Source organism: Nocardia sienata NBRC 100364 (genome assembly GCF_001613205.1).
In the GTDB taxonomy this organism is placed as follows: Bacteria; Actinomycetota; Actinomycetes; order Mycobacteriales; family Mycobacteriaceae; genus Nocardia; species Nocardia sienata.
The window spans coordinates 1-57671 of record NZ_BDBX01000007.1; the positions used below are offsets into that span (position 1 = coordinate 1).

Below are 57671 nucleotides of genomic sequence, written 5' to 3' on the forward strand. Positions count from 1 at the left end.
CGGGCCAGGGCGACCCGCCGGTCGCGCTCGGCGGCGCCGGTCACGGGGACCGTGCCGACGGGGGCGCCGGTAGACGGGTCGACGATCTCGATCGCCTCGGTCACCGGCGACCGCGCGGGTTCTGTGACTGTGCTCGATCGGCTCATACCGGCGCGCTTTGCCCCGCGCCCGCGATTCAAACCCGCCTCGGCGAGTCGCCACGCCGAGACGCCCGGTAGATCGCCGCTTTACCCGCGGTCGCGTTTGAACCGGCTCGAACAGGAAAGGGCTAGCGCATGGCGGAGACGGCGAACCGGCTCGACATTCTGCTCTGGCACGTGCACGGCTCGTGGACCAGTTCGTTCGTCCGGGGAAGACATCGCTACCTGCTGCCGGTGCTGGACGGGGGCGGGCCGTGGGGGCGGGGCCGCTGCGGGCGCGAATGGCCTTCCACCCAGGAGGTCCCGGCCGGGGAACTGCGCGAGACCGAACCCGATGTCGTGGTGCTCCAGCGACCCGAGGAGATCGGTCTGGTCCAACGCTGGCTCGGCCGCCGGCCGGGTGCCGATATCCCCGCCGTCTATGTCGAGCACAACACACCGCGCCCGCACGCGGCCACCACCCGGCATCCACTGGCCGACCGCGCCGACATCCCGCTGGTGCACGTCACCCATTTCAACGACCTGATGTGGGACAACGGTCACGCGCCCACACGAGTCGTCCCCCACGGCATCGTCGATCCGGGCGCACGCTACACCGGGGAGATCCCGCACGGGGTAGCCTTGATCAACGAACCGCTCCGGCGTGGGCGGATCACCGGAACCGATCTGCTACCGGCTTTCGCCAGGGCCGGGCCGGTTGATCTGTACGGGATCGGCGCCGCCGATTTCACGACCGAGAGCCCCGGCGCGCACCCGGTGCGGGGTATCGCCGATCTCGACCAGGCCGCCCTCCATCGGGAGATGGCGCGGCGGCGCGTCTATCTGCACACCGCGCGCTGGACCTCCCTCGGCCTGTCCCTGCTCGAAGCCATGCATCTGGGAATGCCGGTGGTCGCCCTGGCGGCCACCGAGGCCGTCCGCGCGGTGCCCCCGGAGGCGGGAGCGCTGTCCACCGATATCGCGGTACTCACCGCCCGATTCCACGAGTACCTCCACGAACCCGATTTGGCGGTGCTCGCCGGGAAATCGGGACGGCAGTACGCACTGGAGCACTACGGTCTCGATGCCTTCCTGCGCCGCTGGGATGGTCTGCTCGCCGAGATCACCGCATAGGCAAGCACGCCGGATCGGAAAGGCGGAACCATGAAGATCGCGATGGTATCCGAACACGCCAGTCCGCTGGCCGCACTCGGCGGCGTCGACGCCGGTGGCCAGAATGTCCATGTCGCCGAACTCGCCGCCGGGATGGCGCGGCGCGGACACGATGTCACCGTCTACACCCGGCGCGAAGAGGCCGCCGCACCCATCACCGTGCGCACCGAACAGGGATATCGCGTGACCCGGGTGCCGGCCGGGCCGCCGAAGACACTGCCGAAGGACGAGCTGCTGCCCTTCATGGACGAATTCGGGGAGTTCCTCCGGCAGGACTGGCAGCGAGAGGCGCCCGAGGTGGCGCACGCCCACTTCTGGATGTCCGGTCTCGCGACACTGGCGGCCGCGCCCGCGCTGGGAATCCCGGTGCTGCAGACCTTTCACGCGCTCGGCGTGGTCAAACGCCGATACCAGGGCGCCGCCGACACCAGTCCACCGGCGCGGGTGGGGCTGGAGCAGGGCATCGCCGACCGAGCCGACCGCGTCATCGCCACCTGTACCGACGAGGTGTTCGAACTGGTCCGGATGGGTGTGCCGCGGACCCGCACCTCGGTGATCCCGTGCGGCGTGGACCTCGACCGGTTCGCCCCGGACGGCCCCCGCGCCACCCGGTCGAGGCGGCATCGGATCGTCAGTGTGGGCAGGCTGGTGCCGCGCAAGGGCTTCGATATCGCCATCACCGCGGTGGCGCGGCTGCGCGATACCGAACTCGTCCTGGTCGGCGGACCCGACGACGGGCGACTCGCCGAGGACCCCGAAGCGCAACGACTCTCGGCACTGGCCGCCGAACTCGGGGTGGCCGACCGGGTGCACCTGCTGGGCCAGGTACCGCGGACCGAGATGGCGCCGCTGCTGCGATCGGCGGATGTGGTTGTGTGCACCCCCTGGTACGAACCTTTCGGCATCACGCCGTTGGAAGCGATGGCCTGCGGAGTGCCCGTGGTGGCCGCCGCGGTGGGCGGGCTCACCGACACCGTCGTCGACGGTGTCACCGGCAGACTGGTGACACCGCGGGCGCCCGGCGAACTGGCCGACGCGATCGAGGGCTTGCTGAACGCGCCGCAGACCCGGGCGGATTTCGGCCGCGCCGGGCGCGAGCGGGTCCGGGCGCGCTATTCGTGGGAGCGGATCACCGCGGAGACTCTGCGGGCGTACCGCCGGGTGATGGCCGCGGCCGTACGCACCGAACCCGGCCGGGAGGAGGCTCGGTGACGAGGTTCGCGCCGGATCCGGTACCCACCCCGGCCGAGCGGGTGAGCGGTCACCGGACGGGGCGCCCCCGGCGGGTGCTGGTGACCGGCGGCGCCGGGTTCGTGGGCTCGCACCTGTGCGAACAGATACTCGACGCGGGCGCCTCGGTGGTCGCGCTCGACAACTTCGCCACCTCCGCGCCGGACAATATCGCCGGACTGGCGGACCGGCCCGGTTTCGCGATCATGCAGCACGATGTGACCGAACCGTTTTCCGGCCTCGGCTGGTTCGACCTCGTCTTCCATCTCGCCTCGGCCGCCTCGCCGCCCGACTATCTGCGCCTGCCGATCGAAACGTTGCGAGCCGGTTCGCTCGGTACCGCCAACGCCCTCGACCTCGCCGAACACACCGGTGCCCGGTTCGTCCTCGCATCCACGAGCGAGGTGTACGGCGATCCGGCGGTCCACCCGCAACCCGAGGGCTATTGGGGCCATGTCAATCCGGTCGGGCCGCGCAGCGTCTACGACGAGGCGAAGCGATATGCCGAGGCGTTGACCATGGCCTACCGCCGCGAACGCGGCGTGAACACCGCAATCGCCCGGATCTTCAACACCTACGGCCCGCGGATGCGGGCCGACGACGGCCGAATGGTGCCCACGTTCATCGCCCAGGCACTGGCCGGCGCCCCGTTGACCGTGGCCGGTACCGGCGAGCAGACCCGGTCGCTGTGTTACGTCGAGGACACGGTGCGCGGGCTGCTGGCGCTGGCGCGTACCGATCATCCGGGGCCGGTCAATATCGGCAATCCCGGCGAACTCTCGGTACGGACACTGGCCGAGGAGATCCGCGCGGCGGCCGGGAGCCACTCCACCCTCGAATACGTCGACGGTGCGATCGACGATCCGCAACGTCGCTGCCCGGATATCTCCCTGGCCCGGCAGGTTCTCGGATGGTGGCCCACGGTCGACCGGGCCGAGGGACTACGCCGCACGATCAACTGGTTCGCGGGGCGCCCGGCGCCGGCGGGCCGACCGCCGCGCCCGGTAACGAAACGGCAGACCGGTTTGGCGGTGAATTCCACGGGTAGCGCGTAGACGATCTCGCGGTACGAGCCCGTAATCCCCTGAGGAAAGGCGGCCCGGTGCGCATTCTCGGTGTGAACGCGATATTCCACGATCCCGCTGCCGCACTCGTCGTGGACGGTGAGATCGTCGCCGCCGCGGAGGAGGAACGGTTCACCCGCCGCAAACACGGTAAACGCCCGGTTCCGTTCGCGGCCTGGGAGATGCCCGAGCAGGCCGCCGCGTGGTGCCTCGAACGCGCGGGCCTGCGGCCCGACCAGCTCGACGCGGTGGGCTATTCCTACGACCCCGCCCTCGTGGACCACACACTCGGTGGTCTCGACCCGTCGAGCGAGGAACTGCGTACCGACTACGCGCGCCGGGCACCGGCATTCCTGCGTACTGCGCTGCCCGGCCTCGACCCCTCGATCGTGCGCTTCGTCCGGCACCATATCGCCCACGCCGCTTCCGCGGCGCTCGCGGCGCCGTTCGGCGATGCCGCGGTGCTGGTGGCCGACGGACGCGGTGAGAGCAGTTCCTATCTGGCCGGGGAGTACCGGGACGGCAAATTCGTCGAACTCGCCGCCCAGCGACTACCGCATTCGCTCGGCCTGATGTACGAGGACCTCACCGAACACCTGGGTTTCGCCCGTTCGAGCGATGAGTACAAGGTGATGGCCTTGGCCTCCTACGGCACGCCGCGCTTCCTCGACGAATTCCGGGAACTGCTGTACACCACCGGGGACGGCGGGTTCCGGACCGAACCGGTGGACTGGGCGCACTACGCCCCCGCGGTGACCGGCGGTCGGCTCGGGCCCGACCACGCCGATCTGACCGCGAGTGCGCAGCGGCGGCTCGAAGAGGTACTGCTGGAGTTGACCGGGTGGCTGTACCGGCAGACCGGGCAGTCCGATCTCACCCTGGCCGGCGGAATCGCGCTCAACTGCGTCGCCAACACCCGGCTGCACGCCGAAGGACCGTTCGAACGGATCTGGGTGCAGCCCGCCTCGGGTGACGCGGGCACCGCGCTGGGGGCCGCACTACAGTTGGCGGCCGAGTTCGGCGAGCGGGCCGCGCCGATGCGCCGCGCCGATCTGGGCCGCGAGTGGACCGACGCGGAACTGGAAACCGTACTGCGAACGGCGAACCTCCGATACACCAGGCCGACGGATGTGGCGGTCGAGGTCGCGGCGGCGCTCGCGGCCGACCAGGTGGTCGCCTGGTTCCAGGGCCGGGCCGAATACGGTCCGCGCGCCCTCGGCCACCGATCGCTGCTCGCACATCCGGGCCGAGCCGCCAATCTGGAACGCCTCAACGATGTGAAGGGCCGGGAACAGTTCCGGCCGGTCGCGCCCATGGTGCGGGCCGACCGGGCGGCCGAGATCTTCGGCCGGGGGCCTTTACCCAGCCCGTACATGCTGTTCGTGCACGACGTGGCGCCGGACTGGCAGGACCGGATCCCGGCGGTGACCCATGTGGACGGCACGGCGCGGGTGCAGACCGTCGACCCGGCGGAGGACCCCCTGACCGCGCGTATGCTCACCGAATTCGACCGCCGCACGGGCGTGCCGGTGGTGGTCAACACCAGTCTGAACACCGCCGGCCGCCCGATGGTGGATTCACCGCGCGACGCGCTCGAATGTTTCGGTTCCGCCCCGATCGATGTGCTGGCCATCGGTCCGTTCCTGGTGCGTCGCCGGTGAACCGCCTCGACTACAGCGTCGTCGTCCCGACCACAGGCCGGGACAGTCTCCGGCTGCTGCTCGAGGCGCTGGAGACCGCCGCGGGCCCGCGTCCCCGGGAGATCATCGTGGTGGACGACCGGCGCGGTGGCGGCGAACTCCCGCTGCCGGACAGCAGTACACCGCGGCAGGTCGTGCGCTCGGGCGGCCGCGGTCCGGCCGCAGCGCGCAACGCCGGTTGGCGGCACGCCACGGGAACCTGGATCGCCTTCCTCGACGACGACGTGCTCATCGGCGCCGATTGGCCGGAACGCCTGGCCGCGGACCTGCTGGGGCTCTCCGCGGACACCGCCGCGTCCACCGCGTGTATCGAGGTTCCGCTCCCGGCGCACCGCCGGCCGACCGACGACGAACGCGGCACCGCCGGGCTGGCCACCGCCCGCTGGATCACCGCCGATATGGCCTATCGCCGGTCCGCGCTACTCGCCGTGGGCGGGTTCGACGAGCGATTCCCCCGGGCCTATCGCGAGGATGCCGATCTGGCGTTACGCGTCTGTCTCGCCGGTTATGCCATCGCCGCCGGGCAGCGGGTCACCGTCCATCCGGTCCGCGCCTCCGGGCCGCTGGCCAGTGTGCGGGCCCAGCGCGGCAACGCCGACAACGCCCTGATGCGGCGCAAATACGGCGCGCACTGGCGGCGGCGCGTCGGCGAGCGGCGCGGTCTGCTCCCCCGGCACGCGCTCACCACGGCGGTGGGCGCGGCGAGCATGGTGTTCGGTGTGGCGGGCCGGCCGCGCGCGGCACTCGCCGGCGCCGCGGCGTGGGCGGTGCTCACCGGGCAGTTCGCGTTCCGGCGCATTGTGCCCGGGCCCCGGACCCCACGCGAGATCACCCGGATGGCGGTCACCAGTGCGCTCATCCCCCCGGCCGCGTGCTGGCACCGGCTGCGCGGCGAACTGCGTCACCGCCACGCGACTCACCCCGCCCCACACGCGCTGCTGTTCGATCGCGACGACACCTTGATCGTGGATATCCCCTACCTCGCCGACCCGGCCGGAGTGCGGCCGGTGCCGGGGGCCGCCGACGCCCTGCGCCTGGTGCGGGCGGCCGGAATCCAGCTGGGGGTGGTCAGCAATCAGTCCGGTATCGCGCGCGGACTGATCAGTCCGGGCCAGCTGGCCGCGGTCAACGACCGGGTCGAGGAACTGCTCGGGCCGTTCGGGACCTGGCAGGTCTGCGTACACGGCGAGGACGACGGCTGCGTATGCCGCAAACCCGCGCCGGGGATGGTGCGGCGCGCCGCGGCCGAACTCGGCGTCGATATCGACCGCTGTGTACTGATCGGCGATACCGGCGCCGACGTGGCGGCCGCGCTGTCGGCCGGTGCCCGGGCCGTACTCGTGCCCACGGCGCGCACCCGGCCCGAAGAAGTACGCCACGCGCGGGCCGCGGCCATGGTCGCACCCGATCTCACCGAAGCGGTCCGGATGGCGATGGCGGGTCCGCTGTGACGGGCCGGGTTCTGGTGGCGCGGATGGACAACGTCGGCGATGTCCTGCTGGCGGGGCCGTGTGTTCGCGCGGTAGCGGCACACGCCGAATCGGTGACGCTGCTGGCCGGGCCGCGGGGTCGCGCGGGCGCCGAACTGCTGCCCGGAGTGGACCGCGTGCTCACCTGGTGCGCGCCCTGGATCGATCCGGAACCTCCGGCGGTGACCGCCGCGGGTATCGACGCCTTCGTCGCGGAGCTGCGCGGCCTGGCCCTGGATCGCGCGCTGATCCTCACCTCGTTCCATCAGTCGCCGCTACCCCTGGCCCTGGTGCTGCGGATGGCCGGGGTCCGGTGGATCGGCGCGATCTCCGAGGACTATCCGGGTTCCCTGCTGGATCTGCGGCACCGCGTCACCGGCGACCCGCCCGAGGCCGAACGCGCGCTCTCACTGGCCACCGCGGCCGGGTTCCGGCTACCGCCGGGTGACGACGGCAGATTGGCGGTGCGCGGCCCGCTACCCGACGTCGGCCATCTCACCGGCGAACCCGGGTATGTCGTCGTGCATCCCGCCGCCTCGGTACCGGCCCGTCAGCTGTCCCCGGCGCGGTCGGCGGCCGTCACCGCCGCGCTCGCGAGCGCCGGATTCCGGGTGGTCGTCACCGGCGCCGCCGCCGACCGCCCGCTCACCGGCCGCGTGGCCCACGGTCGCGCCGTCGACCTCGGCGGCGCGACCACCCTGCCCGAACTCGCCGCGGTACTGCGGGACGCGAGCGTCGTGGTGGCACCCAATACCGGACCGGCGCATCTGGCCGCGGCCGTCGGGACGCCGGTCGTCTCCCTGTTCGCGCCGGTCGTCCCCGCCGCCCGATGGGCGCCCTACGGGGTGCCGGTGTCGGTACTCGGCGACCAGGACGCACCGTGCCGGGACAGCAGAGCGCGGCAATGCCCGATCGCCGGACATCCGTGCCTCGAGTCGATCTCCCCGGACGACGTCGTTCTGGCGGTGAAAGAACTCAGCGCAGGCGGGTGCGCCGGTCTGCAGACAGGAGGTGTGTCGTGATGGAGGAACATTTCGCGGCTCTGTGCGAGGCACTGCAGCGCACCAGTTCCCACGCGCCGGAGATCCACGGGTGGGGGTCCGAACTGGCCACGGTGTTCCGCAACGGCGGGCGGTTGCTCGCGTGCGGTAACGGCGGCAGCGCGGCGGAAGCCCAGCATCTGACCGGAGAACTGGTCGGCCGTTTCCGCAACGAGCGATGCCCGCTGTCGGCCATCGCGCTGCACGCCGACACCTCCGCGGGGACCGCCATCGTGAACGACTACGGGGGCCACGAACTGTTCGCCCGGCAGGTCCGCGCCCACGGCCGGCCCGGCGATATCCTCGTCCTGCTGTCCACCAGTGGCACCAGTCCGAACGTGGTGGCCGCCGCGAAGGTCGCGCACGATATCGGTGTCACCACCTGGGCCATGACGGGACCGGCGCCCAATTCGCTGGCCTCGCTGTGCGATCGCGCCATCGCCGTGGAGGCACCGAGTACCGCCACCGTGCAGGAAGTGCATCTGGCTCTGGTGCACACACTGTGCGCGGCACTCGACGAGGCACTGGGAATTCCGGCGTGAAACCGCTGATCGTCCTCGGTGACAGCCTGCTCGACGTCGATATCGAAGGCGAGGCGACCCGGCTGTGCCCCGAGGCGCCGGTTCCGGTGGTCGATGTCCGGAGCAGGCGGTTGCGGCCGGGCGGCGCCGGGCTGGCCGCGATCCTGGCGGCCAGGTCGGTGGCCGAGGTCGTGCTCGTCACCGCGACCACCGACGACGACGGCGGCCGCAGCCTCCGGCGGTTGCTCGACCCGGAGGTCGAGGTGATACCGATGGCGCTGCGCGGCGAAACGGTACGCAAGACCCGCGTCCGCGCGGGCGGCCAGTCACTGGTCCGGCTGGACACCGGCGACGGCACCGCGGAGGCCGGTCCACTCGGCCCCGCCATCGTGCGCGCGTTGCGCGCGGCGGGAGCGATCCTGGTCGCCGACTACGGACGCGGGGTGGCCGCGCATCCCCGGATCCGCCGGCTGCTGACCGAGCTCGCCGCGTCGGTGCCCGTGGTGTGGGATCCGCATCCGCGTGGACCGGCACCGATACCGGGTGCCGCGCTTGTCTCGCCGAATATGAGCGAGGCGCGGCAGTTCGCGCCCGGGTACGCCGAGCCCGACGAACTGGCGAAGGTGCTCCGGGACGAGTGGACCGCGGATTCGGTGGCGGTCACGCTCGGTTCCGCCGGGGCGGTGCTGGCCAACGGTAAGCGGCTGGCCACGGTTCCGGTGCCCGGCGAGATCCGGCTCGGTTCCGCCACCCACGACACCTGCGGTGCGGGCGACCGGTTCGCCTCGGCCGCGGCGGCGGCCCTGCTGGACGGATCGACGGTCGCCGAGGCGGTGGGCCGGGCCGTGGGCATCGCGGCCGGGTTCGTCGCCGGCGGCGGCGCGGCCGCGCTGTCGCGTAGTGACGCACCCGAACCCGCGAGCACTGCGCCAACCGAGAGTTCCGGATCGGCGTTCGAGGTGGCGGCGGGTGTCCGGGCGCGCGGCGGCCGGCTCGTCGCCACCGGCGGCTGTTTCGATCTGCTGCATCCCGGCCATATCAGCCTGCTGCGCCAAGCCCGCGCCATGGGCGACGCGCTGATCGTCTGCCTCAACTCCGACGACTCGGTGCGGCGGTTGAAGGGGCCGAGCCGTCCGATCGTCGCCGAACGCGACCGCGCCCGGCTGCTCGGCGAACTGACCTCGGTGGACGCCGTCACGATCTTCGACGAAACCTCCCCGGCCGCCCTGCTCGAGCGACTGCGCCCCGATATCTGGGTCAAGGGCGGTGACTACGCCGAAGCGGATCTGCCCGAGGCCGATGTCGTCCGTCGACACGGCGGCGAGATAGCGCTGATTCCCACCGTTCGCGGCTATTCGACAACTCAGCTGGTCACCCGGTCCCGCGGCTGACCCGGAAACGAAGGAGTGCGATGCGAAATCCTGGCAACGTCCTGATCACCGGCGGTGCTTCCGGTCTCGGCGCCGCGGTCACCGCCGCGGTGCTCGAACACGGCGGCCGTCCCCTGGTCATCGACCGGGATCAACCCCGGACGACCGTCGACTTCGTCCGGGCCGACCTCGCCGATACCGCCGCCGCCGACAATGCCGTGCGCGAGCTGCTCGACACCGCCGACGGCCGTATCGACGGTGTCTTCACCGCCGCCGGCACCGACGCGTGCGGCCCGCTCGACCAGGTGCCCGCCAAGGATTGGGAACGGGTGGTCCAGGTGAACCTGCTGGGCACGGTCGCCGTGGTCCGCGCGGCACTGCCCACCTTGCGGCGCCACCGGGGCACCGTGGTCACCTGCGCCTCCACCCTCGGCCTTCGCGCCGTGAGCGACGCGACCGCCTATTGTGCGTCGAAATTCGGCATCGTCGGCTTCACCCGTGCGCTCGCCGCCGAAACCGCGGGCGAGGTCGGAGTGACCCTGCTCGTCCCCGGGGGAATGCACACAGCGTTCTTCGACGGGCGCGCCGAGAAGTACAAACCGCCGCCGGACGCGAAGCTGAACCGGCCGGCGGATGTCGCGAACACGGTGCTGTTCGCACTGGGTCAGCGCCCCGGATGCGAAGTCCGCGAACTCGTGGTCTGCGCTTCGGAAGAGGGGTCGTGGCCCTGAGCGGCTCAATTCTCGTACTGCGCGCGCTCGGCCTGGGTGATCTGCTGACCGCGGTGCCCGCACTGCGGGCACTGCGGGCCGCCTACCCGGGCGACCGCCTGGTGCTGGCCGCTCCGGAGTCGCTGCGCGGGCTGGTCGATCTCATCGAGGCGGTCGACGAACTGCTGCCGACGCCCGGACTGGGTGCACTGCGCCGGCCGCACGAACCGCCGCGACTGGCGGTCAACCTGCACGGCCGGGGCCCGGAGAGCATCCGCGACCTGGTGGCGACCGAACCCGGCGCGCTGCTGACCCATCGTCATCCCGATTTCCCGGACCGGCCCGGGCCGGCCTGGCGTGCCGACCTGCACGAGGTCGACCGCTGGTGCCGGCTGCTGGAGTACGCGGGTATCCGATCCGACCCCACCGCACTCCGGTTACGCCCGCCTCCGATACCCGCGCCCGTGCCGGAGGCGGTCGTAATCCATCCAGGCGCGGCCTATCCGGCCCGGCGCTGGCCACCCGAGCGTTTCGCGCAGGTGGCCCGCGAGCTCGCCGCCGACGGCCGCCCGGTGGTGGTCACCGGCTCTGCCGAGGAGGTGCCGCTGGCGCAGGCGGTCGCCCGCCGGGCCGGGCTCCCGGACTCCGCGATGTACGCGGGACGTACCGATCCGGCCGGGTTGGCGGCGCTGGTCGCGTCCGCGGCACTGGTCGTCTGCGGAGATACCGGCGTCGGGCACCTCGCGACCGCGTTCGGCACGCCCTCGGTACTGCTGTTCGGTCCCACCTCGCCGGGTACCTGGGGACCGCCACCGACCGCGGAGCGTCATATCGCGCTGTGGGCGGGACGTCTCGGCGATCCGCACGGCAACAGTCCGGACACCGGGTTGCTCATGGTCGGTCCCGAACGCGTACTCGGCGCGGCGGCCGAGCTCATCGGAAAGGGAGCGCACCATGGGTAGTCGCGTCGGGGTGGTGGGTGCCGGATACGTGGGGCTGACCAGCGCCGCCTGCCTGGCCCACCTGGGGCATCACGTGATCTGTCTGGACAACGACGAAATCAAGATCGGACAACTGCGCGCGGGACAGGTGTCGATCGTCGAGCCGGGGCTTGCGGAACTGGTCCGGGCGGGACTCGACGAGGACCGGCTCGTCTTCACCACCGACCCGGAGTCGCTGGCCGAGGCCGAGGTGGTCCTACTGTGCCTGCCCACCCCCCGAGGTGATGGCGGGGCGGCCGATCTGGGTGTGCTCGACACCGCCCTGGACACGCTGTCCACCGTTCTGCGGCCGGACTGCACCCTGGTCACCAAATCCACTGTGCCGGTGGGTACGGCGGCCCGGCTCGCCGCCCGCCACGGCCGGGCCGGCCCAGCTGTGGTGAGCAATCCCGAATTCCTCCGGGAAGGCCGTGCGGTCCAGGATTTCCTGCGGCCCGATCGCGTGGTGATCGGCGCCGCGCAGCGGGATGCCGAATCCGCCGATCGGGTCGAAGAACTCTATGCCGGAACGGGTGCCACGGTACTGCGCTGCGATACGGCCGGCGCGGAACTCGCCAAATACGCCAGCAATGCTTTTCTGGCGGTGAAACTGTCGTTCGTGAACACGCTGGCCGAGTTGTGCGAACGCGTGGGCGCCGATATCACCGAGGTCACCGGCGCGATGGGCATGGACGACCGGATCGGGCCGGATTTCCTCGCACCCGGCCCCGGCTGGGGCGGCTCCTGCCTGCCCAAGGACACCCATGCCCTGCTGCGCGCCGCGGAATCGGCGGGCGTGGACTTCGCCATCCTGCGCGATGCCGTACGCGCCAACGACCGGCAGCACGCCATGGTGGTGCGCAAGGTGCGACGCGCCGTCACCGGCGCGGTCGACGGTTCGCTGGCCGAGGCGCGCATCGGTGTGCTGGGACTCGCGTTCAAGGCCGGAACGGGAGATCTGCGCGACTCCCCCGCGGTTGCCGTGGCGCAGCAGCTGTGCCGGCACGGCGCCACCGTGACGGCCTACGACCCGTGCGTCCCCGTCGGCACCCCCGGCCTCGGACCGGTACGGGTAGTGGACGACCCCTACCTGGTCGCGGACGGTGCGGCCGCGCTCGTGATCCTCACCGAATGGCCCGAGTTCCGGGCCCTCGACTGGCCGCGGCTCAAAGCCCGAGCGGACCGCGCGATCGTCGTGGACAGCCGCAACCTGTTGGACCGCGACGCCCTCCAGGGAACCGGTTTCGCGGTGGTGGGTATCGGCACCGGCGCGGACTGACCGCGCCGATATCGGTGGCAGGCCCGATACGCCCTCGCCGGTTTGCCGGTATCGGGCTCGGGTAGGGCGGCGATATGGCCGAAGGTGTCACCGATACCGGGTCCACCGCGGAAGCGGCGGTCCGGGCCGCAGCCGTACCGTTGCCCGGCGAAGTGCCGATCGACGAGGAATTGCTCGATTTCGTGGGGGACGCCCGCTGTGTGCTGATCGGCGAGGCCACCCACGGTACCGCCGAGTTCTACGCGACCCGGGCGCGGATGACCCGTACCCTCATCGAGCGCGGCGGTTTCCGGGCCGTGGCCGTCGAGGCGGACTGGCCCGACGCCTACCGCGTGAACCGGTATGTGCGCGGTCGCGGCGACGACCGTGACGCGGTTGGTGCGCTGCGCGGTTTCACCCGGTTTCCGATGTGGATGTGGCGCAATACCGTCGTCCGCGACTTCGTCGAGTGGTTACGCGAGCACAACCGCCGCGATCCCGGACGTGCCGCCGGTTTCTACGGGCTCGATCTGTACAGCATGTTCCGTTCTGCGGCCGAGGTGATCGGCTACCTCCAGGATATCGATCCGGCGGCCGCGGACCGGGCCCGCGAACGCTACGCGTGCTTCGATCAGCACCTCGACGAACAGCGTTACGGTTACGCCGCCGCGTTCGGCGCCGGGCAGGACTGTGAGAACGCGGCGGTCGAGCAATTGGTGGACCTGCAGCGGATGGGTACCGAGCAGCTGCCCGCCGACCGGCCGCTCGACCCGGACGAGCGGTTCTATGCCGAACAGAACGCCCGGCTGGTCACCGCGGCCGAGCAGTACTACCGCGCGATGTTCGGCACCTGGGTGGATTCGTGGAACCTGCGCGACGCGCATATGTTCGAGACGTTGACCGCGTTGGGCGACCATCTGCGCCCCGATCCCTCGAACGAGGCGAAAATTGTGGTGTGGGCGCACAATTCGCATCTCGGCGACGCGCGGGCCACCGAAATGGGCGCGGCCGGCCAATGGGATCTGGGCCAGCTGGCCCGGGAGAATCTTCCCGGCCTGGCGCGAATCCTCGGCTTCACCACGCACACCGGGACCGTACTGGCCGCCGCGCAGTGGGACGGCCCGCCGAGAGTGGAACGGGTGCGCCCGTCGCTGCCCGGCAGCGTGGAGAATCTGCTGCACCGGGCAGGTGACGGCCGTTTCCTGCTGCGATTCGATCGCGAGCCGGTGCCCGAGCAGCTACGTTCGGCGTTGCTCGAGCGCGCCATCGGGGTGGTCTACCGCCCGGAGACCGAGCGCCGGAGCCACTATTTCCATGCCCGTCCGGCCGACCGGTTCGACGCGCTCATCCATATCGACGAGACCACCGCGCTCTCCCCCCTGGACCCGGTCACCCGCCCGGCGAGCGGAGAGCCCGGAGAGACCTATCCCTTCGCTGTATAGCCGGTCGGCGCGGGGGTGCGGCGGTACAGACCGGCTCGGGTTCGCCGGGTGCGACCGGGCCGGGGCGCTTTGTCGGCACGACCCCGGCCCGGCTGCTGTCCGGTGTGCTCAGAAGATCGCCTTGCTGACCGCGTCCGGTCCGTCGAACGACCGGTCCGGTAGACCTCCGAGGACATCGAGCACGTCCGCGTCGGCACCGTTCTTCTTCGCCGTGGAGACGAGGCCGTCGCGGTCACAGGGATAGTCGATACCGGAAAGATATTTCTGCACCTGCACAGGACTGATCTGGCTCATAGCGTGCTCCCTTGCTCGAAAAATGTTGTCGGCAAGGCGATTCGGCCTCGCCGCGGTCACGAATCTGCGCCGGGCAACCTCTCGAACCTGCGTTGCCGGCGACGGCGGCTCGCCGCCACTCGGCCGCCTACCCGGGACCGGTCCGGACAAACACCTCCCGACCGCCTGGAAACGGGCGCCGGATACGTGCCTCACGGCTCGCCGCACCCGGCGGGGAGCCCGGGCGCGTAGGGTAAGGTGACGGGTTCACGTTCGCCTTGAGACTCCAGGGTCGGCCCGGCCACGATGCCGTGACGCATCCCGACTGATCCAGGTCCCTCATGAAATCATTCAGTTCTTCTGTTGTACCTCCCGTTCCCGCTTCACCGCCGCCCGCCAGATCGCCCGGTGACCAGCTGACCTTCCGGAGGCTCCGGCGCGGCGATATCGTCGTGCTGGCCGTCCGTGGCGAAGCCGACGCCTTCACGCTGTCGCTGTGGCGGCAGAAGGTGCGCGACGCGGTCGATCGCGCTACCACCGGGGGTGGCGCGCTGATCGTCGATACCACCCGGCTCGGTTTTCTGTCGTTGCGCACACTGGAGGCGCTGGCGGCGGACGCGGCGGGTTACCGCCGCGACGGCGTGGAGATATGCCTGGTGACCGGTAACCAGCGCCTCGCGCGCCTCGCCGGCACCGACCCCCGGACCGCGAGCCTGCCCATCCGTTCCACCGTCGTCGCGGCCGTAACGGTGCTGCGGCCGCGACGGGAGGCCGCGGTCCGCACACCGCGCCGGTTGCGAGCCCCGCACATCACCCGGGACCAGCCGGGTGTCGACCGGCCCACCTGTCCGGCCGGCGACATAGCTCCCGGACACGGGACCGGTTTTGCGGACACCGCGATCGACGCGGCCGTGCCGCGCCACCGGTGACCCACGGGCCCGCCACAATCGGGCCGCAGACCCGCCCGCCGTCCGCGGGAACCACACTCCTTCAACTACACTGAAGGAACTGTTAAGCTTCAGCTCACCTGAAGGTTGAGAGGGAGCTGTTCATGCACAACCTGCTGCTGTCGGTCCACGTCCTGGCGGCCATCGTTTTCATCGGGGGTTCGGCCGTAGCCACCAGCCTGTTCCCCCGCTACGCGCCGGTGTCCGGCACGGTCGGCGCGGCATCGGAACGTCATCACGCCGTCGTCGCCGTCCTGCACCGGGTCACCGGTACCTACGCCTGGTTCGGCCTGACCGTCCCCGGCATCGGCCTCGTCCTCGCGACCCTGCAGGGCCGCGTGGGCGAGGTCTGGATCACCGCGGCGATCGTCCTCACCGCGTGCGCCGCGGCGGTCATCATCACGACGATCCACCCGATGCAGCGCCAGGCCCTCGCGGCGCCCGACGACGGGCGGCGACTGCGCGCGCTGAGCATGCTCGCCGGCATCTACAACCTGCTGTGGCTCATCGTGGTGGTGCTCATGATCGTGCGTCCCGGCACCTCCGCCTGACCCGGCACGACCGGCCGGAAAGCCATTGCACCCACTACCCACGAAACGAGGACGGCTCCCATGAGCATCCGCCACTACCTGTACCGCGCACCGTCCCTGTCCGCGCGAGAGGCCATCGACGCCGTCCGCGACGGAGCATTGATCGTGGATGTGCGCCGGCAGTTCGAATGGAATCGCACCCACATTCCCGGCGCGGTCCATCTGCCGCTCGAGCAGTTGACGGCCGGATGCGAACAGTTGCCCGACGATCGGCTCCTGATCACCTTCTGCACCGGCGGCCTGCGGTCCTACGGCGCCGCGAACCTCCTCGTCGAATACGGATTCGAGGCCGAGAACATGTCCGGCGGCCTGATCGAATGGCGTGCGGCCGGCGGCGCGCTCGAGGTAGGTGGGCGACCGGGCCGGTGACGACCGCCCGCTGCGGACACGACGGTGAGCGTTGTCGAGACCCCGGACACGCGCCCTGACAACCGGCGAATTTCAGCAATCGAACAGCCACCGCTTTCTTACCGCGTACGGGCCGGACCCATTGTTACCGTTTCCAGCGCTTGCGCGTGTGAACCGAAACTGTTTTCGAATTCCGCGCGTCCACTTGCCAAACATTGCGCAAATACCCGGAACTGCGCATTCTCCGTCAACGGTGGTTAAGTTCTCGTTGATCGTCTCCTCCCACCGCCCCGAAAATGATCGAATGTTCTGTACAGGAGGAGAAAAAGGAATATCGTCCGGGCCAGCGCCCAGGAGGTTGTCACCGTGAGCGAGACCAGCGGCGCCACGCTGCGTCCGTCCAAGCTGGACCGGTTGATCCAGCTCGAGAACGAGGAACTGTCCGTCGACGACATGCCGGGGTCCCAGCGGGTACCGGAGGCCGCCACCCGCATAATGGGTTACCGCGACGCCGAACACCGGGACCCTGTCGTCGAGGTCGTACTGACCGCCGGTGACGACGCCCTTCCCCGGATACCGGACAGCGATGTCACCACATTCCGCGCCGATGCGCATCGCGAACTGACCGCGCCCGAATTCGCCCGTCTCGACGCGGTGTACACCGACGGTATCGACGCGACCTGCCGCTGGCTCACCGCGCGCACCGGCCGCCCGTGCGCACACCACCCGAACGGCATTGCCGCGACGATACCGTTCGGCGAACCCGGGACCGCCGGATATCTCTGGGAGCATTCGCCTTCGACCCCAGGCCCGGGGTTTCCCGAGGCCGGCCGCCCCGGCGAACGGCACGAAATCCGCGGACTGTACCGCTTTCTCGGCGAACTCGTCTGCGGCAGCCCGGGCCGTGGACACACCGTGGCCCGGCTGCGCGGGGCCCAGGCGGGATTCCTGTTACACGGTATGCGATTGGAATTGCCGTCCGACCTCAACTACTCGGTGGGCCCCGGGTTGACCACCGCGGGCATCGATGAAAGCACCATCGGCCGGATCCGGACGCGCACCGCGAACCCGGCCGACGCCGCGGCACTGGCCACGGTGTTGTGTACCGGCGCCACCATGGTGGAACTCGGATCGGTGCCCTGTACGGGGCTGACTCGCGACGGGCTCATGTTCACCGGGCCGATCGGTTACGTTCAGCCCGCCGATCTGTACGTGTGGGTGCTACCGGGGCCCGTGCGCACGCTGTTGCACGAGGCCCGCGCCTACCAGGAAGCGCGTCCCCAACCCGTATCGAAACTGTTCGCCGGCGCCATCGGCGGTGCCGGACGCCGCCTGCGCCACACCGCGGCGCGTTGTGAGGTGACCATGCCGGACCTTCATCACTGGCACCACAGCTGGATCCGCAGGACCGGGCTGCTGCAGGGAACCGAAACGCCGGAGCCGGCGCGCAACACCGATATGTTGTTCGCGCTGCGCCTCTGTCCGAATCCCGCGCCGCCACGGGCTCGTTCGCTCTGACACCGGGGCGAACCGCGGCGAGTTCCATCGTCGCGGGCCGGCAGTCGGCAGTCCGCATCGAGCGTGACGGCGACAGCCACTCGTACGCAGAGTGCCGGGGCGCGCGCGAAGGTCCACGGCTCGGCGCCGATGTCCACCGGAGGCGGGTTTCTCACCCGGACCATGGGCCTTCCGTCGCCGGAGAAGAGCCGGTGGCGTGCGCGGGCACCGGAGTCGCGGCAGGTTCCCCACGCCCGGGGAGAACCATCGACAGTGCCCCGAGCACATCGGCCGTCTGGTCCCCGGGACCGCCGCGAGTATGCGCGGCCACCGTGAAAGCCGGGCCGAACGACGCCGAGGCGACCTCCTGGGGCGGAGCGTCCGCCCATCCCCATTTGGTGCCCTGCACACCGGGCAGCGCGGCCGTACCCCAGTTCTGTTCGGTGCCGTCGGCGGCGCGGGGCGCGGCGGTGGCCATCCAGGACAGTATCGGGGAGGTGGGATCGGTGCGCTGTTTGGCGGTGAGGAAATCGGCCACGTCGGCGGTACTGGTGGTGGAACTGCCCCAGTTCGCGCCCGGCCGGGTTTGCGCCAACCCGTATTCCGCGGCGACGATCGCGATGGCCTGGGGATATTTCGCCTCCACCGCGTCGGCGGCCGCATCGTCGGAATACCGGATCATCCGCTCCCCGTGGGCGAGATCGGCGGCCGACCCGTCGCCGTGGCGCAGTGCGTAATCGGTGAGGTAGAGCTTGGCCAGCGACAGCGCGCTGCGTGCCTGATGCTCGTCGGCGGTGCCCCAGCGCAGACCGGTGAGCGAGCGCACCGAGATGGCCGTGCGTGGCGCGGGCTCGCCCACGGCGGTGGGCGGGACCGGTTCGAGTGCCGGTGCCGCCTGCGCGACCGGCGGACCGAGAGCACAGCAGGTGAGGAGTGCGGCGAAGGCGAGGGGGCGGTAGTCCATGGCCTCTCCCGGCGTCGGTGCGGGGCACGGTCGGCCCGCGGTCGTCGAGCGTTTTCCCCGGGACACGACGCACAAACTCCGGTCACAACTCATGGCGGTAACAGTCGGTGCACAACTACATCCACCCGGACCTCGCCGGACCGAACGGCCCGGCCCGGTGGCGCCGCGGTCAGGCGCGCTCGGCTGCCGGATCCACTGCCGGTGGCACGGGCCGCGGCCTGCGGGCGGCGCCGCACAGTAGCGCCGCCGCCACACACAACCCCGCGGCCACGAAGAAGGCGAGGTCGTAGGAACCGTGGGTGTCGCGAATGTATCCCGCCCCGAACGCGGCCACCGCGGCACCGAGCTGGTGTGCGGCGAACACCCAGCCGAACACCACCGGAGTCGAGGCACCGAACCAGCTGCGGCAGATCGCGATCGTCGGGGGTACGGTAGCGACCCAGTCGAGACCGTAGAAGACGATGAAGACCCAGGTGCCCGGCTCGGCACCGGGTGAGAGCAGCGCCGGTAGCAGCAGCAGTGAGGCGCCGCGGCCGAGGTAGTAGATCACCAGCAGCAGGCGCGGATCCACGCGATCGGTGAGCCAGCCGGAGAATACCGTGCCCGCGACGTCGAAGATCCCTATGGTCGCCAGGAGCGAGGCGGCCAGGGTGACCGGCATACCGTGATCGTGCGCGGCGGGTATGAAGTGTGTGCCGATCAACCCGTTGGTCGTCATGCCGCAGATGGCGAAACTGCCCGCGAGCAACCAGAACGCGGGAACCCGCGCGCCCCGCGCCAGCCCGGCCAGTGCCGCCGTGAAGGTGCCGCCCGGCAGTGGCTCGGCGGCGGGCTCGGACTCGCCGCCGTAGGCGGTGAGGCCCATATCGCCGGGACGGTCCCGGATGAACAGTACGACCAGCGGGATCACCGCCAGCGCCGCGAGGGTCACGATGATCGAGGCCCGGCGCCAACCGAATGCGTCGGTGACCGCGGCGACCACGGGCAGGAACACAAGCTGGCCTGTCGCGCTCGCCGCCGTGAGTACCCCGGTGACCAGCCCGCGCCGGGCCACGAACCACCGGGTCGAGACGGTCGCGACGAAACCCATCGACAGGGACCCGGTACCCAGTCCCACCAGCACACCCCACAGCAACACCAGCTGCCAGCTCGCGCTCATGACGGTGCCCACGCCGGTGCCCGCGGCGATCAGCAGTAGTGCCCCGGTGAGGATCGGGCGCACGCCGAACCGGTCCATGAGCGCGGCGGCGAACGGCGCGGTGAGGCCGAACAGCACCATGTTCACCGACATCGCGGCGCCGATCGTGGCATGCGACCAGCCGAATTCCTGGTGCAGCGGCGTCATCATCACACTGGGTACCGCCCGGAACCCGGCGGCGCCCAGGATCACCACGAAACTGACGCCCGCGACGATCCAGGCGAAATGCGGTCGCGGCCGCCGCCCGGCGCGTGCCACCGCCGAGCCGGTATCGATCTTCGTCATCACGCTGATCAGCTTCCGATAGCCGGTGTCGCGCCACTAGTGGCAAAATCGACGATATGCGTGAAGATCGTGCCAACAGTGGTTCGCTCCGGCGTCCGCATACAGTCGCCGTGCTGTTGCTCGATCCGGTGGTCGGTTTCGATGCGACCATCCCGTCCCTGGTGTTCGGCGAGGCCACCGACGACGAAGGCAACCCGCTCTATCGCGTCGTGACGTGCTCCCTGGACGCCGGACCCGTATCGGCCACCGCGGGATATTCGATCGTCGCCGCGGCCGGACCGGAAGCACTCGCCACCGCCGATACGGTGATACTGCCGGGCACCAAGTACCGCGCTGCCCGCTCCGGCGGCGAACTCGGCCCCGCACTCGCCGCGGCATTGGCCACCGTCCCCACCGGGGCCCGGATGGTGTCCATCTGCACCGGCGCTTTCGTACTCGCCGCCGCCGGCGTCTTCGACGGCCGCCGCGCCACCACCCACTGGCGCTACGCCGACGATTTCCGCCGGCTGTTCCCGGCAGTCGAACTCGACGAAACCGTGCTGTTCGTGGACGAGGGGCCGGTGCTCAGTTCGGCGGGCCTGGCGGCCGGAATCGACTTGTGCCTGCACATCGTTCGCCGCGACCACGGCGCCACCGTGGCCAACCGAGTCGCCCGATACTGCGTTGTACCGCCCTGGCGCGAAGGCGGGCAGGCCCAGTTCATCGAACATCACGTCCCCGAGTCCGACGACCTCAGCACCGCCGCGACCCGGGCGTGGGCCCTCACCCGGCTGGCCGAGCCGCTCGGCGTCGCGGCCCTTGCCTCCCATGCGCGGATGAGCCCACGTACCTTCAGCCGGCGGTTCCGGGCCGAGACGGGTCTGTCGCCGGGGGCCTGGCTCCGTGACCGCCGGATCGATCTGGCACGGGAACTGCTCGAGTCGGCGGATATCCCGGTGGACGAGGTGGCGCAGCGGTCCGGTCTCGGTTCACCGGACAACCTCCGCCACCATATGCGGCGCGGCCTGGGGATGTCGCCCTCGGCGTACCGGAGGACATTCGCCGACCGCTGATCCGGCGACCGCACCGCCCGAGGAGGAACCGGGTCGATCGCGGCCGACGAGGCACCTCCTCACAGCGACGCCGGTGCACCGACCGCGCCCGGTCGCCCATGACCTCACCCACCACCCGTGGTGATCCAGTGGGCCATGACCGCGAAGGTTGCGGGTGTGCTGGGGCCTCTGCGGCCGGGCTAGGTGTACTGACCATGAACGTTGGTGACGGCGTGTCGAGCTGACAAAGGCGAAGACCTCCGAGTGAAGTGCGAGCTGTCTGGGAACGCACCCATCCTTCGGAGGTCTTCGTGGTCCACCGTAATGCCCCGTTGTCGGAGTTGGGCCGGTTACGGCTGGCTCGTTGTGTCGTCGAGGACGGCTGGCCCCTGCGGCGCGCAGCCGAAAGATTCCAGGTTTCGGCGACCACCGCCAAACGGTGGGCCGACCGATACCGCCTCGCCGGTGCCGCGGCGATGACCGATCGGTCCAGCCGCCCGCATCACAGCCCCGCCCGGACACCGACACGCACCGAGCGGCGCATCATCAGGTCAGTACAGCTAGGCCGGATGACCGGGCCGCAGGTCTGCGACATCGTGGAGGCGCAGCACGGCCGGCGCGGAGGCCGGGGCCGCGGCGTCCTCGGGCGAGAGCACCAGGCCGACGTGATCGCCGAAGTCGTGCCGGGTGAGGATGCGACCACAGAACCAGGCCACGGCGTCGAGCAGGATCGGGACCCCGTGCGGGCCGAGACGCCACCGGCACCGGGCGAACTTGTCGATCTCGTCGCCGGTCTGCGTCCCGAACAACGCGGCGAGTTCCGCGTCGTGCGTACCGACGAGGTGCACGGCGGCGAACTCCGCGCCCGGCGCGACCCGGAAGGTGTGATTGGTCTTGGATAGGCACACCAGGAATCGAGCGGGGTCGATCCCGACCTGGGACGCGAATCCGACCAGGCAGCCGGACCGTTCACCGCCCGCGGCCAGAGTGACGATGTACACGGGGGCGTCGGCGACGGCCACCAGATCGTCGAAGGCGTCGGACTCGGAGTGTGTGTTCGCCCGCATAGACCGTGTATATCAGGGCTCCGGCCCGACCCGCACCGAACGCCTCGCCCAGCGGCCGAGCGAGCAGTCCACGGAAATCGCCGAACCGGTTCCACGGCGCCCGAGGTTCATCCTCCGGAGCCGGTGCCGGATCCGCGCCGAGACCTTTGATCGCACGGGTACGGCTCACGGGTGGGCCGCAGATCGGGTTCGGGTGGACACAGGATCTGCGCGCCTGAACCGCAGCGGATTCCTGGACCCCCCGGGAGCGCGGATCACCGTGGCTCAGCGCTGATCCACAGCAGGTGGCAGCGCGGCCAAGGCGCCGACAACCGTCGAGAAGATCGGCAGCCCGGCAGTTCGGGGATGGCGACTCGCAAGCGCCGGGATGCGCGGATTCCTGGTGATCAGGCAGAGCGTGGTCCCGTCGCCGGAGCAGGCTTCGGCCATATCGGCCACAGCGGCCAGGGTGTCCAGCGACAGGAAGTCCAGCCGGGAGGCATCGAGCACCAACGTGCCGCCCGGGGCGACGACAGCCAGCGCCTCCCGCACGCTGCGCTGCCACAGCCCGAGCGTGAAGGCATCCGCTTCACCGCGCACGGACAGTACGAAGGCCTCGCCGCAGCGTCGCGCACGGAAGGACAGCTGGTCCTCCGGTGACCTGTGGGCCGGTAGAAAACACTGTCTCGACAAGCTCCAACGTGCATTCATCCTGCACCCGCGATCGGGTCGACAAGCCACATACCTGGCAGCGGGGCCGGGCCCCGCTCAGGAGGACGCCCCGCACGCTCGCACGCCCTTACCTTACGCCCGGCCTTCCGCCGAGGTGTCGCAAAAGGATGCATTCTGAAACAACTCCTGGTGGGCGATCACCGCTGTTCAGCGATATTTGCCACCATCGACTGTCCACGACCTACCTTTTTTCGGACAGTGTGAAGCGATCTCGAGGTTCGACGAGCGGCTACTGGTCATCGCGGACACGCGAGTGGTGATTGTGGTCGGTCGAGTTGGTCGGCTTTGTGGTGGAGGTAGCGCTGTTCGACCTGGTTGTCGGTGAGTTCGGCGGCTCGGCGGAAGAATTGGGCTGCGGTGGTGTCGTCGCCGATCTGCTGTAGGAGATGGGCGCGTACAGCGTGTTCGCGTTGCCGGGTAAGGGGGTTGCGGCCCAGGTGGTGACGTCGATCGAGATCGTCGAGCAGAGCCAGGCCGCGGGCGGGGCCGTAGGCGTGGGCGACGGCCACGACGCGGGCGAGTTGGACGGGTGGTGTGGGGGTGAGGCGTTCGAGCCACAGGTAGAGCATGGCGATCTGGGGCCAATCGGTGCGGCCCGGTTCGGCTGCGGCGTGGACTGCGGCGATCGCGGCTTGGAGCTGGTAGGGGCCGGCCGGTCCGCGGTTCCAGATGCTGTCGATGAGTGTGGTTCCCTCGTCGATCATTTCGCGATTCCACTGTGCGGTGTCCTGCTGGGCCAGGGGTATCAGTTCGCCGGCGTCGACGCGCGCTGCGCGGCGGGATTCGGTGAGCAGCATGAGGGCGAGCAGGCCTGTCGTCTCCGCATCGTCGGGGGCGGTGGCGCGCAGCATTCTGGTCAGGCGGATGGCCTCACCGGTGAGGTCGACGCGGGTGAGGTCGGCTCCGGCGGTGGCGGTGTAGCCCTCGTTGAAGATGAGGTACAGCACCTGACGGACCGCGGTCATCCTGCTGTCGCGGTCGGCGCCGGTGGGCAGGGTGAAGCGGGCGCCGGCCTTGGCGAGTTGTTGTTTGGCGCGACTGATCCGGGTGCCCATCGTGGCCTCGGTCGTGCCGTAGGCGTGCGCGATCTCGGCGGTGGTCAGGCCGCCGACCGCGCGCAGGGTGAGCGCTACCTGGGAGGTGTGGCCGAGGGCGGGGTGGCAGCACAGCAGGAGCAAGGTAAGACTGTCGTCGGTTCCGCCTGCCTGCGCGGCCCGTGCGGGTTCGGCCATGGCCAGCTCGGCGGCGCCGGTTTCCAGTTCACGGCGGCGGCGGGCCTGGTCGGAGCGCAGCAGGTCGACCATGCGCCGGTAGGCGATCCGGATGAGCCAGCTGCGCGGGTTGTCCGGGACGCCTTCGACCGGCCACGTGCGCGCGGCGGCCAGCAGCGCTTCCTGCACGGCATCCTCGGCCGTGTCGAAGCGGCCGAAGCGGCGGACCAGCGCACCGAGGACCTGCGGCGTTTCGGCGCGCAGCAGGTCCTCGATCTCGCGGGTCACGCGCTGAAGTCCTCGCCCATGATCGGCCGGATCTCGATCGGTTCACCGAGCGCTTCGACGATGCGGGCGGCGATCTGCACGGCTCGTTCATGTCCGGCTACGTCGATCACCGCGAAGCTCGCCAGGACCTCTTTCAGTTCGGCGAACGGCCCGTCGGTGGCGACCACACCATCGGCGGTTCTGCGGACGGTGGTGCTGACGGCCGGGTGGCCCAGCCCCTCCGTGCCGACCAACTCACCGGAGGCGAACAGTTCCTTCTCCAGCTGCTGATAGGTGGCGAACGCGGCCAGCGCCTCCGGCGAGGCAGTGTCGGCGGTCGCGGCGTCCCACGCGGCGGCCGGTGTGTAGCCGAGAAGCAGGTACTTCACTGAAATCCTCCGAGATGGTGGGTTGTCGTCACGATAACCGGTATGCGAGCGTGCTCGGCTCAGTCGAAGCGGCGCCGCTGGGACAGCGCCACCACGGTGGTCCAGGTGAAGGCGACCGCGCCGTTGATCGCGATCTGGATGCTCATGTACTCCGGTGACATGGGCACCAGCAGGACCAGCCCGGCCACGGCGCTCGCCACGGCGGGCAGCACCCGACGCCGGCGAGCGCACCGCACGCTCAGGACCAGGGCCGCGAGCGCGAGCGCGGTGAAGGCCACCGCGGCCGCGGCCGAATGCGCGATACTGTGCCAGGACATCTGCGCAATCGGCTCGTCAGGGGTACCGACGGGGAAACCGTTCTCCGGGTCCATGGTGAATACACCCGCCGCGACCAGCCCGATGCCGAAAAAGCCCACCAGGATGGGTAATGCCCGCCGCCCGGTCCCTTCGGTGAGCGTGCGGCCGATACCGGCGGCCAAGGCCAGCGCACCCATCCCCGTGGTGATGAAGGTGAGGATCTGGATCCAGCCGAGATCGCCGGTCGCGAGCTGACTGATCGGATGCCGGGTGATATCGAAACCCTCGCGGGTGAGCATCTGGGTGATCGCCGACACGAAGAACAGCGGGCCCGCGGCAGCACTCGCGAGCCACAGGCCCTCGGATGCCCGGCTCCGAGCACGGACCGTGGCGGAGGCGGTCGGGGTGGTGGCGGTGAAGGTCATCGGTTTTCCTTCCTCGGTAACGGGTTGCCGCTGTTACCTCGGAACCGCCGGACGGATCTCGACACGACAAACAAGTGATACAGGTCATAGTTGATTCGGGTCGAAAACCGTGTGCCGGCGCCGAGGTACCCAGCGAACAACCCCGTACAGGAGGACGAAAATGATCGAGATCCAGCAGCAGCCCACCCCCGAACTGCAGGCATTGGACCGCCTCGTCGGCACCTGGAAGGTCACCGGAGGGGCGGAAGGAACCGTGCGCTACGAATGGATGGCGGGCCGGTTCTTCCTGCTCCAGCACATCGACCTCACCCAGCACGGCGAACCCGTCACCGGCATGGAAGTGATCGGCAACCTGCGCCCGTTCGGCGAACCGACCGGCCCCGATGTCGCCTCCCGGTACTACGACTCGGTCGGCAACACTTTCGACTACGTCTACGAACTGGCCGGCGACACGCTCACCATCTGGGCCGGCGCCAAAGACAGCCCCGCCTACTACCGCGGCACCTTCGACGCCGACGGGACCACCGTCACCGGCGAATGGGTATACCCGGGCGGGGGTGGATACGCCTCGACCATGACCCGGATCTGAACCGGCGGCCCGGGCCGATCGGCTCCTCGTCACGGCCGTGACCCGGACCCTGACGAGGAGCCGGTGACCATGCGATCAGAGACCTCATTGCCGACGCCGCCCGGACTCCCACAGTCGAGCAGTAATACACCGGACCGGGGACTCCACCGCCCGCCGCGATAGCGTCAACGGTAACGGCGAGTCTGCGCAATCGAATTCGCCTGCGGCACACCGAGTCCGCTGACGTTGACGATCCTCCCCCACCGCTGCTCGACCAGATGCGGGGCCACAGCACGAGTAGTGCGCACGCCGAGCACGGCAGCCGCTCGGGCGGCCACGGCCAACGATCCCGCTCGGGCCGATTCGAAATTCCGGGGGGGCGGCGGCCGGCGTCGAACTACCGACCGGCCGCCGAACCGGACCCGGTGGCGCCGATCAGGCGGCCGTGGTGATCGAACCGGCCGCTTCGGGCTCGGCCATCGCCTGCTCGCGCAGGGTCCGCAGCGTTTTGGCGAGGATTCGCGACACCTGCATCTGCGAGATATCGAGCCGTTCGGCGATCTGAACCTGGGTCATGTTCGCGAAGAACCGCCAGACCAGAATCTGCCGCTCCCGCTGCGGAAGTTGCGCGATCAGCGGGCGCAGTGTCATCGCGTCCTCGAGCAGCCGGTAGCAGGGGTCTTCCCCGCCGAGCCGGGCCAGTACCGCCGGTGGCGAGACATCGTCGTCGTGGTCATCGGTGGGGGCGTCGAGGGAGCTGCTGGTGTGCGCGTTGCCGGCGATGAGCGCCCGGGTGACGTCGGTGAGGTCGGCGTCGAGTTCCGCGGCGATCTCCCGCGCGGTGGGCATCCGGCCCAGCCGCTGGTACAGCGTCTCGGTGGCCGGGCCGATTCGCAGATGCAGTTCCTTGGTGCCGCGCGGCACCCGCACGGCCCAGGTGTGATCGCGGAAGTGGCGGCGCACCTCGCCCATGATGGTCGGGATCGCGAAGGACAGAAACGAACTGCCCCGCGACCCGTCGAAGCGGTCCACCGCCTGGACCAGGCCGAGGCGTGCGATCTGGAGCAGATCGTCGAACGCCTCGCCGCGGCCGGAGAAACGGCGCGCGATATGTTCGGCCAACGGCAGGCAGCGGTGCACGATCTGCTCGCGTAGCACCCGCCGGCGCGGATCCTCGGGTGCGAGCTCCGCCAGTTCGGCGAACAGCGGTTCGATGTTGTCGTAACTGTCGCCGGGGCCGGGCACATGGGCGGTACGCGGCGCACGATCCCCGGCGTGCCGGTCGGTCGTGGCTTCGGTCGTTTCGTTCACCGGAGGCTCCTCGGGCTTTCCCAAACCGTCTCGTTGGACGAGGGATAACCCGGGACGCGGTGATCGAAACGTGATCTGAAAATCCCGCGGGTGCGAATCGGTCGACGGCCGCGACCGCCCGGCCCGGTGCGGGTGTTTCGGACGGCCGAAAACGGTCATGCGCACCATGACGGGCGCCGTGGCCGGCAGACAGTCGCGCGGCGCGATCGCCCAGGCGAGAGAACGGAGGACCGATGACCATTCAGGACACCATCGCCCAGTTGCACCAGGACATCACCACGGCCGAGGACGCCGGTGACGAAGCCACCGCGGCGCGGCTGCGCCGGGAACTGGAAACCGCACTGCGTACCGCCGAGGACCCGGACACCGGGCAACAGGGCGCGCAATAGCGGTGCCGACAACGGTGGGGACATCCGGTTTCGGATGTCCCCACCGGCCGTTACCGCGCCGGTGGCGCGACAGTGGTTGTGCAGAAGGTTTGGCACTGCGCCGGGGTCGGAGTCACCTGCGCCGGTTGCTCACCGAAATCGGCGGTGCTCACCAGAATCATCACCAGCAACGCACCCCCGACCACCAGGCCGAAGATGAGCAGCGTGGGCCACAACCAGGTCCGCATCGGCTGTTCGTCGGCAATCGGCACCACCGGCACCACCGTGCCCGCCGGGTTGAGCGCATCCCCGGGATCCACCGGGTTGGCCGGATTCACCGGGCTGGCCGGATCGAGCGGATCCGCCGGATTGAACGGGCTCACCGAGCCGGGCGCACTGCCCTCGTCTTCGGCTTTCACACAACACCTCCAGTGGGTCTCGTGTACCGGATACCCCGAAAACCGTTCCGCTCACGGTGGATCCGCCGCGCACCGCCCGGATCAGGACGAGATGTAGATACTCCAGTCGGGAAAACCCCACCGGCCGTTGTGCTCGCCGTGTTCGATACCGCCGCCGTAGGTGCCGCGGCAGCCGATACCGTTCCAGAGCTTGACCTTCCGATCGGTGAGGTTGCGCACCGAGGCCCGGCCGACCACCCCGACCGCGCTGAGATCGATACAGCCGCTGGGATTATCGATGATCTTCTCGACCCGGCTCCCGTCGATCGTCCACTGTAGGGCGATCTGCCCGCTCGCGGCATGCGCGCTACTGTCCACTGCCGATGTCACCGCGATCGCCATCGCGGCCGAACCCAGAGCCATCACGAAACGACGCATACGAGAACCTTCCTGACGGGAGGACATCACACACGGAAACCGATCGAGCGCCGACCATTACAGCCGACCGGCCTCCGGTGCCCCTGCCGACGCGCCGGTGTCCATACCGGAAAATGCGGGCTCGCTGGATGTTCGGGACGAATACCGCCGCGACTGCGCCGCCGTGCATACCTTCTGACCAGCCGATACGAACAGGACAGCGGTCACAGCCCCCATCGCCACCGCGTGGAGCCCGCCAACGCCCCTGGAAGGGGCGACTCGTCTCTGCACCGGTGACCGTCCCGCCGATCCTGCTGCGCCTCGGGCCTGTCGCGCGTGATACCGGCCGGCGCGGCCCGCGGTGGCGATCTCGGTACCGTTCTTGTGCCGCGGGCACCACTGGGCGGCATCGGTTTCCGCGGCGGACCGCACCGCTCCCAGCGCGCCGCGGATCAGCGCATCCGCCGCCGCACCCGTTCCAGTTCGGCCGTCGCCGCGCGGACCGCCTCCCGGGCGGCGCGATCGGCGTTACGGGCGAATCGGTGCCGGTCTTGCGCCGCGTCGAGTTCGTCGCGGAGTTCGGCCAGCCGTGCGGTGGTGGCTTCGAGGTGTCCGGCCGCTCGCCGTGCTTGCTGCTCCACGACATCGAGGGCCTCGCGCGCGGCCGTTTCCGCGGCGCGGAGCTCTTCCTGCGCGCGCCGTCGGTCCGTCTCGGCGCGTTCCCGGCGCGCGCGTTCGGCCGCGGTGGGTTCGGCGGGCTTCTTCTTCCGCCGCGCCTCGGTGCGGGCGGCCTTCGGCTCCGCCCGGACCACGGTGAGATCGGGCTCCACCGGACCGAAACCCGCATAGCTCTCCGCGGCGGCCAGGGTGCCGCTGCGGACCCGCTCGGCGATATCGGAATCGGCCAGGGCGGCCGTCAGCGTCTCGCTCACCTGACGCAATACCGACTCGGATACCGGTCGCCCCTGGTCGGCGGCCACTTCACCCGCCCGTTCGGCCAGTGCGTCCACCACCTGCCGGCGCTGCCGGGTCAGTTCGCGCAGCCGGGCACCGGACAGTTGCCGCTGCGCCGTCCGTAACTCGGCGCCGAGCCGCAACAGGGCGTCCACCTCGCGGGGTGCCGCACGCACCAGCGTGTTCACCGCCCACGCCGCCACCGTGGGTTTGCGCAGGGCCGTAATCGCCGCCGCCAGTTCGCGATCCCCGGATTCCTTCGCCGCACCGGCGCGGGCGTCGCGCGCGGCGACGAACTCCGCGGGCATCAGCCCGTACAGGTCGGCGGCCACTTCGCCCAGGCTCATACCGACCGAGCCTAGACGCGCGGGGAGTGCCCGGACCGATACGCGCGAACGGGTCAGCGCACCTCGAAACACGACCGCTCCCGCGCCCCGCGACTGACCGCCGCACCGCACCGGCCGTACCGCGTGGGCGTGCGCGGCATGCGGCGGCGGTCTCGATCATGCGTCGTTTCCGCAGGTCGCGACGGCGACTCCGAGCCGGTTGATGAAAACTGTGAGGATGGGTGCGCCCGCTACGGAGGTACCGGCCGCGCAACGGCATCGCAGGCTGCTGCGCAGTGGAGTGTGGTCGGCGTATCTGCTGGCGCTGCTCGTGGTCACCGTGCTCTTCGGCCCGCCGACCCAGCGCATCTATCAGGCGCTGTGGATTGTCGTGGGGATCGCGGCGTTCGCACCGGACCGACCGTGGCGGGACCAGGTGCGCATTCTCGTCGACTGGGTTCCGCTGATCGCCGCGCTGGTCGTCTACGACCACACCCGCGGTATCGCCAACACCCTCGGGATGCCGCTGCGGGTCCGGGAACCGGTCGTGGTGGAACGTGCCCTGTTCGGCGGAACCGTGCCCACGGTGTGGTTACAGGAGCAGCTGGACGGTGACGGCGGACGGCCCTGGTGGACCGTACTCACCGGCCTCGTGTACACCAGCCATTTCCTGGTTCCTTGGCTGCTCGCCGCGATTCTCTACGTCCTGTCGCGGGAGCGCTGGTCGAAATATATGCGCCGGATCCTGCTGTTGTCCTATCTCGGTCTGGTGACCTATGTCCTGCTGCCCGCCGCGCCGCCCTGGTACGCCGCCCGCGCCGGGGTGATCGAGGCCGAGATCCACCGGAGCACCGGTTTCGGATTCCGGCTGTACTCGGTCGATATCGGCGCGGACTGGCTGGCCGCGCACAGCAATCCCGTCGCCGCGATCCCCTCGCTGCACGCGGGTTTCGCGCTGCTGGTCGCGATCGCGCTGTGGCCGTCGGCCGGGCACTGGTGGTGGCGGCTGCCGTTGGCCGCCTTCCCGGTGGCGATGGGTTTCACCCTGGTATACGGGGGTGAGCACTATGTGATCGATGTACTGCTGGGCTGGGTGTACGTCGGGCTGACGATCGGGCTGGCCACGGCCTGGGAGCGGCGCCGCGCACCGGCCGGAACGCCCCCGGCGCCCGCGGTCGCGGCACCGGGCGGCGACCGCGGCGGCTAACCGGCCGGCTCGCGAGACGCCCAAGGCTGCAGCAGCAGGGCGGCGGCCCGGCGCATATCTGCCACCGCCTGTTCCGCGCTCAGCTGGCCCGCCGTGGCCCAGGTCAGGATGCCGTAGGCACACTGTTCGGCGAGCCGGGCCAGCTGCTGGTCCGCCTCGTCCGCTTCGCCGATACCGGCGGCGGCCAGGATGCGGTCGCGCAGCGTGGTGTCGACCGCCACCGGCCCGGCCGAGCGCACGGCGTTCGCCGAGACCAGCATGGCGCGGCCGAGCAGCGGGCGCCGGAGCAGCCCGGTCACCGCCGATTCGAGCAGGTCGGCCACGGCGCCCACCGGATCGCCCGGGACCGCTTCCGGAACGGGCAGGTTCGCGACGGCCGACTCGAGTACACCCGAGTAGAGATGGTGTTTGGACGGGTAGTAGCGGTACAGCGTCCCCAGTGCCACCCCGGCCGCCGCCGCGATATCGGACATCTGGACGTGTTCGAGGCCCTGTTCGGCACCGAGCCTGGCGGCGGCGCGCACGATGGCGCGCCGGCGCTCGCGCTGGGGCGTGGTGGTCGGCCGGCCCGGCTCCCGGGGTTCGGCTATCCGTGGCACTGGATACCTCCGTTCGGAAAACTAGAATTCACTCTAGTATTTGCGCGCCGCCGGTTGTAGAACTGGGTGTGGTCCGATCCCGAATTCCGAACGGAGACCCAGCTATGACCCCAGTCGATCCCGGGCGCTACGGCCCGTGGGCGGTGATCACCGGCGGTTCCGAAGGCGTGGGCCGGTCGTTCGCCCGGCAGCTCGCGGAATCCGGTATCCACCTGCTGCTGGTGGCCCGCCGGGCCGGTCCGCTCGAAGACACCGCCGCAGAATGCCGGGCCCTGGGCGTGACAGTCCGCACCCTGGCCGTCGACCTCACCCACCCGGACGCCACGGCGGTGGTACTCGACGCGGTCGCCGATGTGGAGGTCGGGTTGCTGGTCCACAATGCCGGCGCCAACACCCACAGCGCCGAGTTCCTCGACGGCGATCCCGCGGCCTTCCAGCAGGTCGTCGAACTCAACATCACCACCCCGCTGGCGCTGATCGCCGGATTCGGGACCGCGATGCGCGACCGGCGGCGCGGCGGGATCCTGCTGGTGGGCTCGCTGGCCGGCTATCTGGGATCGCGGCGGCACACGGTCTACGGCGGGGTGAAGGCATTCGGCCGGATCTTCGCCGAAGGTCTCTGGCTCGAACTGCGCGAACACGACGTGGATGTCCTCGAACTCGTACTCGGGGTCACCCGCACCCCGGCGATGCAGCGGGTGGGTCTGGATTTCGACATTCCCGGGATGCCGGTCTCCGAACCCGACGAGGTCGCGACGGAAGGTCTCGCGGCCCTGGGCCGGGGCCCAGTCCACGTCATCGGCGCCCACGAGCGGCTGGCGGTCCGGCGCAGCGATCCCGACCGCGCGGCGGCCGTGCTGGGCGCGGACCGGATGATGCGGCGGCTCATCGGCGCGACCGAAGACCCACCGCAGTGAGAGTCGGGCTGTCCACTCCGATCGTGGTCCGGGTGCCCGGTACGGCCTCACCCTGGGAAGCCGGGGGCGGCACCGCCGAACTCGTCCGCATCGCCGGACTCGCCGACGAGCTCGGCTTCGATCACCTGACCTGTTCCGAGCACATCGCGGTCCCCGCGGCCGATACCGCGACCCGCGGTTCGACGTACTGGGATCCGCTGGCGACACTGTCCTATCTGGCGGCGGGGACCAGCCGGATCCGCTTGGCGACCTCGGTCGTCGTACTGGGGTACCACCATCCACTCGCGCTGGCCAAGCGTTACGGCACCCTTGACCGGCTCAGCGGCGGCCGGGTGGTGCTCGGGGTGGGCGTCGGCTCCCTGGAAGCCGAATTCGCCCTGCTCGGAGCCGAATGGCCGGACCGCGGCAACGTCGCGGACCGCGCGCTCGAGCAGTTACGGGACGCATGGGGGCGCCGGGAGGTCGGCGATCTCGTCGTCGACCCGCCCGCCACGTCGACCACGGTGCCACTGTGGGTCGGCGGCCGCACCCGCCGTTCGCTGCGCCGGGCCGTGACCCTGGGCGTGGGCTGGGTGCCGTTCGGCCTGTCCGCGGACACGCTGGCGGCGCACCTGGCCGCGATACCCCCGCCACCCGATTTCGAGGTGGTGCTGAGCCCGGGCCGGGCCCTGGACCCGCTCGCCGATCCGGCCGGCACGCGGCGGCGGCTGACCCGGTTGCGCGATATCGGCGCCACCGTGGCCTGCTGCGCCCTGCGTGCCACCGACATCGACCACTACTGCGAGCAGCTCGCGGCGCTGCGCGCGGTGGCCGACCCGCTCTGACGACCGCGACGGAAAGGACAGCCATGGACGAGGATCGGTTCGCGCGCCTGGAAGCACGGCTGCGCCGGCTCGAGGACGAGCTGGAGATCACCCGGCTGCTCGCCTCCTACGGCCCGTTCGTCGATGCCGGGGCCGCCCCGGACGTGGCGAACCTGTGGACCGAGGACGGTGAATACGATGTCGAGGGCTGGTCTATGCGCAATCGCGCGGATATCCATGCGATGGTCGAATCGGCGGCACACCACCGCCTGATCGATGCGGGATGCGCGCATTTCCTCGGACCGGCCCGGGTGGTGCTCGACGGCGATACGGCCACGGCGGTCTGCGAATCACTGCTGGTGCGCCGGTACGACGACGGCTATCGGGTGTGGCGAGCGGGGGCGAACAGATTCGAGCTCACCCGCACTCCGCACGGCTGGCGGATCACCCGCCGCGTCACCCGGACCCTGGACGGTGGGCCGCAGGCCCGGGACCTGTTGCTTACGAATATCTCCCCGACGGCGGACTGAGTCGCACCGGGGCCGGCGGGCCGGACTCAGCCGGCGACGATGGCCGGACGCGTGGCCGGGGTCAGCGAGGCCGGTCCCAGGCCGGAAGTGGACGCGCCGTCGCCGACAACGCATGCCGCGGGTTTGCTGTCACAGCGACGAGTCTCGGCGGCCGATGGCCGCGCGTCACCGATTGCGCTCGAGCTGATGTTGGGAGGCACGACGTCCGGAATCGATATCGTCGGCCCGCATCAGCCGGGACAGCATCTCCGTACGGGGGCCTGCGAACAGATCCGCAGGCGTGCCGAGTTCGGCGATCCGCGCGCGGTCCAGCACCGCGACGCGGTCGCAGCGAGCCAGCCTGCCGCGCAGATCGTGGCTGATCGACACCACTGTCGCGCCGCTGCGGGCGCGGTAGTCGTCCAGCCGGTCCAGGACGCGGCGGGCGGTGGGTTCGTCGAGCGCGGTGGTCACTTCGTCGCACAGCAGCAACCGCGGACCGGCCAGCAGCGCCCGTGCCAGTGCGGCACGCTGCAGTTGCCCCCCGGAGAGCCCGGCCGGCGGACGTCCGGCCTGTACCTCGTCGATGGCGAACTCCGCCAGCAGATCCAGTGCGGCGGACCGGGCGGCGGTACGGGTCATCCCGCACAGTCCGGTTCCCGTGGCGGCGACCTGATCGAGGACGCTGCGGCGGGTATCGAAGGAGGCCGCCGCCTCCTGCCACACATACTGGATACGGGCAAGCTGCCGGCGCGACCTGCGCCGCAACACCGGCAGCCGTTCTCCCCACGCCGCGATCACCCCGGTGTCCGGGCGGGTGAGCCCGGCGATACAGCGGGCCAGCGTCGTCTTACCCGCACCCGAGAGCCCGACGAGCCCGATATGTTCGCCGGGGTGCAGGTCCAGGTCCACGCGGTCGAGCACCGGACGGCCGCGGCGGATCACGGTCAGTCCTCGGACCCGCACAGCGGGTTCGGCGGGCGCGCGCGGTGCCGCCGGTGGCGGGGAAACCGGGTCCGGTTCGATCGAACCGTCCGCGGTGAGCCGCCCGTCGCGTACGAACAGGACACGGTCGCCGAGGCGTTCGACGGCGAACGAATCGTGGGTGATCAGCACCACCGCGGTGCCGGTCGCCCGCGCAGCGCTCAATCCGGTGAGCAGGGCGGCCCGCGCGAGCGGATCCAGTCCGGCCGTCGGTTCGTCGACCACCAGCACATCGGGCCGGCCGGCCAGCGCCTGTGCCAGCGCCAGTCGCACCCGCTCGCCGCCGGAGAACTCGAACGGGTACTTCCGTAACGCCCGGTCCAGTTCACGGTCGTCGAGGTCGAAGGCCGCGGTGGCCAGCAGCCGGGCGATGCGCGCCCGCCGCTGCGGCCCGCGCAACCGGCCGCCGCCCACGCGCCGGTGCTGCAGCCCGACCAGTTCGCCCAGGGCCGCGCCGATCCGGCGCGCCGGGTTCAGCGTGGACGCCGCGTGCTGTGGCAGGTACCCGACCCGGACTCCCGGGGCGCGGCGGATCGCACCGGACAGTTCGATCCCTGGTCCCACTGCATCGACCAGGGCGGTCGCGATGGTCGTCTTACCCGCGCCCGAGGGGCCGAACAGTGCCACGATCTGCCCGGCCGCGATATCGAACGCGATATCGCGCAGGATCGCCGCTCCGCCGGTGCGGGCACTCAGCGCGCGTACCGAGATCAGTGGCAGGTCAGCCATGAGCACCCGCCCGACGCGGATCTCCCGCCGCCACGGCACGGCGATCACCGAGCAGATCGTCGGCCAGGAGATTCGTGCCCACCACCAGTAACACGATCAACGCCCCGGGTAGGACCACCGACCACGGCGCGATCAGCAGCGCGTCCTTGTTCGCCGCGACCGATACCGCCCAATCGGTGGAGGTGGTGTCGAATCCGAGTCCGAGGAAATTGGCGGAGGCGAGAAAATAGACCGCGGCGGTGAAGCGGACTCCGAAATCGGCCGCGAGCGGCCGCGCGATCTCCCGCGCCGCATAACTCCCGTACCGGAACGACCGGCTCTGCCCCTGCATCCGCAGCGCGTCCATCACCGGTCCGTGCACCACACCGGCCGCCGCCGCCCGGACGAACCGCGCGATCGGCGCCACCAGCGCCAGCCCGATCGCGCCGGCGATCACCACCGCCGAACCGCGACCGCGCAGCGCCGCCACCATGATGATCAGCAGCGACGGAATACACAGCAGCACATCGATCGGCCGCATCAGCAGGTCGTCGAGCCAGACCCGCGGCGCGGCCGCCGCGGCCATTCCGATCAGGAACCCCACCAGGTATGCCCCGAGCACGGTCAGCAGTCCGGTCAGGAGAAAGGTCTGACCGCCGGTGAGCGCGGCCGCCAGGACATCGCGCCCGAGCCGGTCGGTCCCCAGCGGCGACCACTCGGACGGACCGAACGGCGTCGCGCGTTCGTCCGGCGCGGCCCGGGCGAGCAGAGGACCGGCGATCACGAATACCAGCGGTACCGCGATCAGCGCCGAGTACAACCATCGCCGCATACTCATCCGCGCTGCTCCGCCGCCATCTGCGGGTTCATCCGATACCCCGCCATATCGATCAGTGTGTTGACCACGACCGCGAGTGTGCCGGTGACCGCGACGATCGCCAGGATCACCGGATCGTCCCGGTTGCCGATGGCGCCGATGAGTTCGGACGCGATACCCGGCACCGCGAAAACCGCCTCGACGATCAGCACTCCCGACAGCAGTCCGTCGCCGGTGCGGCCGAGTTCCTGCATCGCCGGGGCGAGGGCGTTGGGTGCGATATGCCGGGCCACCAGCGATATCCGTCCCACACCCAGGCGGCGGGCCGCGGCGATATACGGCCGGTCCAGTACATCGATGACGCCGGCCCGCACCAATCGCACCAGCGGGGCCGCCACCCGGGCCACGGTGACGACCAGCGGCAGCACCAGATATTCGGGCCGGGCCGGCAGCGCGGCCGGATCGACACCGAGGAAGGTCGCGGGCAGCAGATCGAGGCGAATCGACAGGAAGGTCACCAGCAGGACCGCCAGGACGAAATCGGGGATCGAATCGAATCCGATACTGACCGCGGTGATCACGCGGTCGCGCGCCGAACCGGGGCGCGTTCCCGCCGCGAACCCGGCGGTCACCGCGAGGGGAACCAGCAGAACCAACGCAGACCCGGCGAGCAAGGCGGTGACCAGGAACGGGCCTGCGATCATGGTGCCGACCGGCGCGCCACTGGCAAAGGAGGTGCCGAAATCCCCGCGCACCGCGGCGCCGAGCCAGTCGAGGAACCGGGTGACCGGTGCGACGTCGAGACCGAGCAGGTGCCGGGCGGTCCGCTGCTGCGCCTCACTCAGGATGGTGTTGTTCTGGATATCGGCGGCATCGCCCGGCAGCAACAGCGACAGTACGAAAACCAGGACCAGCAGGACCAGCAACTGCCCGGCGCCCAACCCGGCCCGGCGCAGCAGCAGGCGCGGCAACGGCCGTGAATTCCCGGCCATCGGGCCGCTACCGGATCCCGACCAGGACGCGGTCGTCGCCGTACTGCCGGACCGTCCCGGCCTCGGCGGAACCGGCAGCGCACAGGAAGGTGGTGTAGTCGCCGGCGGTGGGCCGATCGGTGACCGTGTGCCCGAACCCGCCGTCGCGCGGGCGCACCAGGTCGGCGAGTTCGTCGGCCGCTTCCACGGCCGTCACCTCGAATCGGGCTTCCCGGTCGGGCATGTAGTGCTCCTGCCGACGATCCCGGCGTTCGACCCAGTACCGTGCCCGCCCCGGATCCGGCCGCGCGGCGGTCATCGGGGCGACACCGCGTCGAAGCGCGCCCAGTCGTGCGAATTGGGTACCGCGGCCGGAAGCCGCTGGAACCGGTCACCGGCGGCACTGTTCCAGTGCGTGGTACCGAAGAACACGAAACCTCCTCGATCGTGCAGAATTTCGTGCATGTCGCGGTAGAGCGCGGCGCGGCGGTCGGGGTCGGGGGTGGCCTGCGCGGTCGTATAGATCGCGTCGAACTGCGGGTCGGACCATTTGGTGCGGTTCTGCGGCGATCCGGTGAGCAGCCGCGAGGCGAAATGGTTGGGGATCGGCAGCGGTCCCGACTGTCCCATCGTGAGATGTCCCGTCCGCAGCGCGTCGGTGTAGTAACTGTCCTTGGAACCCAGCACCACGTTCACTCGGACTCCGCATTCGGCGGCCTGATCGGCGAACAGCCGGGCGGCCTCGACGAACCCGTAGGCGACCGGGGCGGTGAACAGATCGAAACTCAGCTCCCGCACTCCGGCCCGGCGCAGCAGCCGGCCGGCCTCGTCGGGGTCGTACTCGTGCTGCGGCAGATCGGCGTAGTACTGATAGCCCTTACCGAAGACATCGTTGCCGATCTCACCCTGACCTTCGAACGCGACCTTCACCAGTTCCGGCCGGTCGACCATCCGCATGACAGCGCGCCGGACATCCGGGTTGTCGAAGGGTGGCCGATCGGTCTTCATGGCGAAGAAATGGATTCCGCTCCCGGGGGTCGAGACGAGTGTGACGCCGGGACGCCCCTGCAATGCCCGCGCGGCCGAGGGCGTCAGATTGTCGGCGTAGTCGATCTCCCCGCCGCGTAGCGCGTTCACCCGGGCGTCCGCCTCCGCGCTCACGATTCGCAACTGCCCGATGGCGGGCGCGCCGTCCCAGTAGCGCTCGTTACGGTGCGCGGTGAACTGCCGGCCGGCCTCGAAGGAGTCGAACACGAAAGGCCCGGTACCCACCGGGCGGGTGAAATCGGCGGCGCCGTCCTGCACGATCTTCGTGCCGTACACCGACAGTGCGATGAGGAACTCGAACGAGGGCCGCTTCAGCACGATTTCGACGGTACGGTCGTCGATCGCGCGACTACCGGCCAGGTCCACTCGGTCCAATGAGGACGCGGCGATGAACGGGCGCCGCGGCGCGGGACCGAGCACCCGCGAGAAGGTGTACAGCACATCGCGCGCGGTGAACTTCTTCCCGTCGTGCCAGGTCGCGTCCCGCAGTGCGATCCGCCACCGGGTGCCGTCGGTATTCGGTTCGGCCGATTCCGCCAGCCGCGGGATCGGTGTCATGGAACCGTCCACTTCGAACAGGCCGTCGTAGACGGCCTTCATCCGGGCCTCGTCGATGAAGAGGGTGTTCACCCCGGGGTCGACCCCCTCCCCCGCGCCGGAACCCTGGAACGCGGCGGTGAATGTATCGGTACCGGATCGAAGGCCCCGGCCGCACCCGAGTGCCAGCGCCCCCGCGGCCAGCACACTGCCGGCCAGAAACGATCGCCGGCTCGACCCCGATGGTGCACAACGCATATCCGACTCCCGTCGCGTCAGGCAGGGTCACGCGACGAAGACATGCGAAACGGACCGCGATCGAGCGGCTCGTTCGGCGCATCGACCATACCCACGTGATCATGACCGTTTCTGGTTCATCCGCAGGTATCTGGCTGCGGCTCGCACCCGAGCCACACAGTTGCGGGACAGCGCCGGATTCGCACCGGACTTCCCTACGAACATCGGACACATTACCCAAGCGCCCCGCGAGTGACCATCGTCTCGTCCGCGCGATACCCGTCCCGGCAGGTGACCGACGGTACCGCCGCGCCGGGCGAACGCACAGCGTGTGATCCAGGCCGCCACCCGCGGACGTTTGCCACCGGGTACCAGGTGGTAGTCATCCAAGGAAATGCTCTCGTCGTGCTCCGTCCCTCGCCAGGACGGTTCGGGGAGGGGGCGGCGTAGCGGGCAACAGGTGGCTAGGAGAGTCGGGTGTCGGTAGTTCTCGTGCTTCAGGCACGCGGTCTCGGTGATCTGCTCACCGCTGTTCCGGCATTACGTGCCCTGCGCCGGGCCCGCCGCACCGATCATCTGGTACTGGCCGCGCCGCATCGCCTGCGGCCCATCGTCGATGTGATCGCCTGTGTGGACGAGTTCGTGCCCGTCGCCGATCCACAGGGCCTGCGCTGGGACGGGCCGCCGCCGAAACTGGCGGTGAACCTGCACGGCGCCGGCACCGCCCCGATCGTGCAGCTCGGCAAGATCGGCGCCGAACGTATCCTCACCTACCGGGATCCGGCGTTCCCGGAGATCCCGGCACCCGATTGGCAGCCCGACCACCATCCGATCGACCGCTGGTGTCATCTGCTCGAATTCGACGGGATCGGCGCGGACCGGCGCAATCTCGGCCTGGTGCCGCCGGTGGCCACCACCAGCCATCGCGACAGCGTGGTGGTCCATATCGGCGCGGGCGCGGCGGCCCGGCGCTGGCCCGCGGACCGGTTCGCGGCGGTGATCCGGCATTTGCTGGTGCTCGGCCACGAGGTGGTAGTGACCGGCGACGAGGACGACCGGGAGAACGCGCTGGGGATCGCGGCGCGGGCCGGCCTGTCCGGACAGCGGGTGCTGGCCGGAAAACAGAACTTGATCGAGCTGTCGGCGACGGTGGCCGAGGCCTCCGTGGTCCTGTGTGGTGACACCGGCGTCGCCCATCTCGCCACCGCCTTCGGCACCCGCACCGTGCAGCTGTTCGGGCCCACGGCCCCGGAGCAGGGCGGACCGCCCCGGCACCTGCTGACCCGGCACGAGGTGCTGTGGGCCGGGCGCATCGGCGACCGTTATGCCACCACCACCGATCCCGGCCTTCTGCAGATCGGCTCGGCCGAGGTGATCGCGGCCCTCGACCGGCAGCTGAGCAAACGTCGCGGCGAATCGAGTGTCGCCGGCACGGCGGCGTACCGCAGGGTCGGCTAGCGGGCTCGACGCTACCGACCTTCCCGGTTCGCGGCCTCGCTGAGCGCGGCGGCGTAGGCGGCCAGGGCGCTCTGCCAGAACTGTTCGAGGTAGTCGCGGGCATCGCTGAGGCCGCGCGGGTCCAGTGAGTAGAGGTGGCGGTTGCCCACCGGCCGCATCATCACCAGCCGCGCGTCGCGCAGTACCCGCAGATGCTGCGATACCGCCGAGCTGGTGATCCCGAGCTGCGCGGCCAGCTCCCCCACCGAGCGCGGTCCGGCGGGCAGCGCTTCGAATATTGCGCGCCTGGTGGGGTCTGCCAGGGCGATCAGCGGCGCGGCTCTGTTAGCGACCACTGAAATAGTGTCGATCTTCTGGCACACTTCGGTCAATCTAGATCAATGTCTCAGTTGCGCAGCTCGGCGGGCTATATTTCCGGCTCCGTTATCGGACGGTAATAAACGACCTGGGCTTATATGATCTCGTGACAGTTGCCACACAATTGCTGACTCGGCGTGTCGGCCCCCTAGCTTGTAACCATGCCCGTGACACTTCCGTTACCTTTCCGTAAGCTCACGGTGTCGTCGATCGGACGTCGCCCCCTCACGACGCAGGTCGTCGCCACCTCCACAGCCCTCTGCGCCGGTTTCGCCCTCTTCGCCGCGGGAGCCGACTCCGGTAACGAACAGATCACTCCGGTGGCCGCCACCTCGGAGGCGCCGGCCGACCCCGCCGACCGCGCACCCGCCGAGCGGCCCGCGGTTTCACACGACCCCGCCGTGTGGGCCCCCCATCAGGCCGCCGCCGACAATCAGCCCGCTCCGGTGTCCTTCCCGCGCTACGAGGCCCCGCGTCCCACCACGGTGCAACCGGCCGACGGCGTCGTGTCCTCGGGCTTCGGGGCACGCTGGGGCACCAACCACAACGGCATCGACTTCGCCGCGAACATGGGTTCACCGATCAGGTCGGTCACCGACGGCGTCGTGATCGAGGCCGGCCCGGCCACCGGCTTCGGCCTGTGGGTTCGCGTCCAGCAGGACGACGGCAGTGTCGGCGTCTACGGTCATATGCAGGACATTCTCGTATCGGTCGGCCAGCAGGTGCAGGCCGGTGACGTGATCGCCACCGTCGGCAGCCGCGGCCAGTCCACCGGACCGCACCTGCACTACGAGGTCCACCAGCCCGGTGTCGGCCCGGTCGATCCGCTACCCTATCTCGCCGGTCGCGGGCTCGTCCTGAACAACCCCGGCTGACCCTTACCCCCGGCCGATCCGACGGCCACCGGCATACCGGGGTACCGGCCGCACACAGTCCCGTAGTGGGACGTGGCGGCCGGATCCCCGTTCCTACCGTCGGTTCATGTCCGCACTGCTCCCCGGCGTCCCGGCTTCCGGACGCCCCACGACTTCCGATCCATGTCGGGTGATCGGACGCCTGCACCGGCCTTTGCTGCTCAGTTCCGCGGCAATGGCCGGTCTGGTGTCTATCGGCCTGATCGCGATGGTCGTCGACGATCGGGTCCTGCTCGGCGAATCGGTCTGGCTCAAACCGGTCAAATTCGGATTGGCGTTCCTGCTGTATTCGCTGACGCTGGCCTGGTTGCTGTCACTACCCCACCGCGGCCGGCGGGTGACCTGGTGGCTGGGGGTCGTGTTCGCCGTCACCGCGTTCGTGGACGTGGGATTCATCGTGGTCCAGGCCGCACGGGGCACCTTCAGCCATTTCAACACCGAAACCGACCCGGTCAACGAGATCGGGCAGATGGTCTTCGCCTCGGGTGTCCCCGGTCTCTTTTTCGCGAATCTGCTGATCGCCGTGATCGTTTCGATACGTCCGGGCGCGGATCGGCCCACGGTTCGAGCGATTCGCGGCGGGCTGGCGATGGCGGTGGTCTCGATGGCCCTGGGTTACCTCATGGGTTTCACCGGGTCCCAGCTCGCCCGCACCGCGGACGGCCGGCCGGTCGAACTGGCCGCCGGGCACACCGTGGTCGACGGCGCGACCCGTCAGGCCGTCGGCGCGCCGGACGCCGTCGCGGGTATGCCGATCACCCACTGGAGCACACTCGGGGGCGATCTGCGCATTCCCCATTTCGTCGGATTGCACGGCATCCAGGTGACACTGGCCGCGGTGGTGTTCCTCGCCTGGTGCGCACGGCGCTACCCCCGGCTGCGCCCGGACCGGACCCGCAGCAGATTGATCGGGGTGGTGATCCTGGGCTGGGGCGGACTGCAGGCGATCACGTTCTGGCAGGCGATGCGTGGACAGCCGCTGGTGCATCCCGACACCGCCACCCTGCTCGCGCTGCTCGGCCTCGGCGTCGTGGTCACGATCCTCGCCGCGGCCGGCGTCGGGTCCACCCCGGCGGTGGGCGGCGAGACGATCTCGCAGCCGCGCGCACAGCACGATTGGGCGCAGGTCAGCGCAACCGTTCGGCATCCCGGGCGAGTTCGACCAGGACCGCGCTGAGACGCGCGAGCTCCTCCCGGTCGGCACCTTCGTCGACAGCTGTCGCCACATCCTCGGCCGCGCAGCGCGCGGCGAACCAGCGGTCGGCCAGGGCGGTGGCCTCCACGGCACTGAGCACGACCGAATCGGCGGGGATCCCAGTGCCCTTCACATTGTTGCGATGCTCATAGGCGCGCTGGCGGCAGGACTGCCGGCAGTAGCGGCGCCGCCGCCCCGCTTCCGTATCCACGATTTCCCGACCACACCACAGGCACGACTCCAACCGGCGCGACATGACCCGACACCCTAATAGGAACTCTCGCAGCGGCACACACCGCACACCGCGCGGGTCCATTTCGCCGAACCCCGTACAATTACAAGGCTCGGGAACGGAAAGACCCCGACGAACGTTGACATGTTCAGGGCGCACGGCCTGGACCGGCACGAATCCCCGATTCGTGGCACAGCCAACGGCCCGCGTACGTGACCCGGACGGTCGGCGGGCGACAACGGCCGGCGAACGCGACCCACCAGGTCGCGGTAGCAAGACAACAAGGGGTCGACCCATCGGTTCGCACCCCGGCGCGGGTTCCGGTGCCCCGCAGCGGATACACCGTCGGTGTCTCCGCTCCGGTGTTCCGGAGCCCGGCGGCAGGGAACCGCGGACCCGCGCGCGGCAACGCGCCGACAACACAGAGAGGACCTGTACAGATGGCAGATCGCGTACTCCGGGGCAGCCGGCTCGGAGCGGTGAGCTACGAAACCGACCGCGACCATGATCTGGCTCCCCGCCGGATCGCCCGGTACCGGACCGACAATGGTGAAGAGTTCGATGTTCCGTTCGCCGACGACGCCGAGATCCCGCCGACCTGGTTGTGCCGCAACGGCCAGGAAGGTGTACTGATCGAGGGCACCACGCAGGAGGCGAAGAAGGTGAAGCCGCCCCGCACGCACTGGGACATGCTGCTCGAGCGGCGCAGCAAAGACGAGCTCGAGGAACTGCTCAAGGAGCGGCTGGAACTGCTCAAGACCCGCCGCCGGGGCTGAGCCCGGACCACCTCGAGGTGGCACAGGTCGGCCGTGCCTGCCGGATATCCGGCGGGCACGGCCTTTGTCGTGATCGCCGTCAGTGACTGGCGACCCGGCGGTACTGCAGCAGCGCCAGCGGCATCGCGATCAGCAGAATGGCCGCCGAGCACAGGACCGCGTATTCGACGCAGTGCTCGGCCGGCCAGCCGGTAGCGGAAGGGAACGCCGGGGGCGCGCTGTTGTCGAACAGCTTCCGGCCGGCCGCCGCGACCGCGGTGATCGGGTTCCATTCGGCGATGGTGGCCAGCGGCCCGGGCAGGGTCTGGGCCGAAATGAACGCCGAGGAGATGAACGACAGCGGGAACAGCCAGATCAGCCCGGCACTCTGGGCGACCTCGACATTCGGGGCGAGCAGACCGGTGAGGGCCCCCACCCACGACATGGCGAAGGCGAACAGCAGGATCACCGCATAGGCGAGCGCGGCTTCGGCCGGGCTGCCGTTGATGTTCCAGCCGACGATGTACCCGCACACGGTCATCACCACCAGGCTGACCATGCTCACCACCAGATCGGACAGCGTGCGCCCCATCAGCACCGCCAGCCGGGACATGGGCAGCGACCGCATACGGTCGATGATGCCCTTCTCCAGGTCACGGGCCAGCCCTACTGTGGTGAACGCGGCACTGAAGGCGACGGTCTGGGCCATGATCCCGGCGATCAGGAACTCTCGGTACTGCCCACCGCCGAGTGAAGCGCCGAACACATAGGCGAACAGAAAGACGAACATCAGCGGCTGCACAGTGGCCGTGACCAGCAACGTCGGCACCCGCACGATGGTGATCAGATTGCGATACGCCACGATCGCGCTGTCGCGGAAAAACCGCATACGCGGTTCGGTGGACTTCGCCGACCGGTGGGCGCCGGATGCGTGTGCCGGCTCCGCCTCCGTCCCGCCGGTCGGGCTGGTGTTCTGGTCGACCGCGACTTCTGTGCTCACGACATGATCTCCTCGGGAACGTCACTGGTTTCCGGCTCGGGATCCGGCGCGGCCGGGGCGCCGGTGATGGACAGGAAGACGTCGTCGAGGCTGGGCCGGTGCACCCGGGCATCGACGACGTCCACGTCTGCGTCATCGAGCCGGCGCAGGGCTTGGACCATGGTGCGGGAACCGTCGCCGACCACCACCGATACTTCGTCGACGCTCGCTTCGTGTGCGGGTTCGCCGATTCCGATCTCGGCGAGGACCCGCAGTGCGGCCGCCGGATCCTGTCCAGAACTCAACGTGACGGTGAGCCGGTCCCCGCCGACCGAGGATTTCAGTTCGTCCGCCGAACCGCGGGCGATGACCCGGCCCTTGTCCAGCACGGTGATCTGGTCGGCGAGCCGGTCGGCTTCCTCGAGATACTGGGTGGTCAGCAGGACTGTGGTGCCGTCGCGGACGAGTTCGCCGATAACCCGCCACATATCGTTACGGGCGCGCGGATCCAGTCCGGTGGTCGGTTCGTCGAGAACCACCACGGGTGGACGAGCGACCAGGGCGCCGGCCAGATCGAGGCGCCGGGTCATCCCGCCGGAATAGGTTCCGGCTCGCCGGTCCGCGGCATCCTCGAGCCCGAATACCTCCAGCAGTTCCCGAGCCCGCGAGACGGCGCGTTCGCGCGACATCCCGTAGAGCCGCGCGACCATCCGCAGATTCTCGTAACCGGTGAGGTTGGCATCCACCGCCGCGTACTGGCCGGACAATCCGATGAGTTTGCGGGCCGCCGCCGGATCGTGCAGGACGTCGATATCGGCGACCCGGACGGATCCGGCGTTCGGACGCAGCAGGGTGGTGACGATCCGGACAGCGGTGGTCTTACCCGCACCGTTGGGGCCGAGCAGCCCCAGCACCGTGCCCTCGGGGATTTCGATATCGACCTCGTCCAAAACGCGGACGCGGCCGTAGTACTTCACCAGACCGGTGATCTGTACCGCGGGCTTCACTGAGCGTTCTCCTTCGTTTCGATACCGGGCTGTGCTTCCGTGGCCGCCCCGCGCAGGTATTGCCGGAGGACGGGTCCGAGCACCGCCAGCGATTGCGGGGTCGTCATCTCCGCGTGTGTGCACGCCAGTTCACGGGCGTGCACGGCGCCGGTGACGAAATCCCGCCAGGCCTGCGGGCGACGATCGGGCGCGGCACGGTTCACCGGGTCGGTGCCGGCGGCGAAGAACAGCAGATCACCGTCGAACACACCGGGCCGGAAGCCATTGGCCTGGACGGTGCCGTCGGCGTAGCCGGCGTACAGCCGTTCCAGATGGTCCACCGTGAGTGCCGCGAACGGGCCGGGACGCGACCGCAACAGTTCGGCAGCCTCGGCCAGCGACGGTTGCGCCCCGTCGGCGACGAGGTCGCCGCCGAACTCGCCGAGGATCTCGGCAACGCTGGGTACCGCGTCGACGGCCAGATCATCGGAGAGCCGATAGCTGTCCAGCATCGTCAGCAGCGCGACCTCCTCTCCTGCCGCCTGCAGCCGCACCGCGATCTCGTGTGCGATCAGACCGCCCAGCGACCAGCCGAGCAGCTGGTAGGGCCCGTGCGGTTGGACGGTGCGGATATGGGCGATGTAGTGCTCGGCCGCTTCGCCGATGGAACCGAACCCCGGCTTCCCGCTCGCCTGCGGTGCCTGCAGACCGTAGACCGGCTGATCCGTGGGTAGTTCGGCGAGCAGGCCGGCGTAGCACCAGGACAACCCGATCGCCGGATGCACGCAGAACAGCGGCGGCCGGCCGGTACCGGTGCCGGGGCGCAACGGCAGCAGCGGAGCCAGCGCCAGTTCCATGGCATCGGCGGCGGTACCGTCGCCGAGCCGGGCGGCCAGCGCGGCCGGGGTGGATTCGCCGAACAGCAACTGCATCGGCAGGTCGTATCCGGCCTCCCGGGCCCGGCCGACCACCTTCGTGGCGAGCAGCGAATTACCGCCCAGTTCGAAGAATCCGTCCCCGGCACCCACCCGGTCGACGCCGAGAACCTCGGCGAAGATGTCGCACAGCGCGGCCTCCACCGGGTTGGCAGGCGCCCGGTACCCTTCCGCCGCGGTGAACACCGGCTCGGGCAGAGCGGACCGGTCGAGTTTGCCGACCGGGTTGAGCGGCAACCGGTCGATCAGCATGATCGACTGCGGAACCATGTAGTTGGGCACCAGCTCGGATACGTGCGCGGTGAGTTCGGCGGCGGTGGTGCCCGCGGCGGCCTTCACATACGACACCAGGGCGGTCGCGCCCGCGGCGGTGCGATGCCCGGCGGTGTAGGAGAACTCGACCGCCGGATGTCGGCTCAGCGCCGCGTCGATTTCGCCCAGTTCGATGCGGAAGCCGCGGATCTTCACCTGATGATCCGTCCGGCCGACGTATTCGATATCGCCGGGGCCGCCGTCCGCGCCGGCACGGATTCGCACCAGGTCGCCCGTACGGTACATCCGCTCTCCGGGTTTCCCGAAGGGGTTGGCCACGAAGCGCTGGGCGGTGAGCCCGGGCCGGTCGTGGTATCCGCGGGCGAGCGCTCCACCGGCCAGGTACAACTCGCCGGTGACCCCGAGCGGCGCCGGACGCAGCCGGACGTCGAGAACCATGGCCGCGACACCGCGGATCGGTTCACCGATCGGTATCGGGCCGCCCGGCACCAGCGGCGGCGACATCACGGTGACGATGGTGGTTTCGGTCGGTCCGTAGACGTTGTGCAGGTTGCGGCCCGGCGCCCAGCGCGCCACCACTTCGGCCGGCAGTGCTTCGCCACCGACCAGGACGTGCTGGAAATCGGTGACCCCTTCCGGATCCACCGTCGCCAGGGCCGCCGTGGTGATGAAGGCGTGGGTGATCCGTTCCGCGATCAGCACCCGGGCCAGCTCCGCGCCACCGACCACCCCCGGCGGGGTGAGCACCAGGGTGGCCGCGCCGCCGAGCGCGAACAGCAGGTCCAGCATGGCGGCGTCGAAACTGGGGGTCGCGAAATGCAGGACGCGGCTGCCCGGCCGGACATCGAAGCGCTGCGCCGTCTCCGCCGCGAAATTGGACAGTCCGCGGTGGGTGACCACCACGCCCTTGGGGGTTCCGGTGGAACCGGAGGTGTAGATGACGTAGGCCGGATTGTCCATCCGCAGTGGGGTGATCCGGTCGGCATCGGTGAGCGCAGCGCTGGACGCTCGCAGCACCTGTTCGCGGACCTCGGCATCGTCGAGGGCCAGCCAGTGGGCTCCTTCGGGAAACTGCTCCCGGTACTCGGTCAGCGTGAGGCCCAGGGCGGCGCCGGAATCGGAGAGCATATGGGTGATGCGCGCGGCCGGATAGCCGGGGTCCACCGGGAGGAAGGCAGCACCGGTCTTGGTCACCGCCAGGACCGTGGCCACCGATTCGACCGTACGGGGAATTCCCAGTGCCACCAGGGTTTCCGGTCCCACCCCGTAGCCCACCAGCACCCGCGCCAGCCGGTTGCTCCAGCGATCGAGCGCATCATAGGTGACCTCCACGCCCGCACCGGCGAGCGCAACGGCCCGCCGGTCGACATTCGCCGCGGCGGCGAACACCTCGGCCAGAGTGCAGGGCTGGTCCGGATCGGCACGACGCAGCGGCGCCAGCGCCGACCACTCCGCAGGTTCGAGCAGTTCCAGATCACCGATGACCGCGGCCGGGTCGGCGGCGATCGCGCCGAGCAGCCGGACCAAGCGGCGGCCGAGCCGGGCCGCGGTCGGTTCGTCGAAGAGATCTCCGCTGTAGTTCACCGCGAGGCCGATACCGGCCGGCGACCTATCGGCGCCACGGCATTCGGTGAGGGTGAACTGGAGATCGAATTTCGCGATACCGGCGTCGATATCCATCGCCTCGATGCTCAGCCCCGGGAGTTCCAGCGCGCGTACCGGTTCGTCGCGCACCGACAGCATCACCTGGAACAGTGGGTGGTGGGACTGGGAACGAACCGGGTTGAGCACCTCGACCAGTCGCTCGAACGGCAGTTCCGCGTGCCCGAACGCATCGAGATCGGTATCGCGCACGGTATCGAGCAGATCGGTGAAACGGTCGTCGTGCGAGACCGGGGTCCGCAGGACCAGCGTATTGACGAACATGCCGATCATGCGGTCCAGTTCGGGCCGTCCGCGGCCGGCGACCGGAGTACCGACGGCGATATCGCCGACGCCGGTCAACCGGTGCAGCAACACCGCCAGCGCGGCATGCAACACCATGAACAGGCTCACATCGTGGCGCGCGGCGAGGCTGTGCAGCTCCCGGTGGACCCTGGCGTCGACCCGCTCTTCGACGGTGCCGCCGCGGTAGGACGGCACCGGTGGACGCGGGCGGTCGGCAGGGATGGCGAGCAGTTCGGGCAGCCCCTCCAGTCTGGTGCGCCAGTAGTCGAGCTGCCGCCGGATCGGAGAGGTGGGATCGTCCTCGCTGCCGAGCAGTTCCCGTTGCCACAGGGTGTAGTCGACGTACTGGAGTTGCTCGGCGTCGTTGTCCGGCCGGGCGCCGAGCCGGATCGCCCGGTAGGCCGACGCCACATCGGCGGCCAGCGGTGCCAGCGACCAGCCGTCCATCGCGATGTGGTGCACCACCAGCACCAGGATGTGCTCGTCCGGCGCCACCACGAACAGCGCGGCCCGCAGCGGTATCTCGGTGGACAGATCGAAACCGGGGGTGATGAACCGTTCGATCGCCGCACCGTGGCCCGCGTCGCCGGCCACCGGTGAGTGCAGCGTGACCGCGGCGTCGGCCGCGTCGAGCACCCGTTGTACCGGTTCCCCGTCGATCTCCGGGAAGACCGTCCGCAGGGTCTCGTGCTGTTCCTGCACCCGGTGCAGCGCGCCGCGCAACGCCGCGTGATCGAGCGGACCACGCATCCGCAGCACCACCGGGATGTTGTACGCGCCGCCCGAGGTGTCCGAGCCGCCGAACCGGTTGAGGAACCACAGTCGCTGCTGGGCCGGTGAGAGCGGAATGCGCTCGGGCCGAGTCCGCCGCACGAGAGCGGCTGTGGTACCGGCGGATTCCCCGTCGAGGCGGGCCGCGAGTTCGGCGACCGTCGGGGCGGCGAACACCGTACGCACCGGCAGTCGCACCCCGGTGGCCGCCTCCAGGCGACCCACCAGCTGAGTGGCCAGCAGCGAGTTGCCGCCGATATCGAAGAAGCTCTCGTCCGCATCGGTGACCGCCACGCCCACCAGGTCGCCCATGATCGCGGCGATCCGGCGTTCGGTGTCCGAACCGAGCGCACGGCCGGATGCGGCGGCGGGCAGCGCCCGGGGTTCGGGCAGCGCGGCGATATCCAGTTTGCCCACCGGGGTCAGCGGGATCTCGTCGAGCAGCGTGAACGCGGCCGGAACCATATGCCTCGGTAGGCGAGCGCTCAGGTGGTCGCGCAGTTTCTCGGGGTCGGGGCGCCGCGCGGGATCGGCCGGATGGACGTAGGCGACCAACCGGTCCGAATCGCCGAGCCGGCGCACCTCGACATGGGCGAAGTGCACGTCCGGATGCGCGGTGAGCGCGCCGGCGATCTCGCCGAGCTCGATCCGGAACCCGCGTATCTTCACCTGGTTGTCGCTACGGCCCAGATACCGCAGCCCGCCGTCGCGGGTCCAGCGCACCACGTCGCCGCTGCGGTAGAGCCGGGCGCCCGGCAGACCGTAGGGGTCGGCGACGAATCGGGCCGCGGTGAGCCCGGAACGTTGGTGATAACCCCTGGCCAGCCCGGGACCACCGAGGTACAGCTCACCGGGGACCCCCGCGGGTACGGGCCGCAGGCGTTCGTCGAGCACCAGCGCGCGGGTGCCGCGGATCAGATCGCCCAGCCCCGCCGGATGACCGGCGGCAACCGGTGTCACCGAGACCACGACGGTGGTCTCGGTGGGCCCGTAGGCGTTCAACATGCGACGGCCGGGCGCCCAGCGCGACACCAACTCCGGGCCGACATTCTCGCCGCCGACCATGAGACTGCGCAGCGCCGGCAGCGGCCAGCGGTCGTGGTCGATGGTGGCGAGCGCGGCGGGGGTGATGAAGGTGTGGGTGATTTCGTTACGGGTCATGAATTCGCCCAGTTCGTCACCGCCGTACACCTCCGGCGGCACGATGACCATGGCGGCGCCGGCCCCGATCGCGAGCAGCAGGTCCAGCATCGCCGCATCGAAACTCGGCGAAGAGAAATGCATGGTGCGCGCGGTCGGGTTGACCGCCAGCCGGTCCCGGAACTCGTCGGCCAGATCGGCGAGCGCGCCGTGGGTCGCGGTGACACCCTTCGGGGTACCGGTGGACCCGGAGGTATAGATCAGGTAGGCCGCATCGGTGACCCGAACCGGGCGCAGCCGGTCGCCGTCGGAGACCGGGCCCGCGGCCGCACCGCCGATCTCACTGCGGCCCGCAGGGGAATCCAGCAGCAGCCAGTCGATCTCGCTACCGCCCGCCGCGCGGAGCCGTTCGGCGTGGCCGCTGCGGGTGATACCGACCGAGCAGCCGGAGTCGGCGAGCATATGCGCGACGCGCTCGGCCGGGTAGTTGGGATCCACCGGGACGAAGGCGGCCCCGGATTTGGCGGCGGCGAGCATGGCCGTCACCGAATCCACCGACCTGGTCAGCCCGAGCGCGACCTTGTCGCCGGTACCGAGCCCGCGCCGAATCAACGCGCGGGCCAGGCGGTTGGCGCGCCGGTCGAGCTCGGCGTAGGTGAGCACCGTCTCGTCCTCGTACAGTGCCGGGCGCGGGCCGTGGGCGAGCGCGGTGGCACCGAACAGGGCGCCCAGGGTGCGCGGGATCCCGGGGGCGGGACCGCGGGCCGGGCACAAGGTATCGCGTTCGGCATCGGTGCGGGTGTCGATATCGCCGACCGGCACGGTGGGCCGGGCGCCGATCGCGGCGAGCACCCGCAGGAAGCGGTCCGCGAGCGTCTCGACGGTGGCCGCGTCGAACAGTTCGTCGGCGTAGACGAATTCGAGGTCGCCGTCGGTGAGATCACCGGCACGCAACTCCAGGTCGAACTTGGCGCGTGCGATATCGAGCGGGGCCGCCCGTACCGCCAGCCCGGGCAATTCCAGGTCGGGCACCGGGGTGTCGCGCACGGTGAGCGCGACCTGGAACAGCGGATGGCGCGCGGTGGCACGCGGATCGTGGCCCAGCGCGGCCACCACGTGTTCGAAGGGAATATCGGCGTGCGCCAGCGCGGCGAGTTCGGTATCCCGGTCCCCGCGCAGGAGATCGGTGAACGGGCGGGCCGGATCCACAGTGGAGCGCAGGACGAGCGTATTGACGAACATCCCGACCAGCTCGCCGAGCCGGCGGTCGGTGCGCCCGGCGACCGGCGTACCGATGGCGATGTCCCGGCCGCCGGTGACCGCCCGCAGCAGGACCACGAGCGCCGAACGCAGCAGCATGAACGGGCTCACGCCCTCGGCGTGGGCCAGCCGCACCAGGGCGTCGCGCACCGGTTCGGGAATGGTACGGCGGACCGAGGCGGCCGTCTGCTCGGGTTCGGCGGGGCGGGGGCGGTCGTAGGGCAGGGGTAGTTCGTCGGGCAGGCCCGCGAGCTGGTCCCGCCAGTAGCCGAGCTGGCGGGCGGCGAGGCTGTCCGGGTCGGTCTCACTCCCGAGGTGCTCGCGCTGCCAGAGGCCGAAATCGGCGTACTGCACCGGCAGCGGTGACCACTGCGGCCCGGTTCCACCGCGGCGGGCCTGATAGGCCAGTGCCAGGTCACCGATCAGCGGCCCCATCGACCAGCCGTCGGCGGCGATGTGGTGGAGCACCACACCGAGCCGGTAGCGGTCCGGCCCGGTGCGCAGCAGGATCGCCCGCAACGGCGTCACCGCGGTGAGATCGAAACCTGTCGTGGCCGTGGCCCGGAGTGCGGCCTCGGCCCCGGCGTGATCGGTCTCCTGTGGTTCCAGGGTGGGCAGCGCCCATGCGGCGGGCAGAATGCGCTGCTGGGCGCCGTCGCCGTCGGCGGGGAAGACGGTGCGCAGGACCTCGTGCCGTTCGATGATATCGCCGAGCGCCGCCCGGAGCGCGGGTACGTCCAGCGCACCGTCGATATCGAGAACGAACGCGATGTTGTAGGCGCTGGACTCGGGAGCGAACCGGTTGAGGAACCACAGCCGCTGTTGTGGCAGTGACAACGGCAATCGCGCGGGCCGTGGATCGTAGGCGGTCAGCGGGATCCGGGCGGTGGCCGGAGTCCGCAGCAACTGTTCGGTCAGCGCCGCGACGGTCGGGGCCTCGAACACCGTGCGGACCGGCAGGTCCACCCCGAAGCGATCGTAGAGCTCCCCGACCAGCCGGGTCGCCAGCAGCGAGTTGCCGCCGAGATCGAAGAACGGGTCCTCGGCGCCGGTCACCGCACAGCCCAGCACCTCCGAGAAGACCTCGGCGACCCGGCGTTCGGCCTCCGTGGCGGGGGCGCGGGAAGTGGTGCCCGTGTTCAGGAACACCGGCTCGGGCAGCGCCTTACGATCCAGCTTGCCCGAGGGCGTCTTGGGGAACTCCGGCAGCACGGTGACCGCGTCGGGGATCATGTACGCGGGCAGCTGCCCACGGACGGCCGCCCGGACCGCGGCGGGATCCACCGTGGTGTCGGCGACGACATAGGCAGCCAGCCGCTGCCGGGCGTGCGCGTCGGTGTGCACCACCGTCAGCGCCGACCGCACCCCGGGATGACCGCGCAGGACGTGGTCGATCTCCGACAGTTCGATCCGGAAGCCGCGCAGTTTCACCTGATCGTCGGCGCGGCCCAGGAACCGCAGCCGGCCGGTCCGGTCGGCGACCAGCAGATCGCCGGTGCGGTACATCCGTTCGCCGCGGCGGCCGTATGGGCTCGCCACGAAACGGGACGCGGTCAGCGCGTGCCGGCCCAGATAACCGCGGGCCACCCCGGGGCCCGAGACGTACAGCTCGCCCGGAGTGCCGGGCGGTACCGGCCGCAAGCGGGAATCCAGCAGGAACAGTCGCATACCGCGCACCGGATGGCCCAGCGGCACCGGGCGGCCGGGCCGCATCGGGCCGGACATGGTGGCCGCCACCGTCGCCTCCGACGGGCCGTACATATTGTGCATGCGGTACCGGTCGCCCCACGTCGCCACGAGTTCGGGACTGCACGCCTCACCACCGACCATGACACTGCGCAGCTGATCGAGCCCGGCGGGATCCACCGTGGCCAGGGCGGCGGGTGTGACGAACGCGTGGGTGACGGCCTCGGCCCGCAGCAGCTCGGCCAGTTCGGCACCGCCGTAGATATCCGGCGGCGCTATCACCACGGTGGCCCCGCAGACGAACCCGAGCAGCAGTTCGAGCACCGAGGCGTCGAAGCTCGGCGAGGAGAAGTGCAGGGTGCGCGCGGCCGGAGTGACACCGAACAGGTAGCACTGTTCGGCGGCGAAGGAGGCCAGCCCGGCGTGGGTGACGACGACGGCTTTCGGGGTGCCGGTGGAACCGGAGGTGTAGATCAGATAGGCCGGATGCGCGGCCCGCAGCGGCGTGATCCGGTCGGCATCGGTGATCGGCGCCGGGGATACGGCGGCACAGTCGGCTTCGATATCCGGTGCGCCGAGGATCAGCCAGGATTCCACGGCGGCGGGCACGTCCGCCAGCGTCGCGACCTGCTCCCGGCCGGTGACCCCGAGCCGGGCGCCGGAATCGGTGAGCATATGGGCGATCCGGTCCGCGGGATAGGCGGGATCGACGGGAACATAGGCGGCGCCGGTCTTGGCGACGGCCCATACCGCGGTGATCGCTTCCAGACCTCGCGGCAGCGCGAGTGCGACCACCGTCTCGGGCCCGGCGCCCTGCTCGATCAGCAGCCGCGCCAACCGGTTCGCGCGTTCGTCCAGCTCGCGGTAGGTGGTGTCCCGCCCGCGGTAGCGGACGGCGACCCCGTCGGGATCCTTGACCGCCGACCGTCCGAGCAGATCGGCCAGCAGCACCGGCGGTTCGGCGGGCCCGCCCGCCAGCGGAACCAGATTCGCGCGCTCGCGCCGCTCCAGCACCTCGATATCGCCGACCGGCCGCCGGGGGTTGCCGACCGCCGCGTCCAGCACGGCGACGAACCTGCGCGCGATCGCGGCGACGGTCCGCTCGTCGAAGACATCGCCGGCGTAACCGATTTCGGCGTGCAGTTCACCACCGGAGTTGTCGTCGTGGATCTCGAGCTGGAGGTCGAATTTCGCGACGGCCCCGTCCAGCGGCAGGATCTCGGTGCGCACCCCCGGCAGCGCCAGCTCGAGCTCACCGGCGTTGTCGTAGGACAGCATCACCTGGAACAGCGGATGGCGTGCCCCGGAGCGCTCCGGGTTCACCACCTCGACCAGCCGCTCGAACGGAACATCGGCGTTGGCGAAGGCGTTCAGATCGGTTTCCCGGACGATATCGAGCATCCGGCCGAAATCGGCGCCGGGATCGACCTCCGTACGCAGCACCAGGGTGTTGACGAACATTCCCACCAGTTCGTCCAGCGCCGGATCGGTGCGGCCCGCGATGGGGGTGCCGATGACGATATCGGTGCTACCGCAGAGACGGGCCAGCAGCGTGGCCAGTGCGGCGTGTACCACCATGAACATGCTGGCTCCGCGCGCGGCCGCCAGTTCCGCGGCCGCGTGGCGGGTTCCGGCCGGGATGGTGAACGAGACCCGCCCGCCTCCGGTGGAGCGGCGGGCGGGACGCGGTCGGTCCAGCGGGAGGTCGAGTTGATCGGGCAGCCCGGCCAGTTCGGCCCGCCAGTGGGTGACCTGCCGGCTCAGCGCGCTGCCCGGATCGGATTCCTCGCCGAGCAGTTCTCGCTGCCACAGCGCGAAATCCGCGTACTGCACCGGCAGCGGAGTCCATTGCGGCGCCCTACCGGCGACTCGTGCCTCGACCGCGGTCGTCAGATCGCGGGCCAGCGGCGCGACCGACCAGCCGTCCCCGCAGATGTGGTGCAGCACCAGCACGAGGACATGGCTGTCGTCGTCGAGGGCGTACAGGGCGACCCGGACCGGGAATTCGGTGCGCAGATCGAACGGCCGGGAGACGAAATCGGCGGCCGCCCCGGTGACCCGGATACTGTCGGACTCGATCACCTCGAGCGAGAGCCCGACGTCGGCCGCCGGATGGATTCGCTGGTACGGACCCTCGCCGGATTCGGGGAAGGTGGTCCGCAGGCTTTCGTGCCGCTCCAGCACGTCGAGCAACGCGGCCCGCAACGCCTCGATATCCAGGATGCCGTCCAGCCGGACAGCGAGCGGCATATTGTAGGCGGCGGCGTGCTCGGCGAAGCGGTTCAGGATCCAGAGCCGCTGCTGGGCCGGTGAGAGCGGGATCCGGTCGGGGCGGACCATCGGCACCAGCTGCGGTGAGGCGAGATCGGGTTCGTGGAAGGGGAACCGATCGGTCAGCTCGGCGATGGTGCCTGCTTCGAACAGATCCCGGATGGTCAGCGCGGTACCGAGCGCGGTGTTGATCCGCGCGACCGCGCGGGCGGCTACCAGCGAGTTGCCGCCGAGTTCGAAGAATCCGTCCTCGATTCCGACCTCGGGCACACCCAGCAGTTCGGCGAATATCGTGGCCAGGACTTCTTCCACCTCATTGCGCGGCGCGGTCCGGGCACGTCGTTCGGTGGGGCCCGGGACGGGAAGCGCCGCCCGGTCGATCTTGCCATTGCTGTTCAGTGGCAGTTCGTCGAGCACGGTGATCGTGGCGGGCACCATATATCCGGGCAGCGCGCGCGTCAGGCCCGCGCGGACCGCGTCCGGATCCAGACCCGCACTGCCGCGTGCCACCACGTAGGCCGCCAGCTGATCGCCGGCGGGGGTGCGGTGGGCGACACAGACCGCGCGGGCGATCCGCTCATCGGCCAGCAGCACGGATTCGATCTCGCCGAGTTCGATGCGCAACCCGCGGATCTTGACCTGGAAGTCGGTGCGGCCCAGATACTCGAGCACCCCGCGGCGGCTTCCGGCGGATCCGAGTTGCCAGCGGGCCAGATCGCCGGTGCGATACATTCGCGCACCCGGGGTGAACGGATCGGCCACGAACCGTTCGGCGGTCAGCGGCGCCTGGCCGAGGTAGCCGCGCGCCAGCTGGACACCGGCCAGGTACAACTCCCCCACCGCGCCCGGCGGCACCGGGTGCAGCGCCGCATCGAGGACATAGGTGCGGGTGTTCCACACCGGCGAACCGATCGGGACGGTTTCGGGGTCCGGCGGGCAGTGCCAGTAGGTCACATCGACCGCGGCCTCGGTGGGCCCGTACAGATTGTGCAGCTGCGGGCCCGGCAGCGCGGCGTGGAAATCGCGCACGGTGGCCGGCGGCAGCGCTTCACCGCTGCAGAACACCCGGCGCAGCGACGCGCAGTCGCCGACCTCGGTATCGGTGACGAAGACCGACAGCATCGAGGGAACGAAATGTGCTGTGGTGATGCGCTTCTCGCGGATGACGCGGGCCAGGTAGGCCGGATCGCGGTGCCCGTCCGGGCGCGCGACCACCAGCCGGGCACCGGTCTGCAGCGGCCAGAAGAACTCCCATACC

The 57671-nt window shown here is 70.2% G+C and carries 50 protein-coding genes, 2 pseudogenes and 1 riboswitch (1 of these 53 running past the window's edge); of the genes and pseudogenes, 28 read left to right on the forward strand and 24 right to left on the reverse strand.

Going from position 1 to position 57671, the window contains the following annotated elements:
* Nucleotides 1-275 precede the first annotated feature (275 nt).
* From NS4_RS07235 to NS4_RS07290, 12 genes are all read left to right on the forward strand, one after another.
* Entirely contained in the window at nucleotides 276-1253 is a 978-nt protein-coding gene (locus NS4_RS07235; RefSeq protein ID WP_063058732.1) for a glycosyltransferase, read from the forward strand.
* Between the two features lie 30 nt (nucleotides 1254-1283).
* Nucleotides 1284-2504: a glycosyltransferase gene (locus NS4_RS07240; protein WP_063058733.1), complete on the forward strand. Its 1221-nt coding sequence runs from the start codon at nucleotides 1284-1286 to the stop codon at nucleotides 2502-2504.
* On the forward strand, nucleotides 2501-3577 hold the full coding sequence (locus NS4_RS07245) for a UDP-glucuronic acid decarboxylase family protein (protein WP_218020317.1): 1077 nt from the start codon (nucleotides 2501-2503) through the stop codon (nucleotides 3575-3577). Before NS4_RS07240 ends, NS4_RS07245 begins: the two co-directional genes overlap by 4 nt.
* 47 nt (nucleotides 3578-3624) lie before the next feature.
* Nucleotides 3625-5247 (forward strand): carbamoyltransferase family protein, encoded by a 1623-nt coding sequence (locus tag NS4_RS07250; RefSeq protein WP_063058734.1) that lies wholly within the window; start codon nucleotides 3625-3627, stop codon nucleotides 5245-5247.
* Nucleotides 5244-6737, forward strand: a complete 1494-nt coding sequence (locus NS4_RS07255) for an HAD-IIIA family hydrolase (protein ID WP_063058735.1) — start codon at nucleotides 5244-5246, stop codon at nucleotides 6735-6737. Before NS4_RS07250 ends, NS4_RS07255 begins: the two co-directional genes overlap by 4 nt.
* Complete coding sequence (locus NS4_RS07260; RefSeq protein ID WP_063058736.1) at nucleotides 6734-7777, forward strand: glycosyltransferase family 9 protein; 1044 nt, start codon at nucleotides 6734-6736, stop codon at nucleotides 7775-7777. The genes NS4_RS07255 and NS4_RS07260 overlap by 4 nt, the downstream gene beginning before the upstream one ends.
* Nucleotides 7774-8337 carry a D-sedoheptulose-7-phosphate isomerase gene (locus NS4_RS33270; protein ID WP_063058737.1) on the forward strand — a complete coding sequence of 188 codons (564 nt, stop codon included), beginning with the start codon at nucleotides 7774-7776 and terminating at the stop codon, nucleotides 8335-8337. Before NS4_RS07260 ends, NS4_RS33270 begins: the two co-directional genes overlap by 4 nt.
* A complete protein-coding gene (gene rfaE2, locus NS4_RS07270) occupies nucleotides 8334-9707 on the forward strand; it encodes a D-glycero-beta-D-manno-heptose 1-phosphate adenylyltransferase (protein WP_063058738.1) in 1374 nt (457 codons plus the stop codon). Before NS4_RS33270 ends, rfaE2 begins: the two co-directional genes overlap by 4 nt.
* 20 nt (nucleotides 9708-9727) lie before the next feature.
* Complete coding sequence (locus NS4_RS07275; RefSeq protein WP_063058739.1) at nucleotides 9728-10417, forward strand: SDR family oxidoreductase; 690 nt, start codon at nucleotides 9728-9730, stop codon at nucleotides 10415-10417.
* A complete protein-coding gene (locus tag NS4_RS07280) occupies nucleotides 10408-11358 on the forward strand; it encodes a glycosyltransferase family 9 protein (RefSeq protein WP_063058740.1) in 951 nt (316 codons plus the stop codon). Before NS4_RS07275 ends, NS4_RS07280 begins: the two co-directional genes overlap by 10 nt.
* A complete protein-coding gene (locus NS4_RS07285; protein WP_063058741.1) occupies nucleotides 11351-12655 on the forward strand; it encodes a UDP-glucose dehydrogenase family protein in 1305 nt (434 codons plus the stop codon). The genes NS4_RS07280 and NS4_RS07285 overlap by 8 nt, the downstream gene beginning before the upstream one ends.
* A 74-nt stretch (nucleotides 12656-12729) precedes the next feature.
* Nucleotides 12730-14076 carry an erythromycin esterase family protein gene (locus NS4_RS07290; protein ID WP_063058742.1) on the forward strand — a complete coding sequence of 449 codons (1347 nt, stop codon included), beginning with the start codon at nucleotides 12730-12732 and terminating at the stop codon, nucleotides 14074-14076.
* A gap of 108 nt (nucleotides 14077-14184) precedes the next feature.
* Here the strand turns inward: NS4_RS07290 and NS4_RS07295 are convergent, their stop codons facing one another.
* Complete coding sequence (locus tag NS4_RS07295) at nucleotides 14185-14370, reverse strand: DUF2795 domain-containing protein (protein ID WP_063058743.1); 186 nt, start codon at nucleotides 14368-14370, stop codon at nucleotides 14185-14187.
* A gap of 320 nt (nucleotides 14371-14690) precedes the next feature.
* Here NS4_RS07295 and NS4_RS07300 point away from each other — a divergent pair, with 320 nt between their 5' ends.
* The 4 genes from NS4_RS07300 to NS4_RS07315 all read left to right on the forward strand — a co-directional run bounded on the left by NS4_RS07300 (nucleotide 14691) and on the right by NS4_RS07315 (nucleotide 17752).
* Nucleotides 14691-15278 (forward strand): STAS domain-containing protein, encoded by a 588-nt coding sequence (locus tag NS4_RS07300; RefSeq protein WP_157105931.1) that lies wholly within the window; start codon nucleotides 14691-14693, stop codon nucleotides 15276-15278.
* 122 nt (nucleotides 15279-15400) lie between these two features.
* Entirely contained in the window at nucleotides 15401-15847 is a 447-nt protein-coding gene (locus NS4_RS07305) for a hypothetical protein (RefSeq protein ID WP_063058745.1), read from the forward strand.
* Nucleotides 15848-15907: 60 nt separating this feature from the next.
* Nucleotides 15908-16255, forward strand: coding sequence for a rhodanese-like domain-containing protein (locus NS4_RS07310; protein ID WP_063058746.1), 348 nt, complete (start codon nucleotides 15908-15910; stop codon nucleotides 16253-16255).
* Between the two features lie 345 nt (nucleotides 16256-16600).
* Nucleotides 16601-17752 carry a hypothetical protein gene (locus NS4_RS07315; RefSeq protein WP_063058747.1) on the forward strand — a complete coding sequence of 384 codons (1152 nt, stop codon included), beginning with the start codon at nucleotides 16601-16603 and terminating at the stop codon, nucleotides 17750-17752.
* Between the two features lie 151 nt (nucleotides 17753-17903).
* On the opposite strand, the gene NS4_RS07320 is transcribed toward NS4_RS07315, so the two are convergent.
* Nucleotides 17904-18695 carry a hypothetical protein gene (locus NS4_RS07320; RefSeq protein ID WP_174552074.1) on the reverse strand — a complete coding sequence of 264 codons (792 nt, stop codon included), beginning with the start codon at nucleotides 18693-18695 and terminating at the stop codon, nucleotides 17904-17906.
* A 169-nt stretch (nucleotides 18696-18864) separates the two neighbouring features.
* Nucleotides 18865-20178, reverse strand: a complete 1314-nt coding sequence (locus NS4_RS07325; RefSeq protein WP_063058748.1) for an MFS transporter — start codon at nucleotides 20176-20178, stop codon at nucleotides 18865-18867.
* Nucleotides 20179-20234: 56 nt separating this feature from the next.
* On the opposite strand from NS4_RS07325, the gene NS4_RS07330 reads away from it, so the two are divergent.
* Together NS4_RS07330 and NS4_RS31325 are read left to right on the forward strand one after the other, a co-directional pair.
* Nucleotides 20235-21230, forward strand: a complete 996-nt coding sequence (locus NS4_RS07330) for a GlxA family transcriptional regulator (protein ID WP_063058749.1) — start codon at nucleotides 20235-20237, stop codon at nucleotides 21228-21230.
* A gap of 290 nt (nucleotides 21231-21520) precedes the next feature.
* A pseudogene (locus tag NS4_RS31325) lies at nucleotides 21521-21790 on the forward strand (leucine zipper domain-containing protein); the annotation flags it as partial.
* Here the strand turns inward: NS4_RS31325 and NS4_RS07335 are convergent.
* The 5 genes from NS4_RS07335 to NS4_RS07355 all read right to left on the reverse strand — a co-directional run bounded on the left by NS4_RS07335 (nucleotide 21770) and on the right by NS4_RS07355 (nucleotide 25576).
* Nucleotides 21770-22276 carry a flavin reductase family protein gene (locus NS4_RS07335; RefSeq protein ID WP_063058750.1) on the reverse strand — a complete coding sequence of 169 codons (507 nt, stop codon included), beginning with the start codon at nucleotides 22274-22276 and terminating at the stop codon, nucleotides 21770-21772. The pseudogene NS4_RS31325 and the gene NS4_RS07335 sit on opposite strands and share 21 nt — an antisense overlap.
* A gap of 264 nt (nucleotides 22277-22540) precedes the next feature.
* Nucleotides 22541-22855, reverse strand: a complete 315-nt coding sequence (locus NS4_RS07340; protein WP_063058751.1) for an STAS domain-containing protein — start codon at nucleotides 22853-22855, stop codon at nucleotides 22541-22543.
* 368 nt (nucleotides 22856-23223) lie between these two features.
* Nucleotides 23224-24486 (reverse strand): RNA polymerase sigma factor, encoded by a 1263-nt coding sequence (locus tag NS4_RS07345; protein WP_063058752.1) that lies wholly within the window; start codon nucleotides 24484-24486, stop codon nucleotides 23224-23226.
* Entirely contained in the window at nucleotides 24483-24854 is a 372-nt protein-coding gene (locus NS4_RS07350) for a YciI family protein (RefSeq protein WP_063058753.1), read from the reverse strand. Before NS4_RS07350 ends, NS4_RS07345 begins: the two co-directional genes overlap by 4 nt.
* Nucleotides 24855-24913: 59 nt before the next feature.
* On the reverse strand, nucleotides 24914-25576 hold the full coding sequence (locus NS4_RS07355; protein ID WP_063058754.1) for a DUF998 domain-containing protein: 663 nt from the start codon (nucleotides 25574-25576) through the stop codon (nucleotides 24914-24916).
* A gap of 160 nt (nucleotides 25577-25736) precedes the next feature.
* On the opposite strand from NS4_RS07355, the gene NS4_RS07360 reads away from it, so the two are divergent.
* On the forward strand, nucleotides 25737-26165 hold the full coding sequence (locus NS4_RS07360; protein ID WP_063058755.1) for a hypothetical protein: 429 nt from the start codon (nucleotides 25737-25739) through the stop codon (nucleotides 26163-26165).
* 173 nt (nucleotides 26166-26338) lie between these two features.
* Here the strand turns inward: NS4_RS07360 and NS4_RS33275 are convergent.
* Together NS4_RS33275 and NS4_RS07365 are read right to left on the reverse strand one after the other, a co-directional pair.
* A pseudogene (locus NS4_RS33275) lies at nucleotides 26339-26461 on the reverse strand (short-chain dehydrogenase); the annotation flags it as partial.
* 118 nt (nucleotides 26462-26579) lie between these two features.
* The gene (locus NS4_RS07365; protein ID WP_439955765.1) at nucleotides 26580-27455 is read right to left on the reverse strand and encodes an RNA polymerase sigma factor SigF; all 876 of its coding nucleotides are present in this window, start codon (nucleotides 27453-27455) and stop codon (nucleotides 26580-26582) included.
* A 233-nt stretch (nucleotides 27456-27688) separates the two neighbouring features.
* Here NS4_RS07365 and NS4_RS32060 point away from each other — a divergent pair, with 233 nt between their 5' ends.
* A complete protein-coding gene (locus tag NS4_RS32060) occupies nucleotides 27689-27844 on the forward strand; it encodes a hypothetical protein (protein ID WP_156058531.1) in 156 nt (51 codons plus the stop codon).
* A gap of 50 nt (nucleotides 27845-27894) precedes the next feature.
* On the opposite strand, the gene NS4_RS07370 is transcribed toward NS4_RS32060, so the two are convergent.
* The 3 genes from NS4_RS07370 to NS4_RS07380 all read right to left on the reverse strand — a co-directional run bounded on the left by NS4_RS07370 (nucleotide 27895) and on the right by NS4_RS07380 (nucleotide 29939).
* Entirely contained in the window at nucleotides 27895-28242 is a 348-nt protein-coding gene (locus tag NS4_RS07370; protein WP_063058756.1) for a hypothetical protein, read from the reverse strand.
* Nucleotides 28243-28323: 81 nt separating this feature from the next.
* Nucleotides 28324-28659 carry a hypothetical protein gene (locus NS4_RS07375; RefSeq protein ID WP_063058757.1) on the reverse strand — a complete coding sequence of 112 codons (336 nt, stop codon included), beginning with the start codon at nucleotides 28657-28659 and terminating at the stop codon, nucleotides 28324-28326.
* A gap of 431 nt (nucleotides 28660-29090) precedes the next feature.
* A complete protein-coding gene (locus tag NS4_RS07380) occupies nucleotides 29091-29939 on the reverse strand; it encodes a hypothetical protein (RefSeq protein ID WP_063058758.1) in 849 nt (282 codons plus the stop codon).
* A gap of 217 nt (nucleotides 29940-30156) precedes the next feature.
* Here NS4_RS07380 and NS4_RS07385 point away from each other — a divergent pair, with 217 nt between their 5' ends.
* Entirely contained in the window at nucleotides 30157-31125 is a 969-nt protein-coding gene (locus NS4_RS07385) for a phosphatase PAP2 family protein (RefSeq protein WP_084486992.1), read from the forward strand.
* Here NS4_RS07385 and NS4_RS07390 read toward each other — a convergent pair.
* Nucleotides 31122-31724 (reverse strand): TetR/AcrR family transcriptional regulator, encoded by a 603-nt coding sequence (locus tag NS4_RS07390; protein WP_063058760.1) that lies wholly within the window; start codon nucleotides 31722-31724, stop codon nucleotides 31122-31124. The two genes, NS4_RS07385 and NS4_RS07390, sit on opposite strands and share 4 nt — an antisense overlap.
* A gap of 104 nt (nucleotides 31725-31828) precedes the next feature.
* Here NS4_RS07390 and NS4_RS07395 point away from each other — a divergent pair, with 104 nt between their 5' ends.
* From NS4_RS07395 to NS4_RS07405, 3 genes are read left to right on the forward strand one after another with little or no spacing between them, the layout of a single operon-like run.
* Nucleotides 31829-32641, forward strand: a complete 813-nt coding sequence (locus NS4_RS07395) for an SDR family NAD(P)-dependent oxidoreductase (protein WP_063058761.1) — start codon at nucleotides 31829-31831, stop codon at nucleotides 32639-32641.
* Nucleotides 32638-33465, forward strand: a complete 828-nt coding sequence (locus NS4_RS07400) for a TIGR03619 family F420-dependent LLM class oxidoreductase (RefSeq protein ID WP_063058762.1) — start codon at nucleotides 32638-32640, stop codon at nucleotides 33463-33465. The genes NS4_RS07395 and NS4_RS07400 overlap by 4 nt, the downstream gene beginning before the upstream one ends.
* A 23-nt stretch (nucleotides 33466-33488) precedes the next feature.
* Nucleotides 33489-33974: a nuclear transport factor 2 family protein gene (locus NS4_RS07405; RefSeq protein ID WP_063058763.1), complete on the forward strand. Its 486-nt coding sequence runs from the start codon at nucleotides 33489-33491 to the stop codon at nucleotides 33972-33974.
* 165 nt (nucleotides 33975-34139) lie between these two features.
* On the opposite strand, the gene NS4_RS07410 is transcribed toward NS4_RS07405, so the two are convergent.
* The 5 genes from NS4_RS07410 to NS4_RS07430 form a co-directional block, all read right to left on the reverse strand.
* On the reverse strand, nucleotides 34140-35714 hold the full coding sequence (locus tag NS4_RS07410) for an ABC transporter ATP-binding protein (protein WP_063058764.1): 1575 nt from the start codon (nucleotides 35712-35714) through the stop codon (nucleotides 34140-34142).
* The gene (locus NS4_RS07415) at nucleotides 35659-36483 is read right to left on the reverse strand and encodes an ABC transporter permease (RefSeq protein ID WP_063058765.1); all 825 of its coding nucleotides are present in this window, start codon (nucleotides 36481-36483) and stop codon (nucleotides 35659-35661) included. The genes NS4_RS07410 and NS4_RS07415 overlap by 56 nt, the downstream gene beginning before the upstream one ends.
* Nucleotides 36480-37454, reverse strand: a complete 975-nt coding sequence (locus NS4_RS07420; RefSeq protein ID WP_063058766.1) for an ABC transporter permease — start codon at nucleotides 37452-37454, stop codon at nucleotides 36480-36482. The genes NS4_RS07415 and NS4_RS07420 overlap by 4 nt, the downstream gene beginning before the upstream one ends.
* 7 nt (nucleotides 37455-37461) lie before the next feature.
* Nucleotides 37462-37677, reverse strand: coding sequence for a hypothetical protein (locus NS4_RS31330; RefSeq protein ID WP_174552075.1), 216 nt, complete (start codon nucleotides 37675-37677; stop codon nucleotides 37462-37464).
* A gap of 71 nt (nucleotides 37678-37748) precedes the next feature.
* Entirely contained in the window at nucleotides 37749-39275 is a 1527-nt protein-coding gene (locus NS4_RS07430; protein WP_063058768.1) for an ABC transporter substrate-binding protein, read from the reverse strand.
* Between the two features lie 104 nt (nucleotides 39276-39379).
* A riboswitch (cobalamin riboswitch) is annotated at nucleotides 39380-39503 on the reverse strand.
* Between the two features lie 228 nt (nucleotides 39504-39731).
* Here NS4_RS07430 and NS4_RS07435 point away from each other — a divergent pair.
* Nucleotides 39732-40712 (forward strand): glycosyltransferase family 9 protein, encoded by a 981-nt coding sequence (locus tag NS4_RS07435; RefSeq protein ID WP_063058769.1) that lies wholly within the window; start codon nucleotides 39732-39734, stop codon nucleotides 40710-40712.
* A gap of 11 nt (nucleotides 40713-40723) precedes the next feature.
* Here the strand turns inward: NS4_RS07435 and NS4_RS07440 are convergent, their stop codons facing one another.
* Nucleotides 40724-41047 carry an ArsR/SmtB family transcription factor gene (locus NS4_RS07440; RefSeq protein WP_063058770.1) on the reverse strand — a complete coding sequence of 108 codons (324 nt, stop codon included), beginning with the start codon at nucleotides 41045-41047 and terminating at the stop codon, nucleotides 40724-40726.
* Nucleotides 41048-41230: 183 nt separating this feature from the next.
* Between NS4_RS07440 and NS4_RS07445 the strand changes: the two genes are divergently transcribed.
* Both NS4_RS07445 and NS4_RS07450 read left to right on the forward strand, forming a co-directional pair.
* Nucleotides 41231-41944, forward strand: a complete 714-nt coding sequence (locus NS4_RS07445) for a M23 family metallopeptidase (protein WP_063058771.1) — start codon at nucleotides 41231-41233, stop codon at nucleotides 41942-41944.
* A 106-nt stretch (nucleotides 41945-42050) separates the two neighbouring features.
* Complete coding sequence (locus NS4_RS07450; protein WP_174552076.1) at nucleotides 42051-43160, forward strand: hypothetical protein; 1110 nt, start codon at nucleotides 42051-42053, stop codon at nucleotides 43158-43160.
* On the opposite strand, the gene NS4_RS07455 is transcribed toward NS4_RS07450, so the two are convergent.
* Nucleotides 43111-43434, reverse strand: coding sequence for a hypothetical protein (locus NS4_RS07455; protein WP_063058772.1), 324 nt, complete (start codon nucleotides 43432-43434; stop codon nucleotides 43111-43113). The two genes, NS4_RS07450 and NS4_RS07455, sit on opposite strands and share 50 nt — an antisense overlap.
* A 416-nt stretch (nucleotides 43435-43850) precedes the next feature.
* Here NS4_RS07455 and NS4_RS07460 point away from each other — a divergent pair, with 416 nt between their 5' ends.
* The gene (locus NS4_RS07460; RefSeq protein ID WP_030519040.1) at nucleotides 43851-44186 is read left to right on the forward strand and encodes an RNA polymerase-binding protein RbpA; all 336 of its coding nucleotides are present in this window, start codon (nucleotides 43851-43853) and stop codon (nucleotides 44184-44186) included.
* 79 nt (nucleotides 44187-44265) lie between these two features.
* On the opposite strand, the gene NS4_RS07465 is transcribed toward NS4_RS07460, so the two are convergent.
* The 3 genes from NS4_RS07465 to NS4_RS07475 form a co-directional block, all read right to left on the reverse strand.
* On the reverse strand, nucleotides 44266-45054 hold the full coding sequence (locus NS4_RS07465) for an ABC transporter permease (RefSeq protein WP_063058777.1): 789 nt from the start codon (nucleotides 45052-45054) through the stop codon (nucleotides 44266-44268).
* A 107-nt stretch (nucleotides 45055-45161) separates the two neighbouring features.
* Entirely contained in the window at nucleotides 45162-46151 is a 990-nt protein-coding gene (locus NS4_RS07470; protein WP_063058773.1) for an ATP-binding cassette domain-containing protein, read from the reverse strand.
* On the reverse strand, nucleotides 46148-57671 hold the 3' portion of the coding sequence (locus NS4_RS07475) for a non-ribosomal peptide synthetase (protein ID WP_084486994.1). The gene runs 2015 nt beyond the window's last position; the window shows 11524 of its 13539 coding nt (coding positions 2016-13539); the start codon falls outside the window, past its right edge; it ends in the stop codon at nucleotides 46148-46150. Before NS4_RS07475 ends, NS4_RS07470 begins: the two co-directional genes overlap by 4 nt.

Excerpts from the sequence above, each read along its gene's own strand:
- NS4_RS07235 (WP_063058732.1), top strand. The coding sequence starts at position 276 with ATGGCGGAGACGGCGAACCGGCTCGACATTCTGCTCTGGCACGTGCAC.
- NS4_RS07240 (WP_063058733.1), top strand. The coding sequence starts at position 1,284 with ATGAAGATCGCGATGGTATCCGAACACGCCAGTCCGCTGGCCGCACTC.
- NS4_RS07275 (WP_063058739.1), top strand. The coding sequence starts at position 9,728 with ATGCGAAATCCTGGCAACGTCCTGATCACCGGCGGTGCTTCCGGTCTC.
- NS4_RS07285 (WP_063058741.1), top strand. The coding sequence starts at position 11,351 with ATGGGTAGTCGCGTCGGGGTGGTGGGTGCCGGATACGTGGGGCTGACC.
- NS4_RS07290 (WP_063058742.1), top strand. The coding sequence starts at position 12,730 with ATGGCCGAAGGTGTCACCGATACCGGGTCCACCGCGGAAGCGGCGGTC.
- NS4_RS07295 (WP_063058743.1), bottom strand. The coding sequence starts at position 14,370 with ATGAGCCAGATCAGTCCTGTGCAGGTGCAGAAATATCTTTCCGGTATC.
- NS4_RS07300 (WP_157105931.1), top strand. The coding sequence starts at position 14,691 with ATGAAATCATTCAGTTCTTCTGTTGTACCTCCCGTTCCCGCTTCACCG.
- NS4_RS07305 (WP_063058745.1), top strand. The coding sequence starts at position 15,401 with ATGCACAACCTGCTGCTGTCGGTCCACGTCCTGGCGGCCATCGTTTTC.
- NS4_RS07310 (WP_063058746.1), top strand. The coding sequence starts at position 15,908 with ATGAGCATCCGCCACTACCTGTACCGCGCACCGTCCCTGTCCGCGCGA.
- NS4_RS07320 (WP_174552074.1), bottom strand. The coding sequence starts at position 18,695 with ATGGACTACCGCCCCCTCGCCTTCGCCGCACTCCTCACCTGCTGTGCT.
- NS4_RS07325 (WP_063058748.1), bottom strand. The coding sequence starts at position 20,178 with ATGACGAAGATCGATACCGGCTCGGCGGTGGCACGCGCCGGGCGGCGG.
- NS4_RS07330 (WP_063058749.1), top strand. The coding sequence starts at position 20,235 with ATGCGTGAAGATCGTGCCAACAGTGGTTCGCTCCGGCGTCCGCATACA.
- NS4_RS07335 (WP_063058750.1), bottom strand. The coding sequence starts at position 22,276 with ATGCGGGCGAACACACACTCCGAGTCCGACGCCTTCGACGATCTGGTG.
- NS4_RS07355 (WP_063058754.1), bottom strand. The coding sequence starts at position 25,576 with ATGACCTTCACCGCCACCACCCCGACCGCCTCCGCCACGGTCCGTGCT.
- NS4_RS07360 (WP_063058755.1), top strand. The coding sequence starts at position 25,737 with ATGATCGAGATCCAGCAGCAGCCCACCCCCGAACTGCAGGCATTGGAC.
- NS4_RS32060 (WP_156058531.1), top strand. The coding sequence starts at position 27,689 with ATGACCATTCAGGACACCATCGCCCAGTTGCACCAGGACATCACCACG.
- NS4_RS07375 (WP_063058757.1), bottom strand. The coding sequence starts at position 28,659 with ATGCGTCGTTTCGTGATGGCTCTGGGTTCGGCCGCGATGGCGATCGCG.
- NS4_RS07380 (WP_063058758.1), bottom strand. The coding sequence starts at position 29,939 with ATGAGCCTGGGCGAAGTGGCCGCCGACCTGTACGGGCTGATGCCCGCG.
- NS4_RS07385 (WP_084486992.1), top strand. The coding sequence starts at position 30,157 with ATGGGTGCGCCCGCTACGGAGGTACCGGCCGCGCAACGGCATCGCAGG.
- NS4_RS07395 (WP_063058761.1), top strand. The coding sequence starts at position 31,829 with ATGACCCCAGTCGATCCCGGGCGCTACGGCCCGTGGGCGGTGATCACC.
- NS4_RS07405 (WP_063058763.1), top strand. The coding sequence starts at position 33,489 with ATGGACGAGGATCGGTTCGCGCGCCTGGAAGCACGGCTGCGCCGGCTC.
- NS4_RS07415 (WP_063058765.1), bottom strand. The coding sequence starts at position 36,483 with ATGAGTATGCGGCGATGGTTGTACTCGGCGCTGATCGCGGTACCGCTG.
- NS4_RS07420 (WP_063058766.1), bottom strand. The coding sequence starts at position 37,454 with ATGGCCGGGAATTCACGGCCGTTGCCGCGCCTGCTGCTGCGCCGGGCC.
- NS4_RS31330 (WP_174552075.1), bottom strand. The coding sequence starts at position 37,677 with ATGCCCGACCGGGAAGCCCGATTCGAGGTGACGGCCGTGGAAGCGGCC.
- NS4_RS07430 (WP_063058768.1), bottom strand. The coding sequence starts at position 39,275 with ATGCGTTGTGCACCATCGGGGTCGAGCCGGCGATCGTTTCTGGCCGGC.
- NS4_RS07445 (WP_063058771.1), top strand. The coding sequence starts at position 41,231 with ATGCCCGTGACACTTCCGTTACCTTTCCGTAAGCTCACGGTGTCGTCG.
- NS4_RS07450 (WP_174552076.1), top strand. The coding sequence starts at position 42,051 with ATGTCCGCACTGCTCCCCGGCGTCCCGGCTTCCGGACGCCCCACGACT.
- NS4_RS07455 (WP_063058772.1), bottom strand. The coding sequence starts at position 43,434 with ATGTCGCGCCGGTTGGAGTCGTGCCTGTGGTGTGGTCGGGAAATCGTG.
- NS4_RS07460 (WP_030519040.1), top strand. The coding sequence starts at position 43,851 with ATGGCAGATCGCGTACTCCGGGGCAGCCGGCTCGGAGCGGTGAGCTAC.
- NS4_RS07465 (WP_063058777.1), bottom strand. The coding sequence starts at position 45,054 with ATGCGGTTTTTCCGCGACAGCGCGATCGTGGCGTATCGCAATCTGATC.